At 42.3% G+C, this 57,671-nt stretch carries 47 protein-coding genes, 1 tRNA gene and 1 pseudogene (2 of these 49 cut by a window edge); 24 read left to right on the top strand and 25 right to left on the bottom strand.

The annotated features are described in order from the left end of the window. From moaA to IPP86_03870, 11 genes are all read right to left on the bottom strand, one after another. Positions 1–232: the beginning of a GTP 3',8-cyclase MoaA gene (gene moaA, locus IPP86_03920; GenBank protein MBL0137663.1), read on the bottom strand. Its footprint begins 737 nt before the window's first position; 232 of the gene's 969 nt are visible here — the first part of the coding sequence; the start codon lies at positions 230–232; its stop codon lies off the left edge, out of view. Positions 233–488: 256 nt separating this feature from the next. After that, entirely contained in the window at positions 489–3,191 is a 2,703-nt protein-coding gene (gene fdhF, locus IPP86_03915; protein MBL0137662.1) for a formate dehydrogenase subunit alpha, read from the bottom strand. 11 nt (positions 3,192–3,202) lie between these two features. After that, on the bottom strand, positions 3,203–4,855 hold the full coding sequence (locus IPP86_03910) for an NAD(P)H-dependent oxidoreductase subunit E (protein MBL0137661.1): 1,653 nt from the start codon (positions 4,853–4,855) through the stop codon (positions 3,203–3,205). A gap of 47 nt (positions 4,856–4,902) precedes the next feature. Continuing rightward, entirely contained in the window at positions 4,903–5,748 is an 846-nt protein-coding gene (gene fdhD / locus IPP86_03905) for a formate dehydrogenase accessory sulfurtransferase FdhD (protein MBL0137660.1), read from the bottom strand. Beyond that, positions 5,741–6,652, bottom strand: a complete 912-nt coding sequence (locus tag IPP86_03900; protein MBL0137659.1) for a bifunctional molybdenum cofactor biosynthesis protein MoaC/MoaB — start codon at positions 6,650–6,652, stop codon at positions 5,741–5,743. The genes fdhD and IPP86_03900 overlap by 8 nt, the downstream gene beginning before the upstream one ends. Before the next feature lie 14 nt (positions 6,653–6,666). Continuing rightward, positions 6,667–7,116, bottom strand: a complete 450-nt coding sequence (locus IPP86_03895; GenBank protein MBL0137658.1) for a molybdenum cofactor biosynthesis protein MoaE — start codon at positions 7,114–7,116, stop codon at positions 6,667–6,669. Positions 7,117–7,120: 4 nt separating this feature from the next. Further along, the gene (locus IPP86_03890) at positions 7,121–8,251 is read right to left on the bottom strand and encodes a HesA/MoeB/ThiF family protein (protein ID MBL0137657.1); all 1,131 of its coding nucleotides are present in this window, start codon (positions 8,249–8,251) and stop codon (positions 7,121–7,123) included. Next, positions 8,252–8,485, bottom strand: a complete 234-nt coding sequence (locus IPP86_03885; protein MBL0137656.1) for a MoaD/ThiS family protein — start codon at positions 8,483–8,485, stop codon at positions 8,252–8,254. It lies immediately after the preceding gene. A gap of 3 nt (positions 8,486–8,488) precedes the next feature. After that, complete coding sequence (locus IPP86_03880; protein ID MBL0137655.1) at positions 8,489–9,073, bottom strand: molybdenum cofactor guanylyltransferase; 585 nt, start codon at positions 9,071–9,073, stop codon at positions 8,489–8,491. After that, entirely contained in the window at positions 9,070–10,230 is a 1,161-nt protein-coding gene (locus IPP86_03875) for a molybdopterin molybdotransferase MoeA (protein MBL0137654.1), read from the bottom strand. The genes IPP86_03880 and IPP86_03875 overlap by 4 nt, the downstream gene beginning before the upstream one ends. 35 nt (positions 10,231–10,265) lie before the next feature. Continuing rightward, positions 10,266–10,997 (bottom strand): sulfite exporter TauE/SafE family protein, encoded by a 732-nt coding sequence (locus IPP86_03870; GenBank protein ID MBL0137653.1) that lies wholly within the window; start codon positions 10,995–10,997, stop codon positions 10,266–10,268. 146 nt (positions 10,998–11,143) lie between these two features. Here IPP86_03870 and IPP86_03865 point away from each other — a divergent pair, with 146 nt between their 5' ends. From IPP86_03865 to IPP86_03845, 5 genes are all read left to right on the top strand, one after another. Continuing rightward, a complete protein-coding gene (locus tag IPP86_03865) occupies positions 11,144–12,262 on the top strand; it encodes a saccharopine dehydrogenase NADP-binding domain-containing protein (GenBank protein ID MBL0137652.1) in 1,119 nt (372 codons plus the stop codon). 175 nt (positions 12,263–12,437) lie between these two features. Then, a complete protein-coding gene (locus IPP86_03860; protein MBL0137651.1) occupies positions 12,438–12,779 on the top strand; it encodes a hypothetical protein in 342 nt (113 codons plus the stop codon). 92 nt (positions 12,780–12,871) lie between these two features. Continuing rightward, on the top strand, positions 12,872–14,014 hold the full coding sequence (locus tag IPP86_03855; GenBank protein ID MBL0137650.1) for a hypothetical protein: 1,143 nt from the start codon (positions 12,872–12,874) through the stop codon (positions 14,012–14,014). A gap of 48 nt (positions 14,015–14,062) precedes the next feature. Continuing rightward, positions 14,063–14,968, top strand: a complete 906-nt coding sequence (locus tag IPP86_03850; GenBank protein ID MBL0137649.1) for a zinc ABC transporter substrate-binding protein — start codon at positions 14,063–14,065, stop codon at positions 14,966–14,968. A gap of 26 nt (positions 14,969–14,994) precedes the next feature. After that, positions 14,995–15,825: a metal ABC transporter permease gene (locus IPP86_03845; GenBank protein MBL0137648.1), complete on the top strand. Its 831-nt coding sequence runs from the start codon at positions 14,995–14,997 to the stop codon at positions 15,823–15,825. A gap of 77 nt (positions 15,826–15,902) precedes the next feature. Here IPP86_03845 and IPP86_03840 read toward each other — a convergent pair. Further along, positions 15,903–15,974 (bottom strand) — tRNA-Arg (locus IPP86_03840). A 112-nt stretch (positions 15,975–16,086) separates the two neighbouring features. Here IPP86_03840 and IPP86_03835 point away from each other — a divergent pair. After that, entirely contained in the window at positions 16,087–16,536 is a 450-nt protein-coding gene (locus IPP86_03835) for a hypothetical protein (GenBank protein ID MBL0137647.1), read from the top strand. 2 nt (positions 16,537–16,538) lie between these two features. On the opposite strand, the gene IPP86_03830 is transcribed toward IPP86_03835, so the two are convergent. Further along, a complete protein-coding gene (locus IPP86_03830) occupies positions 16,539–18,380 on the bottom strand; it encodes an O-antigen ligase family protein (GenBank protein ID MBL0137646.1) in 1,842 nt (613 codons plus the stop codon). Between the two features lie 332 nt (positions 18,381–18,712). Here IPP86_03830 and IPP86_03825 point away from each other — a divergent pair, with 332 nt between their 5' ends. Together IPP86_03825 and IPP86_03820 are read left to right on the top strand one after the other, a co-directional pair. After that, positions 18,713–19,690: a hypothetical protein gene (locus IPP86_03825; GenBank protein ID MBL0137645.1), complete on the top strand. Its 978-nt coding sequence runs from the start codon at positions 18,713–18,715 to the stop codon at positions 19,688–19,690. A 31-nt stretch (positions 19,691–19,721) separates the two neighbouring features. Continuing rightward, complete coding sequence (locus tag IPP86_03820; GenBank protein MBL0137644.1) at positions 19,722–20,396, top strand: 2-C-methyl-D-erythritol 4-phosphate cytidylyltransferase; 675 nt, start codon at positions 19,722–19,724, stop codon at positions 20,394–20,396. Positions 20,397–20,469: 73 nt separating this feature from the next. Here IPP86_03820 and IPP86_03815 read toward each other — a convergent pair whose 3' ends face one another. The 6 genes from IPP86_03815 to IPP86_03790 form a co-directional block, all read right to left on the bottom strand. Further along, positions 20,470–21,042: a DUF4468 domain-containing protein gene (locus IPP86_03815; protein ID MBL0137643.1), complete on the bottom strand. Its 573-nt coding sequence runs from the start codon at positions 21,040–21,042 to the stop codon at positions 20,470–20,472. A gap of 53 nt (positions 21,043–21,095) precedes the next feature. Next, positions 21,096–22,625, bottom strand: a complete 1,530-nt coding sequence (locus IPP86_03810) for a LysM peptidoglycan-binding domain-containing protein (protein ID MBL0137642.1) — start codon at positions 22,623–22,625, stop codon at positions 21,096–21,098. Positions 22,626–22,887: 262 nt separating this feature from the next. Then, positions 22,888–23,205, bottom strand: a complete 318-nt coding sequence (locus tag IPP86_03805) for a hypothetical protein (GenBank protein MBL0137641.1) — start codon at positions 23,203–23,205, stop codon at positions 22,888–22,890. Between the two features lie 29 nt (positions 23,206–23,234). Continuing rightward, positions 23,235–24,029, bottom strand: coding sequence for a hypothetical protein (locus IPP86_03800; GenBank protein MBL0137640.1), 795 nt, complete (start codon positions 24,027–24,029; stop codon positions 23,235–23,237). Between the two features lie 221 nt (positions 24,030–24,250). Beyond that, a complete protein-coding gene (locus tag IPP86_03795; protein MBL0137639.1) occupies positions 24,251–25,072 on the bottom strand; it encodes a T9SS type A sorting domain-containing protein in 822 nt (273 codons plus the stop codon). A 36-nt stretch (positions 25,073–25,108) separates the two neighbouring features. Next, positions 25,109–26,314 (bottom strand): amidohydrolase family protein, encoded by a 1,206-nt coding sequence (locus IPP86_03790; protein MBL0137638.1) that lies wholly within the window; start codon positions 26,312–26,314, stop codon positions 25,109–25,111. A 154-nt stretch (positions 26,315–26,468) separates the two neighbouring features. Between IPP86_03790 and rlmN the strand changes: the two genes are divergently transcribed. The 5 genes from rlmN to IPP86_03765 all read left to right on the top strand — a co-directional run bounded on the left by rlmN (position 26,469) and on the right by IPP86_03765 (position 32,916). Then, positions 26,469–27,542 (top strand): 23S rRNA (adenine(2503)-C(2))-methyltransferase RlmN, encoded by a 1,074-nt coding sequence (gene rlmN / locus IPP86_03785; protein MBL0137637.1) that lies wholly within the window; start codon positions 26,469–26,471, stop codon positions 27,540–27,542. Between the two features lie 90 nt (positions 27,543–27,632). Next, the gene (locus IPP86_03780) at positions 27,633–28,883 is read left to right on the top strand and encodes a hypothetical protein (protein ID MBL0137636.1); all 1,251 of its coding nucleotides are present in this window, start codon (positions 27,633–27,635) and stop codon (positions 28,881–28,883) included. 88 nt (positions 28,884–28,971) lie between these two features. Further along, the gene (locus tag IPP86_03775; protein MBL0137635.1) at positions 28,972–29,949 is read left to right on the top strand and encodes a polyprenyl synthetase family protein; all 978 of its coding nucleotides are present in this window, start codon (positions 28,972–28,974) and stop codon (positions 29,947–29,949) included. A gap of 5 nt (positions 29,950–29,954) precedes the next feature. Further along, positions 29,955–30,956 carry an alpha/beta hydrolase gene (locus IPP86_03770; GenBank protein MBL0137634.1) on the top strand — a complete coding sequence of 334 codons (1,002 nt, stop codon included), beginning with the start codon at positions 29,955–29,957 and terminating at the stop codon, positions 30,954–30,956. After that, on the top strand, positions 30,949–32,916 hold the full coding sequence (locus IPP86_03765) for a DNA primase (protein ID MBL0137633.1): 1,968 nt from the start codon (positions 30,949–30,951) through the stop codon (positions 32,914–32,916). The genes IPP86_03770 and IPP86_03765 overlap by 8 nt, the downstream gene beginning before the upstream one ends. Positions 32,917–32,992: 76 nt before the next feature. Here IPP86_03765 and IPP86_03760 read toward each other — a convergent pair whose 3' ends face one another. The 3 genes from IPP86_03760 to IPP86_03750 all read right to left on the bottom strand — a co-directional run bounded on the left by IPP86_03760 (position 32,993) and on the right by IPP86_03750 (position 36,210). Beyond that, positions 32,993–34,669 (bottom strand): RNA-binding S4 domain-containing protein, encoded by a 1,677-nt coding sequence (locus tag IPP86_03760; protein MBL0137632.1) that lies wholly within the window; start codon positions 34,667–34,669, stop codon positions 32,993–32,995. A 267-nt stretch (positions 34,670–34,936) separates the two neighbouring features. Further along, entirely contained in the window at positions 34,937–35,302 is a 366-nt protein-coding gene (locus IPP86_03755) for a YraN family protein (protein MBL0137631.1), read from the bottom strand. Next, positions 35,299–36,210, bottom strand: coding sequence for an LD-carboxypeptidase (locus IPP86_03750; protein MBL0137630.1), 912 nt, complete (start codon positions 36,208–36,210; stop codon positions 35,299–35,301). The genes IPP86_03755 and IPP86_03750 overlap by 4 nt, the downstream gene beginning before the upstream one ends. 150 nt (positions 36,211–36,360) lie before the next feature. On the opposite strand from IPP86_03750, the pseudogene metG reads away from it, so the two are divergent. Further along, positions 36,361–38,407: pseudogene (gene metG / locus IPP86_03745) on the top strand (methionine--tRNA ligase). A 17-nt stretch (positions 38,408–38,424) separates the two neighbouring features. Here the strand turns inward: metG and IPP86_03740 are convergent. Further along, complete coding sequence (locus tag IPP86_03740) at positions 38,425–39,705, bottom strand: NAD(P)/FAD-dependent oxidoreductase (GenBank protein MBL0137629.1); 1,281 nt, start codon at positions 39,703–39,705, stop codon at positions 38,425–38,427. A gap of 209 nt (positions 39,706–39,914) precedes the next feature. Here IPP86_03740 and IPP86_03735 point away from each other — a divergent pair, with 209 nt between their 5' ends. From IPP86_03735 to infB, 3 genes are all read left to right on the top strand, one after another. After that, positions 39,915–40,388 (top strand): ribosome assembly cofactor RimP, encoded by a 474-nt coding sequence (locus IPP86_03735; GenBank protein MBL0137628.1) that lies wholly within the window; start codon positions 39,915–39,917, stop codon positions 40,386–40,388. Between the two features lie 5 nt (positions 40,389–40,393). Next, the gene (nusA, locus tag IPP86_03730) at positions 40,394–41,653 is read left to right on the top strand and encodes a transcription termination/antitermination protein NusA (protein ID MBL0137627.1); all 1,260 of its coding nucleotides are present in this window, start codon (positions 40,394–40,396) and stop codon (positions 41,651–41,653) included. A 102-nt stretch (positions 41,654–41,755) separates the two neighbouring features. Next, positions 41,756–44,722, top strand: a complete 2,967-nt coding sequence (infB, locus tag IPP86_03725) for a translation initiation factor IF-2 (protein MBL0137626.1) — start codon at positions 41,756–41,758, stop codon at positions 44,720–44,722. Between the two features lie 410 nt (positions 44,723–45,132). Here infB and IPP86_03720 read toward each other — a convergent pair whose 3' ends face one another. Continuing rightward, the gene (locus IPP86_03720) at positions 45,133–45,549 is read right to left on the bottom strand and encodes an SPOR domain-containing protein (protein MBL0137625.1); all 417 of its coding nucleotides are present in this window, start codon (positions 45,547–45,549) and stop codon (positions 45,133–45,135) included. 142 nt (positions 45,550–45,691) lie between these two features. On the opposite strand from IPP86_03720, the gene IPP86_03715 reads away from it, so the two are divergent. The 7 genes from IPP86_03715 to radA all read left to right on the top strand — a co-directional run bounded on the left by IPP86_03715 (position 45,692) and on the right by radA (position 51,448). After that, positions 45,692–46,078, top strand: coding sequence for an MmcQ/YjbR family DNA-binding protein (locus IPP86_03715; protein MBL0137624.1), 387 nt, complete (start codon positions 45,692–45,694; stop codon positions 46,076–46,078). A 93-nt stretch (positions 46,079–46,171) separates the two neighbouring features. Next, positions 46,172–46,774 (top strand): DUF502 domain-containing protein, encoded by a 603-nt coding sequence (locus IPP86_03710; protein ID MBL0137623.1) that lies wholly within the window; start codon positions 46,172–46,174, stop codon positions 46,772–46,774. Between the two features lie 101 nt (positions 46,775–46,875). After that, positions 46,876–47,847 carry an Inward rectifier potassium channel Irk gene (locus IPP86_03705; protein MBL0137622.1) on the top strand — a complete coding sequence of 324 codons (972 nt, stop codon included), beginning with the start codon at positions 46,876–46,878 and terminating at the stop codon, positions 47,845–47,847. 117 nt (positions 47,848–47,964) lie between these two features. Then, positions 47,965–48,987, top strand: coding sequence for a flippase-like domain-containing protein (locus tag IPP86_03700; GenBank protein ID MBL0137621.1), 1,023 nt, complete (start codon positions 47,965–47,967; stop codon positions 48,985–48,987). Continuing rightward, positions 48,974–49,471 carry a D-glycero-beta-D-manno-heptose 1-phosphate adenylyltransferase gene (gene rfaE2, locus IPP86_03695; GenBank protein ID MBL0137620.1) on the top strand — a complete coding sequence of 166 codons (498 nt, stop codon included), beginning with the start codon at positions 48,974–48,976 and terminating at the stop codon, positions 49,469–49,471. Before IPP86_03700 ends, rfaE2 begins: the two co-directional genes overlap by 14 nt. A gap of 56 nt (positions 49,472–49,527) precedes the next feature. Then, a complete protein-coding gene (locus IPP86_03690) occupies positions 49,528–49,935 on the top strand; it encodes a hypothetical protein (GenBank protein ID MBL0137619.1) in 408 nt (135 codons plus the stop codon). A gap of 136 nt (positions 49,936–50,071) precedes the next feature. Further along, complete coding sequence (gene radA / locus IPP86_03685; GenBank protein ID MBL0137618.1) at positions 50,072–51,448, top strand: DNA repair protein RadA; 1,377 nt, start codon at positions 50,072–50,074, stop codon at positions 51,446–51,448. 64 nt (positions 51,449–51,512) lie between these two features. On the opposite strand, the gene IPP86_03680 is transcribed toward radA, so the two are convergent. After that, on the bottom strand, positions 51,513–57,671 hold the 3' portion of the coding sequence (locus IPP86_03680; GenBank protein ID MBL0137617.1) for a CotH kinase family protein. 2,055 nt of this gene lie beyond the right edge of the window; only the last 6,159 of its 8,214 coding nucleotides appear in the window; its start codon lies beyond the right edge, outside the window; the stop codon is at positions 51,513–51,515.

The raw sequence follows: 57,671 nt of genomic DNA, 5'->3' as shown, positions 1-57,671 counted from the left end.
TCTCTTTGAAATCCCCACGAACAAGCGGTTCTCCTCCCGTGAGCCTGATTTTTCTTACACCCAGCTTTACAAATGTCTCTGCAATAGAAATTATCTCCTTCGCGTTCATCAGCTTTTCCTTTGCAGAAAAAACCGGATGATCCGGCATGCAATACGTACACCTCAGGTTACAGACATCCGTGAGGGATATCCTCAGGTAGTCGTGGATTCTGTTGTGACGATCGGTAAGCATTTTTTTTGTGGTTAGTGGTTAGTGGTTAGTGGTTAGTGGTTAGTGGTTAGTGGTTAGTGGTTAGTGGTTAGTGGTTAGTGGTTAGTGGTTAGTTTAAGGAAAAAATTCAAATTCAATGATTACAAAATTATTTTTACCGGGATTAAATACTGACAACAATATCCACTTTCAGATAAAGATGAACAACCGATCATTAATCCCAAATCAACAATCTAAAATCAACAATCTAAAATCAGCAATCCACAATCAACTATTCTCACCCTTTCTTCCGGATTCTGCAAGCCACAACTTTATACTCGGGACATTTCGCTTCTGAATCACTTATGCTGGAGGTAATCGTATTCATCATAATTTCGGGAAAATGGAAAGTTGTACTCATCACACCCGGTTTCATTTCATTAGAAACTTTTGCTTTGATAAAAATTTCTCCGCGTGCAGATTCTACTGCAACCATTTCTCCATCACCAATAGAATTTTTCCGGGCATCTTCAGGATTGATAAGTAAAACATCCTCCTTTAGAATTCGACTATTCCTCGTGCGCCTGGTCATCACACCACTGTTGTAATGTTCCAACTCACGTACAGTAGTAATGATGTATGGAAATTCTTTTCCGTGATCAACAATTTCCTTTGTCTCTTTAAATGCATTGTGCACAAACTTTCCTTTCCCTCTCTTGAAAGTTTCTGTATGAAGAATTTCCGTATCAGATCCATCCTCCAGTACGGGCCATTGTTTACCATTAATACCCAATTCTTCCCATTTCACTCCTTTAAAGAAAGGAACAATTGCCGCTATTTCTTTCAACTGAACAGCAGGATCATAATCAGGTTCCGGATATCCCATTTTATTCATGAGGTCAACAATAATTTGCCCGTCAGCTTTCGTGTTACCAACCGGCTCAACAGCTTTATTCACGCGTTGAATCCTTCTTTCACCATTAGTAAACGTTCCGCTCTTTTCAAGGAATGAAGCTCCGGGAAGAACTACATCAGCCATCATAGCTGTTTCACTCATAAATAATTCCTGTACAATCAACAGATCCAGTTTTTCCAGAGCTTTCTTCACATGCTGTGTATTCGGATCAGTTTGTACCAGATCCTCACCGATGATCCAGATAGCTTTCAGTTTATCCGACAATGAAGCGTCGTACATCTCCGGAATTTTATATCCGATGTGCTTCGGAAAAGGAGCCTTGTAGAACAATTCATACTTTGTGATCACTTCAGGATCTTTCAGATCAAGATAACCGGCTCCTTGATAGGGTTGACAACCCATATCCGCCGCGCCTTGTACATTATTTTGCCCACGCAATGGATTCACCCCTACTCCTCTTCTTCCGATATTGCCTGTGATCATCGCAAGATCAGCAATGAGCATTACTGTAAATGTTCCCTGAGAATGTTCGGTTACACCTAATCCATGAAATGACATCGCGTTACCTGCTTTTGCATATGCAATCGCTGCCTCACGTACCAGATTACGGTCAACACCACTTACACTTTCGAGTTCAGCGATATTCAGATTCAGGATTTCTTTCCTGAACTCCGCATATCCTTCTGTACGGCTTTCAATAAACTGCTTGTCTTCTAACCCTTCCTGAATGATGTAATACAACATCATGTTCAGCACAGCAGCATTTGTTCCCGGACGCAGTTGCAAATGGTACTGGGCATATTTTGTCAGTTCCGTTTTTCTCGGATCAATAACAATGAGGGTCTTTCCCTTCATTGCAGTTTGTTTCATTTTCGCTCCCGTTACAGGATGGGAAGCTGTAGGATTCGCTCCGATAACCATCATGCAATCAGTAAAGTTCAAATCCACGACAGAATTTGTAGCGGCACCCGTTCCAAATGTGCGTTGCATCCCGATGGCTGTGGGTGAATGACATACACGTGCACAACTGTCGATATTATTAGTTCCGATTACGACACGCATAAATTTCTGCATGAGATAATTTTCTTCATTCGTACATCGCGCGGAAGAAATACCGGCGATATAATCAGGGCCATACTTTGTTTTGATTTCAGTGAACTTTTTCGCGATAAAATCATAGGCTTCATCCCAGCTTACTTCAACAAATTTGCCATCTTTTTTTATCAAAGGTTCCTTCAATCGATCCGGATGATTATAAAATGAAAAAGCGTATCGGCCTTTCAGACAAGTATGTCCCTGGTTCACTTCCGCATCGAAGGGCGCCTGAATGGATTTCACAGTTTTATCCGCAACAGCAACATCCAAATTACATCCTACACCACAATAAGTACAAACGGTTCGCACTTTAGTATCCGGAACAATTGATTTCGATTCAAACACATCTGAAATAGCTGAAGTCGGACAAGCCTGAGCGCATGCACCACAACTCACACAATCCGATTCATTGAAAGTGGTGTTCATGCCTTTTATAATATGACTGTCAAACCCGCGGCCTGCCATACTCAAAACAAATTGACCTTGTACTTCATCACAAGCACGAACACAACGTGCGCAATTGATACATTTGGAAAAATCGGAGGTCATGTAAGGATGTGAGAGATCCTTCTTTTTATCAAGGTGAGTTTTTCCTGCAGGATAACGCACTTCACGAATGCCCACTTTGGCTGCTACGGTTTGCAATTCACAATTGTTATTCACCTCACAGGTTAGACAGTCCAGTGGATGATCCGTCAAGACCAGCTCAATAATATTTTTGCGAAGTTTTTCAATTCGAGGTGTCGATGGGAAAATATAAGTTCCCTCCATGACAGGTGTGTGACAGGAAGCCTGCGCCTTCACAGGGCCATCCACTTTCAAAGCGACATCCACGCTGCAAACTCTGCAAGCCCCATAAGGGTCGAGGTTAGGCGCATCACAAAGTGTAGGAACAACATCTTTTCCGGCATGTCTCTTGATAAAACTCAGAATAGTTTCTCCTTCGCTTATTTCAAAAGGCTGATGATCGATATATGCAATTTTTGACATTCCTTCTTCTATTATTTTGTAAAATAAGGACTAAGCTCTTCCTTAAAATAAACCAATGCATTCTTTATTGGCAAAGGCAAACCGCCACCAAGTGCACACAGTGAAGCGGTTTCCATTGTATCAATGAGATCCTGAAATAATTCTTCATCAATTTTGTAAGAAGAAATTCTTGCCTTTCGAACGAGTTCAAAACCTCTCGTTGAACCCAAGCGGCAAGGGAAGCACTTTCCACAGCTTTCGTGCGCGCAGAATTCAAACAAATGTTCCAGGTAATCAATCATTGGGAATTCTTCCGGTATACCAATTACCGATGCATGTCCCAATAAAAATCCATTCTGAGAGAAGGATTCAAAATCAACAGTGAGATCCTTGAATTTTGAAACAGGCACCAGTCCTCCCAGTGGTCCTCCAATATGCAGTGCTTTCACTTTGCGTTTGAATCCCTTACCCAAATTATCAATTACAAAATTCAAAGGAGTACCCATTTCAACTTCATAAATTCCCGGACGAGTAAAACTGCTGTCGAGACAAACCAGTTTTGTTCCTGTTGACCGTCCGCGACCTGTTGCAGCATAAGCTTTTCCGCCATGCTCCGCAATAAAAGGAAGCACAGCAAGTGTTTCAACATTATTCACTACAGTAGGTTTGTTGAACAATCCCTGCTGTGTAGGGTAAGGCGGACGGACACGCACTTCCGGGCGTTGTCCTTCGATAGAAGAAAGTAAAGCGGTTTCTTCACCGCAGATATAAGCTCCCTGAGCGGCAATGATTTTGAAATCAAAATTGAAAGTGGAACCAAGAATATTTTTACCTAAATAACCTGCTGCACGAATCTCATCAATTGCTGACTGACAAATTTTTATCGATTCGGGATATTCAGCACGAATGTATACAACACCATATTCCGCACCAGTAACAAAACCGGCAATCATCATTCCCAATAACAAACGATGAGGTTGAACTTCGAGAATATAGCGATCCGAGTAAGCTCCAGGATCACCTTCATCCGCATTGCAGACGATGAACTTTGTTTCACCAGGAGTATTCCGGCAAGATTCCAGTTTCATGCCAATAGGAAAACCGGCACCGCCACGACCACGCAAACCGGATTCTTTAATTTCATTCAGTAAATTTCCCGAAGGAGCAGATAGAATTTTTCCCAATAGCTGATAATATTCATTTACACCCGGAAGAGGGCCGGTAAGTACAGCCTTACCTACAGCTTCTACATGGTATTTATCACCCAACGCTTTTTTGCTGTTTTTGATTTCCGCCAACTTTGAAATGGCGTAACCCGAATAATTCTTGCCATCATAATGAAAAGCAGAATTTTCATGGCACCTGCCGAGACAACACATGGTGCCAACTTCTGCGGCATCGAAATGTTTGTGTACTTCGTTTTTTACATGCTCCTGAGTACCGGCAGCAAGACAGGCACTCCCGTTACAGATGTATACTTTTTTTCCCTTGTTATCGGGGCGAAGGAAATCATAAAAGGTAGCTGTCCCATACACATTCGCGTCACCAATAATAAATTCGGTGGCAAGCTTCGACAATGCTTCCTCAGAAGGTGTGCCCGTTTCTTTGGCAAGTGTTCCAATTTCCTCGAAGAGATTTTTCTTCAATCCCTTTCTACCGGACAATTCACTGATATTTTTTGACATGACTCTGTTTTATTTCAAATGGCTCTCAATAGAGGACCACAGGAAAATTATTGATGCTGTACCTTCTCTTTACTCTTTTTCAATCGATCGGTATGACTGTATGCTGTAAGCTTATCTTCTCTGCAAAACGCCATGAGAGTAATTCCAAATTTTTCCGACATCTCCACTGCCATAGAGGATGGCGCGGACACTGAAGCAAGGAATGGAATTCCGGCGACAAAACTTTTGCTGACAATTTCGTAAGAAATTCTTCCGCTCACAAGAAGACATTTTGCATCCTGCAGCTTATTGTTTAAAATCAGGGACCCTATCACTTTGTCAACGGCATTGTGCCTGCCAATATCCTCTTCCATTGCCAGAAGTTCGCCATCCATGGAAAAAGCCGCGGAGGCATGCGAACCTCCTGATTTTCTAAATACTACCTGCTCCGCACTCATTTTTGCAAACATTCCTGCAACAGTATTGGGGTCAAGGATTCCAATCTCCTGTAATCCTGTTTTCCCTTCCCCGATTTTTTCAAGTTCAGTTTTCCCGCAAATACCACAGGAGGATACTGACATGATGCTTCTGTTATTGGCGATACCTGCTCCGATTTTTTCGGCTGGAATTTTTACATCTATCCAGGTGATATAACCTGCCGGACTTTTATCCCTGATTTTAAGAACAGGATTTGTTTCCAAGTCCTTATAAATGTCTTCTGTATACAATAAACCTCTCACCAGTTGATCCTCTCTTCCGGGAGTTCGCATCGTCACCGTAAAAGGAGCACCATTGATCGTGATCTTGAGTGACTCTTCAACTGTAAGAGTATCCTCTACCGAAAAATCGGAATCACGGGTGATCTTACGGCCACGAAAATTGGCGACAGAAAATTCCATAGTTTGATTAATCATGGCGTAATGCTTCCATCACCCTAAAGATATGGAGAATGTGCGGAAAGAGTGCATCCATACTCTCTTCAGCACCTTTTGTTGATCCGGGTAAGGCCAATACAAGAGTTTCTCCGATTAGTCCGGCCAGACTCCTGGATAGCATCGAATAAGGGGTTCTCTCCTGACCGTAACTACGCATAGCTTCCGCAATACCCGGTATATCACGTTCCAACAGAGGTTTCAGTGCTTCAGGTGTCACATCCCGTTTTGACAAACCTGTTCCTCCCGTCAAAATAACCATGTTGTATTTCGCAGCAGCAAGTTTTTGAACCGTCTCACGAATTTTGTCCTGCTCATCAGGGATAACAGTATAATCACCAACCTTCACTTTCAAAAATTCCAGCTTGTTGATGATGGCTTTCCCTGCACGGTCCTCTTTTTGTCCTGCGGAAATGGAATCACTGCAAACAATCACAGCAGCAGACAAACTGCTCCTATATTCTTCCTTAAAATCTGTTTTCCCGCCTTTCTTTTCGATGAGTTTGATTCCGGTGATTTCAATGTGTTTATCAATTGGTTTTAACATATCGTAGGCCGTGAGCGCAGCAATGGATGCTCCATGCATGGCCTCAACCTCAACTCCTGTTTTATATATGGTTTTTACCTCCACTTCTATTTTCAATTCCATTTCTTCCGGGAAATAATGTACAGCGGCAAATTCAATAGGCAAAGGATGACAATCCGGAATCACATCGCTGGTTCGTTTAATCGCAAAGAGCGCAGCAGCCTTTGCCATCTCAAAAACATCACCTTTCGGTACGGATTTGTTTTTGATTGACTCCATCGTGGCGGGACTACCCATTTTTACAATCGCTTGTGCCCTTGCGTAACGAAGTGTTGAACTTTTATGTGTGATATCAACCATAATTCTAAATTTGATTATGTATTTACTTTCCAGACATACTCATCATTTTCGAAGATCTCTTTCCCCCAGACCGGAACTTTAGTTTTGATAAACTCTACCATTTCCCTGCAGGCCTCTGTCGCGTCTTTCCGATGTCTGGAAGAAATAAAAACGAACAGGTTGATCTGTCCGGTTTCGATTTTGCCCAAACTGTGATACACATGCATGCAGGTAATTTTATATTTTGAAAAAATCTCTTCACGAAAATTAGCATAGATTTCATCAGCCATCTCTCTATAACAGGAAAATTCAATTGCCTGTACGTTTTTACCATCGATATGATCCTTGCGGATTTGTCCTAAAAAAATCTGGTGCGCCCCGATATCCGTTTTAGAACTGTGTTTGGCAATAGAATCTGCAATGAAAGCCGGGGTAATCTGACCTTCAACAAAAACTGTTTTTTTCTTTTTTTCAGAATCGTTCATGGGTTTACATTAATGATTCACGAAAATTTATCCATTCCTCAACACCGCCTTTTAACTTTATCAAATTATTGAATTCGAATTTTTCTGAAAGAATTTCTATCGCTTTCTGACTACGGTCCCCGCTTTTGCAATAAACAATAACATCAGCGTTCCTGTCAATTTGCCCAAATTCCTTTTCGACCAATGGTAATGGAATTTGCAAGTCAATGATACCTTCCGCTTCAGGCCATTCGCCGGGTTGTCGAACATCGAGGAATCTCAATTCTTTTCCGGCTTGCAACCACTGATGTAATTCTTCTACTGTTACTTCTTTCATATTTTCCTGATTGTTACAATTAAACAGATAATCGGTTTTTCTCAATTCATCAATTGAAACAGGACCGGAATTTTTGGCTGATGATGAGATTTGAAAACGCATGATCTCAGATTGCATGTTCAGCACATTAAACACTAGTAATTTCCCATTCAAGACATCCCCAATTCCGGTAATAATTTTAATCACTTCAGCTGCCTGCAAAGTACCAATCAGTCCCGGTAAAACACCAAGTACACCATGTTCTTCACAACTATTCATGTCTTCTCCGTTTGATGTAAAAGGAAACAATGAACGGTATGTAAAAGCCTGTGATGCTCCAACAGGATAACTGAAGACAGAAACCTGGCCTTCGTACTTGTGAATTGCCCCATAAACCAGAGGTTTACTCAGCAATCTGCACGCATCATCGCAAAGATAACGAGTACGGGCATTGTCACTACAATCTACTACAATATCAAAGTTTGAAATTATGCGCTCAATGTTTTCTGGCATCAAACGTTCAGGATAGGATTTGCATTGAATTGTCGGGTTGAGCTCGAGTAAATGCTTCGCCGCTTGCTCTGCCTTTGATTTGCCTATATCGGAATCGCGGTAAAGAACCTGTCGGTGGAGATTGCTGATATCAACAACATCGTCATCAATTATACCCAATGTGCCGACACCTGCGGCTGCGAGATATTGAAGTACCGGGCAACCCAATCCACCTGCTCCAACGACCAGAACACGCGCCCCGGAAATTTTCTCCTGTCCGCTCACTCCTACTTCAGAAAGCGAAATCTGACGGGCATAACGACTCAAATCCATTTTCGACAACATCATTTATCCTCCTGAGAATGGTGGCAGTAATGCAATTTCATCAGTATCCCGAAAAACATAAGGCTCAGATTGAATGGATCTGTTAACAGCTACAAGCATATTAATATCCTTTGCTGCTTCATAGGATTGCCGGAACTGTTTACACAATTCTTCCGAGTCATGAACATCTTCCATCGTCAATTCGGTGCTTCCAACCACATCAGCCAATGATCCAAACAATTTTACTTTTATTTTCATGATTTAATTTTCGTATTTCAACAATTCTTCGGGAGTATTGATATTTGTAAAAATTCTATCCCCTTTCGGATAAAACTTCTTAACCTCGAACAACCTGGTCTTTTGCTCTTGAAGACAATCACGTAATTTCAATTTCCCATCAATGATATTCTGATGTAATATAATTTTGCAAGTCAAATCATACACAGCGGCTAATGGTTCCGTTACACCATCGTGAACAGGAACCAGGATCTCTTCATCTCCGGCATTTTCAACTAAAGCTGATAAAAATTCAGTCGTCATGAAGGGCATGTCGCAACTGAGCACAAGATTTTTCTTTGTTACAGAATAATTAAGCCCGGTATAAATGCCTCCCATAGGCCCTTTTCCGGGATAAATATCGGAATAACATGGAAACCCGAATTTAACATACCGCTTATCATTAGCAATTAAAATCACTTTATCTGTAATACACTCAACTATATCCAGTATATTCAAGATCAACGGCCTGCCATTGAAACTAACCAAGCCCTTATCCGTCTTCATGCGTGAGCTTTCACCACCACAAAGCACAACGACTGTAAAATCAAATGGCAGATTCTTGTTCATCGGGAGGGAAATTTAAAAACTTCAACTGCATCACCACGACGTATTTCCAGATTTTCGACAGGTAAATAGACAAGAGAGTTTGCTCCTGAAAAACTCAGAAGATTATCCGAATCCTGCCCGTCAAGTATACTTACGCCTTCATTTTCGATAAGAGATTTTAGAAATAATGACCGATCCCCTTTTCCTGTGAAATCTGTATTTGATTTCAAGATTTCTTTTTCGAGTCCGGGATTTTCTTTTCCACTCAATTTATCTAGCGCCGGAAGAATGTACTGGTAATAACACACCAAAGCTGCTGCAGGATTTCCCGGAACAGCAAAAACCATTTTCCTCCCTTTCATTCCAACAAATAATGGCTTCCCGGGTTTTTGAGCTACTTTATAAAACAGTTCTTTAACTTTTAATGCAGCCAATACTTCTTTTACAAAATCATACTTGCCAACAGATATTCCGCCTGAAATTATCAGCACATCATTGTTTGCCAAAAGTTTTTTTACCGCCGACAACACCAATTTTTTTTCATCCTTCACATGGCTTTTTTGGCCGGCTTTATATCCACTTTGTAATAAAACAGACTCTAATGTTCCGCTGTTGGATTCATAAATTTGTCCGGGCTTTAGTTTATTACCGGCCTTCACCAGTTCATTACCGGTAACTAAAATTCCTATCCGTGGTTTTTTGAAAACTTTTACAATGGAACAACCAATCGTATTCAGGAAGCCAATCGCTGCAGGAGAAAGTGTAATTCCTTTCTTCAATCCCGCACCACCTTTTCTGATTTGATTCCCTTTCCTCCTGATATTGCTTCCTTCTTTCAGGAATTCTTCTACAACCTCAACTTGTTGCTCAGCTACGTTTACTTTTTCCTGCATCACCACGCAATTTGCGTTTGATGGCACAGGAGCGCCGGTAAAAATTCTTACTGCTGTATTTATTTTCATTTTTGAAATCGGTGCATCTCCCGCCTTTATTTCTCGAGTGAGGGGAAAAACAATTCCCTTCAATCTATTTCGATCAAAACAAATTGCATACCCATCCACTGCCGACTGATCAAACAATGGAACATCGATTGGCGAAAGCAAATCAGCCGCGAGCACATACCCGAGACTTTCCTGTACCTTCATTTTACCGGTTTCCGGTAAAGGCACGGCGTCCATTAGAATTTTTTTTGCTTCCTCTACACTGAGCATAATTACACCATTAACAACTTACCTGCAGCAAATAAAAGTACAGTGGCCAGCAAATATTTCAACACAACGGAATTGAATCGTTGACTTCCCCAATATGAACCAAGCAAGCCTCCAATGAGTGTAGCAACAACCCACCACATCATTCTGTCAGGAAAAACAAGATGATGGCTCAGTAAACCCGCAAGACCTGATATTGAATTCACCAATATGAATGGAGCCGCAATTGCAGCCGTTTGTTTGATGTCAGCCCAGCGAAATAACAGTAATACAGGAGACAACAAAATTCCACCGCCAATTCCGATCATACCCGATATCAAACCAATCCCACCGCCAATGATTAATGCAATCGGCAAAGGCATCTTACGAAGTGTCGCGCTGGAATTATTTCCAATAAGTCCAAGTATTCTGATCACAGAAAGCAACAAACAAATCCCCAAAATAATTTTGAAGAAAGATGGCGATAGCTGAATCCATGAACCGAAGAAGGCCAACGGAACAGAAAGCACAATCAAAGGAATAAATAGTTCCTTTTTGAAATATCCGCTTCGGTAATACTGAAGGCTTGCAATTGTGGAAACCAGAATATTCAACACCAAAGCGGTGGGCCTGATTTGCTCCGGTACGAAATTTAAAAATACCATCAGGGCCAGATATCCGCTCGCACCACCATGACCTACAGTGGAATACACAAAGGCAATGATGAAAAACAAAACAAGGATAAGGCTGAAATCCATTGCACTAATTTACACTTTTCCCTATTTCAGCAGACAAGTTTGCATGGTTTCCTGAAATCAGAATAGTTAATTTTTTACAAGAGAAATGCGGTTCAGTCCCCGGTGATTTGTATCCAAATTTCCTACTTTCACAAAAATTTTATCGGATGAAAAAAGTCGTTGTACTTGGAGCCGGACGTGTAGGACAAACTATGGCTATCGATTTATGCAAAGATTATTCTGTATGTTCTGTAGATGTGAATGCAAAAATTCTGAGTGAATTAGCTGCAAAACAGCCGATACTGACAAAAACAGCCGATTTATCCAACCCTGATGAAATTCGAAACGCCATTCAGGGTGCTGACATAGTAATCGGTGCAGTCCCCGGGTTCATGGGATTTGAAATGGTAAAAACCGTTATTGGAGCCGGTAAAAATATTGTGGATATTTCCTTTTTTAACGAAGATATATTCCTGCTTGATGAACTTGCAAAGAAAAACAATGTTGTTGCCGTGATGGATTGCGGTGTTGCTCCCGGGATGGACAATATGATTCTCGGGTATCACAACAAACGAATGGATGTTAATTTCTTCGAATGTCTTGTCGGAGGTCTCCCTGTTGTACGCACATGGCCATATGAATACAAAGCTCCGTTTTCTCCAATAGATGTGATCGCCGAATACACGCGTCCTGCCCGTTTTGTCAAAGAAGGACAATTGGTGACCCGACCGGCACTCAGTGATCCCGAACTTCTCGATTTCCCACAGGTTGGAACTCTCGAAGCATTCAATACAGATGGCTTGCGAAGCCTGATAAAAACAATGAAAGTTCCGGATATGATTGAACGGACCTTACGTTATCCGGGACACATCAATTACATGAAAGTGCTACGCGAAAGCGGATTCTTTAGCGAAGAACCTGTTCAGGTAAATGGAAAAGATATTCGTCCGATTGACCTCACATCAAAATTACTTTTCCCGATGTGGAAATTAAAAGAAGGTGAAGAAGAATTTACAATCATGCGTGTGATCGTAAGTGGAAAAGAAAATAACAAGGACAAAACATATACTTATGATCTGTTCGATCGTTATGACACGAAAACAAATACACCTTCGATGTCACGCACAACAGGATATACCTGCACTGCTGTTACTCGTCTCGTCCTGGAAAACAAATACAATCGTGTTGGAATAAGTCCGCCTGAATTTGTAGGTGAAGATGAAAACTGTTTCAAAGAAACACTTCGATATCTTGCGGATAGAGGGGTTATCTATAAGGTTTCCTGAGCATTCCTTACAGTGAAATTCACATGAATATTTCCATCAGGTAATTTCCTGTAAATAATTTTCCTCAATTTTATAGTAATTACCCATCATCAAGATTAGGCTTTCTATTAAAGAATGACATGAAATTGACCATTTCAGTCTTTGACAGTCCCCGAATTTTGATACATTTGTATCAATGAAGCCAGTCAGGCAACATAAGCTCAGGATAATTACAGCGTATTTACTTCTCGCTGCAGTTTCCTTTTTCTTTACACCAAAGGAGCTTGTTCACAATTTCCTGAATCATGATGATACCTGCGATACGGTAACACATAATTCAAACCAGACTCATATTGAAAATTTACATGAACACTGCGACCTGGACCAGTATTCTGTTCCTCCATTGTTTCATGAAGTAACTCACTTTTCTTTTATAAGTACCGCACTGCTTTGTACCCATTCTTCAGGGCAACCATGCAATTATCATTTTTCCGGTTCCACTTTTCTATTCTTCCGCGGACCTCCTGCGCTTATTTGATGTGTAAATGTTCTGACTTGTCAGGACAAAATTAATGGTGGCAAAATTCACTTGCCGCTATTACTCTATTTTTTTACATCAAATATGTTATCATGAAAATTATCTATCTCCTGATTTTCCTTCAAACCATTTTTTGGTTTGATAAAGTCCTTGCGCAGGCTGACAGTACACTCACTGATTCTCTGTTGCTTCAGCAGATTCAAAACCAAATTCAACCGGAACCGGCCCCGGCCCGCAGTGCGCCTTCGGCTAACCCTGACATAAGTGTGATCGGTGATTTGGGAGGTTCTTATGAAAGCAACCGAAACAGAAAATTTGACGCCAATCTTAACGAAACCGAAATTTCATTTCAATCCGTTGTTGACCCATATGCCAGGGCTGATTTCTTTGTCGCGATCCGTCGGGACCCTTCTACCGGAGAATTCAAAACTGAAATCGAAGAAGGATATCTCACAACCCTTTCCTTACCCGGACACCTGCAATTGAAAGCAGGTAAATTCAAACAGGCCCTCGGCAGAATCAATCCGATACATCCACATGCCCTGCCATTCACAGACATGCCCAATGCATTTGTTCGATTCTTTGGTGACGAAGGAATGAATGACGAAGGAGCCCAGCTCAGCTGGTTACTTCCCAATCATGCATTCTTCCAGGAGCTCACACTCGAATTAACGGATGGTCCGCTGGAAAGTCCGTCGTTTGCAAGAAGCCCGGGCAATAAATATCTGAAACTCGCGCATCTCAAAAATTTCTGGGATCTCTCCGCGAATTCAACACTGGAACTTGGCTTGTCAGGTATTTCGGGTGTAAACAGTACCGATCATACAACAAACATTGGAGCTCTTGATCTAACCTATAAATGGAAACCGGTAAAATTCAACACCTACAAATCTTTCACCTTCCAGAATGAATTATACTACAGCCATGCAACATTCGACAGCTCCACTGTAAAATCAATCGGATTGTATTCGATGCTGAGTTTTCAGTTCGCCAAACGTTGGTTTATTACAGCCCGTTACGATTACACAAACCTTCCGGAATCGGCACAGTTTGTGGAACAGGCCGGATCCGCTACGATCGGATGGTATGCTACCGAGTTTCAAAAGATTGAACTCCAGGGAAAATACACTTCCGCAAATCAGGAAGACATCGAAAACAATTATGAGAAAAATTTCTCCCAGGTTTTTCTTCGCTGGATCTTCGTTATCGGATCACATGGCGCGCATCAATATTAAAATTCACAAACAATCATATCACAAAATCTCTTCTTATAAAGACAAAAAATGAAAACCAAAATATATTCCCTGGTGCTGATCTGTGTTCTTTTCTGTTCTTCTGCATTTGCCGGAGCAATTCACGTGGTCACCACCACGCAGGACACGAAAAGTATTGCCGAATTAATCGGTGGAAACAAAGTTGAAGTATTCAGCATCGCAACCGGTTATCAAAATCCTCATTTTGTTGATCCGAAACCCAGCTACATCATCAAACTTTCCAACGCAGATCTCTTCATTACAGTCGGTCTCGATCTGGAAACAGGATGGTCTCCTTCACTGCTTACCAGTTCCAGGAATCCTAAAATCCAAAAAGGAAGCGCCGGGTATGTCGATGCATCGATTGGTGTGCCTTTACTTCAGGTTCCGTCAAGTATCAATCGCGGAGAAGGTGATATCCATATCTATGGAAACCCACATTACTGGCTTGATCCGCTGAATGGCAAATTCATTGCAAGGAATATTTGCAATGGACTGGAGAGAATTTCACCGGAGAGCAAAGCGTATTTTGAAGCCAACCTGAAAGTGTTCAATGAAACAATTGATCAAAAATTGAAAACATGGAACACAACCATGGCAAAATACAAAGGCGCCAAAGTAATTGCATATCACAATGAGTGGTGTTATTTCGAAAATCGATTTGGATTACAAATCGTCGATTTCCTGGAACCAAAACCTGGAATCCCTCCCACACCATCACAGTTGGTAAAAATTATCAAAGCCGTAAAAGCCAATTCAATAAAGGTAATCATCTCCTCCCCATATTTTACTACTTCTTCATCAGATGTTGTAGCGAAACAAACCGGAGCCAAAGTGCTGACTTTGGCAACTTCCGTTGGCGCTTTTGATTCAATTAAAAATTATTACGATCTCTTCGACTACAATGTCGGTCAGCTTGTAAACGTTCTGAAATAATTTAGACACTACTCAAATCAATTGCCATGTTCGAAATGTTCCAGCTTGATTTTATTACACAGGCATTTATACTCAGTATTATTGTCGGCATAGTGCTTTCATACCTTGGAGTCCATGTTGTCGGGAGAGGAATAGTGTTTGTAGACCTGGCACTGGGTCAAATCACCTCTCTGGGTGTTGCTTATTCAGATTTTATTGGAAAAGGAAAAACATTCATTCCGATTCTGTTTGCTATCCTTGGCGCATTCCTGATGTCACTCATTAATATCCGCGACAGACGTCTCAAATTGGAAGCCATCATCGGAATTATTTACGCTGTCGCATCCGCTGCAACAGTCATGCTGATATCAAAAACACCACACGGTGACTCAGACATTCAGGAAGTATTATTTGGAAATATACTTTCAGTAAGCTGGGAACAAATAAAAATAACCGGCATTGTTCTGGGTGCAATCGCTTTGTTGCATGCAATCTTTTACAAGAAATTTTTCGCGTTGACAGAGCGATTTGAAAAAGGGGAAGGTCATTCCATAGGCATTTTTAATCTCTGGAATTTTCTTTTTTACATTTCAATTGGTTTGAGCATTGTATTCTCTGTCCGCATCAGTGGCGTTATTCCGGTGTTTTCATTCTTGATCATCCCCGCTGTCGGCGCAATTATGCTGGCGAAGCAGAAACTTCCGCTCGTTATCCTTGCAATCTTCCTGAATATCCTTGGTGCTCTCTTTGGACTTTACGTATCCTACAAATACGATTTTCCCGCAGGTTCTTCAATCGTCGCCGTACTTGGCGGACTATTTCTTATTGTTTCTATATTTTATATTATACTTCAAATGGCAAGAAGAAGGGTGAATTGAAAAGGGAAGTTTATTAGTGGAAGAGTAAGTGTAAGAGTAAGTTTGAAGAGATTAAAACTTACTCTTACTCTGTATTGTAGTCCCGGGCAGAATCGAACTGCCATCTAGAGTTTAGGAAACTCCTATTCTATCCGTTGAACTACGGGACCAAAAGGAGTGCGAAAATATCCTTTACTTTGGATTTTTGAAAGAAAGCCTTGAAATCCATCTCGGGAGGGCATGGAATCAGGACTTAATTCGCCCATAATCAATTCAAAGGGAATGAAAAACAATTTTCGTCCCGGTTTGTTTCCAAAAGATATGTCCAGAGAAAACCCTTTTAAAGAATACAAATCCGGAGTTTGCAACATCGGTGTGAAGGAGGTTTCCGTTCGCAGGAAGTTTTTTTATGCCTTCCTGCCAATCACCTTCCTACTGACCCTGAGCGCGTTTTTCTGGGACAATTCGCTGGTTCTTTGGATTTTGTTGCTCGGATCAGCATTTTGCCTTACAGTACTCTACAATGAAATTAAATACAAGTTTTGCATCCTGTTTGGGTTTTTCAGCCTGTATAATTTTGAAAAGCTGGGCACTATTCATGAAGTAAAAAATCCACAGGACCATCAAAAGGATAGAAAAAGAGTCCTTGAAATCGTCATCCAGTCGCTCCTGTTTTCACTGATATACGCTACCACTGTACACCTTGCGGCAGGATATTTTCATTTGCACTGATCTTACTGAAGGGAATTGAATCTTTTTAGCAAAACCCGATCAAACAGCTTCCCCTGCATTTTTTGAGTTTTAAAAGTGTTTACGAGCAAAGTATCATTGGCAATGTAATTCATATAAGCCTGCCTTTGCACTGAATCCTGAATTGAAACAGTATCCTTTGATGCTACGGCATAGAGAATTGTCGTGAGGTAGGTTTTATAATTTTTTTCTTCACGATACGACATTCTAACCTGAGGAACCCTGCTAATGACAGCCAAGGCCGAATCCGGTTGGTGAATGTTAAAATAAGAAGCACTCAGATTCAACAATCCTTCTACAAACAATGGTGTGATTTGTAGCCCCAGTCGATAATGCTCAATAGCCTGCTCTGGCATTTTACTTTGCTCATAACAGGTCGCAAGATCATTGAGTACACGCAAGTGATAGGGATTTACTTTTTCCGCTGCTTCAAAAGATTTCCTTGCTCCTTCCAAATCACCCTGATAAAATCTTGCCAGTCCGTCGTACCATTCAAGTGGCGTTGTTGTTCCATCCACGCGAAAAAAATAATTCTTCGCCTTTGAAATCTCACGCGTCATCGCGCTGTAATTCTTCCGCAACTGATTCGCTTTGGCTTTTCTCAAATGCAACTCTCCCGACAGCCATGACCAGGCCGGATAAACACTTACTGTGGCAAGTATAAATAGTAGAATTGAAACGAGGCGTTGCCGGGATTTTGACCAAACGAATTTTTCAGAAGAAGAGCCTGATATATAAAATACTACTGCCGCCCACAACATCAGCAATAGCATTACATAATACCGTGATCTGGGATAACCAAAAAACGACATGACCATAAAGCTCCCAACAGCAAAACTGGCCATCAGCAGCATTCTTCTTTTTTCCAAATCTTGCATCCTTTTCAACGATCTGTGAATCTCAATCAGGATAAAAAAAAAGAACAACAAGTAGCCGACAATCCCCGGTATACCCTGCTCCGACCATACCAACAAATAATCATTATGCGGATGCTCGAAATGGACTATGCCTGTATTCAGATAAGCTGTACCACCAATTCCATATTTCGCTTCCAGCAATTTCCAGTTGTTTAGTCCAGCGCCGAATAAAGGATGTTCCTTTATAAGGTGTAGACTGTTTTTCCAAACAAGAATTCGTTCGTATACACTGTTGTTATTCTCGGTAGAGGTTGTATGAAAAATATCCGGCTTCGACCAGTACATTTTAGCCATCTCCGCCTTCCGCACGAGGTATGAATAATTGTTCGATTTGGTATACAAAAAAAAGGTGATCCCGATTACTGCAATGCTGATTCCTCCCAATAGAATTTTTCTCTTTACCGGCATAACCACGGAATTACTTTCCGTTTTCGTTTTTGTTATTCTTGAGAACAGCAACATCAACATTCCTCCTGACAAAATTCCCAACCAGCTTGAAACAGTTTGCAATAAAAGAATCCAGAAAAGACAGAGTAATAATCCTGTCCAGGAAAAAGCAAGCCATTTTCCTTTCTCTGTACGCACACCGTACATTGTAAATGGGAGTAAAAGTGTAAGTACTTCTGAGAAAAAATTCTTATTTGAAACGGACGAACAGAGATCCAGATTGATCAAAATTGGTTTTCCTTTCTGAATATAATCTATCACCATCGGATACAATTGAAGGAAACCATAATAAGTAAAGATCAAAAGCGCAAAAACGGATGCACGAACAACAAAGATCAATGGTTGTTTTGTTTCCCTTAAAACCATGTATGCAAGACAAAAGAACAGGGAAAAAGAAAGTATCCTGAACCATTCCTGAAAAGCGTCGCCCGGATTAATTGAACTTGCGATGGAAATCAACATCCATATTTGCTGGGCGCAAAAAAGGAAGAGGATCTTCACAGGCAAAAAATGAACGGGCCTTTCCCCTGAGGAAGAAAATAGCCTGAAAAAGAAAAAAACAGAAAGGGAAATGCATGTCAGCAGATACCTGGGAACCAGGCTTGGATCTTCAATACTGCGCACATTCACCAGGGGTAAAAGAATGAAAAGCAGGCAAAGAAATAACAGATAAGGCCAATCCTGTCGCTTTTTATCCATGGGTCCCTGATAAGCACACCAATTTAGGCAGAGTTTGCAAAATAATTGAAAATTGGATCAGAATATTTCTTAAAATTACCCGATGAGCATTTTCTATGGAATCTCCGAAAACTAATCCACCCCAGATAAAATCAAGAAATGTTAGCACACATGACCTTGTGCATGCTGTGAGTAAGCTCAAATGGTTGATTCTCATAATTTCTATTGGAATCGGAGGTTTCACATTTTGGTATAGCAAAACAAGGATTCTTACCTACTCTTCCTCCGCCTCTTTTTATATTAATGACATCAACTCTGTTTCTCTAACAACTCAAAATAATGAAACGAAACCTCTGGATGGATTGCTGACCGGCGAAAGTTTTAACCGTGTTTACCAGCTGATCCTGAGTTCCAGAACCCAAAATTATCTTATTCGAAAGTTCAAACTTTTTGAACATTATCACATTGACTCCACAAAAGAATTCAGTTTTGAAAAGGTCGCCAATCGTCTCAGAAATAATATTGAAATAAAAAAATCACCCTTCAATCTGGTTACTGTTACCGTGAACGATGAATACCGCTATCTCGCGGCGGAGATGGCGAATGAAATCATATATTTTGTCGACAAGCAAAACAAAATCATCCTCTCAGAAGGAGTACAAAGAAAGATTACCATTTACAATAGCCTGATTCAGGATATTCAAAAAACAAATCAGACACGAAAAAGGGAAATCGAAGCGTTGTTATCGAAGATGAATGCGATTGTTGCTGATCTTGAAAACCGAAAACAAAACACTCAAACTTTACTGGAACTGCAGCAGAAATTAACAGGAATGATCGTTGAGATGGAAGCATCGAACACAGATCTCATTAAAATCCAACGCTATCAGACCCTGGCCCTTCAGCTCATCAAAGAAAAGAACCTGCCATCAATCATGTTCATGCAATACGCACGACCGTATTCCTTTTCATTGGTCCCGAAAGCCCTGTTGGTTAGCATTGGAATGATGGCGCTTTTCTGGACAGTATTTATCATACTTTTATACTGGAAAATGAAATACTCAGGTTATCTTTCCCTGCTTGCAAAAATCTGATAGTATTCCCGAAATTATTTAGCTGAGAAGGATGAATAAATATTGTATCGTAGTTGCAGGTGGTTCGGGAACAAGAATGAAATCGGCTATCCCAAAACAATTTTTAGTATTGGGTAATAAACCAATACTCCTGCATACACTGGATCAATTTATAAAGTACGACTCTTCCATTAATATCATTCTTGTTCTCCCGGAAAATGAAATAGCGACCTGGGAAAATATTCGAAAACAATATTCATTCATGCATCCGTTAAGGGTAGCATTCGGAGGAAAAACAAGACATCAATCAGTAGCCAACGGCCTGGCACTTGTCCCAAATGAATCCATTGTCGCCGTTCATGATGCTGTGCGGCCATTAATCAGCAATGATTTATTGCAACGTTGTTTTCAGGAGGCTGAAAACAATGGCTCAGCTGTTCCTGTCATACCCGTGAACGATTCCATTCGACAAATCGTTGGAGAAAAAAGCAAACAGGTGAACCGAAACGATTTTGTGATTGTTCAAACACCTCAATGCTTTAATTCATCGACTTTAAAAAAAGCGTTTGAACAACCTGAAGACCCATCCTTCACGGATGAAGCTTCTGTCCTTGAACAATCAGGAATCCCTGTCCACCTTATTGAAGGTGAAAAACAAAATCTTAAAATTACCAATCCGGAAGATTTGTTAATCGCCAGTGCGATTCTTTCTCAGGACAAAGATTAAATACCTCTGGTTCATTTGAAATAAAAAAGGGTTTGATAATCATCAAACCCTTTATTTTCTTCAACTGGAGTGATTACCAATTGTCTTTATCTTTCACAGGCTTGTCTTTTGTGACAGCGTTTTTCAGACTGTTGATGGTTTCCTTTGTATAGGTATCAACCTGGAGGAGATAATCGTTGTAAACCGGAGTATACATTTGTGCTTTTGTATCCATCCAGCGTTCACTTGGATAATAGGAGGCCTGCTTCCAGTTGAAAGCGGTAAACTCATACTTAAATCTTCCATCCTTTGCAGCGACAGTAAGCGTGTATTGCACCAGACCGGCATCCGTTTTTGTTCCTTCTTTATCGGCAGGATTGAAGATTTTAAACCTTGGTTTCCCGACAACCCTGAACTTCAATGAATCATTCTCGCGAATCACTTCGGTAGGGTTTTTATAGTAGGTACGAAACCAAGCCAGGATTCTGGAATAAAGTATTTCAGCCTTAAGATTCTGTACTTCGATCACTTCTTCATACGTGATCAAACGGGTAATACTGTCCACCGGCATGGCTGGCATAGGCATGGGAGCAGCATTTTTTTGCGCATTTGAAAAATGTACGCTGAGAGTCATGAGTATCATGACCATTGACAATTTTCTCATCATGGTAAATAATTTATGCTGTAAAAATAAGAGAAAATCAGAATCCTAAAGAATTCTTAACCTTGTACAGGGATTTTAATTTTCATCCCCGGTTTGAGCCCGTGGATATTGGAAATGTTGTTGATCGACTTCAGTTGTTCAACAGTTGCTCCTTCATATTTCCTGGCAATGCTAAACAAAGTGTCACCAGGAGCTACGGTATGATAGACAAAACGGGAGTCAATTTTAGCCGGCACTGAAGGAGTGGTGTTAACTGCTTCGTTAGTATTTACCTTGGCTGCAGTTTCCGCTGCCTTCTGATTCTGGAAATCATCAGGTACAGCTTGTGACAATACATCTTTTTCATCCTCTGAAAGGATTGGTTTATCGTCTTCTTCCTCTGTACCATTTGCAGGTTTCTTAATAAAGACCTTGTGACAAACAGTAGTATATATAGCAAGTCTTTGTCCGCTGATTGGATATTTCTGACGTAAGGCCCTTTTGTTCCAGGCACGAAGCTGACTCACCGTACAATTGTACCGTGAAGCAATTTGGCTCAGCGTTTCTCCTCTTTTAACAAGGTGAGTTTTGCGAACTTTTTCTACAACTGTAGCATATTCACCGGATACACTCTCCACATTCAAATTTGCTACTGGTGCAAGTACAGGTACCGGTCCATGTTCCCCGCCAAGGCGATCGAGAGCAATAGCAGAATAATAATCACTGAACATATCCCGTACAACTTCATTTCTGATTTGAGGACCACGGCAACCAAAAACGATACTTACCAAACGGTGCTCACATTTATTCACAGTGGCAACAAGACAAAATCCGGCACGGCGGGTATAACCGGTTTTGAGTCCATCAACAACACCACTGTAATCAATGGTGAGACGATTGTGATTACGAATTACACTTGTGGATCTTCCGTTATCGATCGAAGCGTAACCCATTCCGGCAATCTCCAGGACTTCATCGTACTTGAGCAATTCAAGGGTGAGAAGAAGTTGATCCGTTGGACTGGATGAATTATCCATACTGGAATGCGCAGCAGGCAAACCGGTAGGATTTCCATAATAGGTATCAGTCATTCCCAGTTCATGAGCCCTGCTGTTCATTCTGTCAACGGAAGCTTTCAGGTCACCACAACTGATGTAACGTGCCATCTGCTCCGCGCATTCGTTATTCGAGGCAATCATGGCTGCTTTGAATACGTCACGCAAAGTATAATTTACAGAAGTATAAACCTTCTTTCTCTTGTGTCTTCTTCCTGTTATGGTTTCTCGTACCCAATGCACATTATCTTCCCAACTGAATTTACCGGCCTTTACATCTTCCACTGTTAACAAAGCAACCATCATCTTGGTCAGCGAAGCGATTGGATATGCGCTGCCCATATTTTTCTGCCAGATGATTTTCTTATTCACCGCATCATAAAGCAAACCTGCGCGAACCTCTGATTCGTTAACCTGAAGCGAAGTATCGGCATCGTAAACAAACTGCCGTGACAACTGAGCATAATCAATGACAGAAACACTATCATCCCTGACCGGATCAACGGCACCGGCACGCAAAGGCAATTGAGCAGCCATTATCGTGGCTGACACAAAAATATAGTGCAGGAGGTGTTTAATGCGATGCATCTCCGGGGTTAAATCAGGTTTTATCTAATATACAAATATTGCAGGCAGGATGTCAACAAAATTCCATAAAAGAATCTCATTATAGTTCATCCCTTTAAGCAGCTAGTATACTGAATTAACGTGAAAAACGTTACTTTTTGGCAAATATTCTGAAGAAATTTAAAGAAAATTGTGTTAAAAAGAGGATAATTTTTCTCTGAAGGGAGTCAATTGCTTGGTAAACAGCTTATAGCTTGGAATAGAGATAGAGTTTGACCAATTCCTGCTCAGATTCAGCCAGTTTTGTTCTGTGAAACATCTCAGGTAACAATGCTTCCCAACTCTCCTTCGACTTTTCTTTGGGCTTGTGCAAATTGTGACAACCGCTACAGTGATCAGTGTACAATTTGAATCCGCTTTTTAATGAGTCCAGGCTTACCTGATGACCACTGTTTTGCATCTTCAATACATCCGCTTCGACTGGCCTGAGCATGGAAGAACCGGCTCCGCATGCCACCATAAATAAAATGATTCCGGCAGCACCAATGCATTTAGAAATTTGCATTCTCCTCCACATGAGAATAAAATTTTAAATTAAAATGAAAAAGATAACAACAAGCGTGCTTCCACTTTTTCATGCTCATCGAGATCCAGATTCTCTTTAGAGCCTTCCTCTTTTTTTGCATTGAACAATTGAGGAAGCACATTTAAGTTGATGAACCATCTGTCCCCACGGAAATGAACACTTGGTCCGGCGAACCAGACTGAATTTTCCCACTCTCCTTCTTTGACCTCGTTGTGATTACGAACCTCCAAACCAAGACCTGCTGATTTTCCCAGCAAACGCATGTAGGCAAGATCAAGTTCAAATGGAGTTTCAACTTCCGTTTCAATTTTTCCATCTTCAGCTTCGAACTCCATTTCATACTCGCCAACTATGTTCGCAGCGAAAATATTTTTATCAACTTGTTTATCGAGGATAAGCTTACCCTCCAACTCCAGTTCCTGTCCATCGAATCCAATTTCCGCATACAAAGCAGAACCAACCGCATTAGCAACCGGATCACTGAGTTTTATCTTCCATTCACTCGAACAACTGATGGAATGTTCTTTGAATATCACGCTATCATTCGGACTATATGCTACACTATTGAAATTGAGATAAAATGAAGTTTGTAATTTTTTCCCTAAACCAATTTCCAATTCCAGACGCTGATCCAATGCATTGTAAAAATGTTCTTTCCCACTACGCAGGGTGTTCCAGTATTCCAATTCCATGGCTCCGGCCGGAAGTACATTACTCTGATATGTTCGGGTAAAAATGCGGTCCTGAGAATAGCCTGTAACGAAACTGAGAGAGAGAATCAGGAAGAAGTAGATTGCTTTCATAGAGTTTAATTTATCGGAGGCAAAACTAAATATTTTATTTAGAATGATTCTAAATAAGAAATATGTTTTTATCTTTTCCAATACAATGTATTGCTATTCAATATCTTAAATTTTGATGGGATTTTTCTCAAAACTACACCTGAAAGAATTCCCCGTTTATGACAAGCATCATCAAAATAAAAAAGCCCCCCGGAATCCGGGAGGCTCTTGAAGAAGTCCAATTAGTCTTTTTTGAATCTTAAAGTCCTGTGAATTTCACCACTCAGAATTTTCAAATAGTAGACGCCTTGAGGCATGTTTGAAATATCCAATTCGGCGGAATATCCTGTTTCAAAATTTCTCTCCATCACTGATTTTCCCAAAATATTATACATCGATATTTGCGCCCCTGAATTTCCCGGCCATGTTACCGTCACACGATCCCTGGCAGGATTTGGATAAAGTTCAATTCCTCTTGGTGCACCGTTCGATGAGATTCCAGAGGTCCCTGAAGTATCGCTGACTGATAAATTATCGAAATCAGCAAAGTACTCATCGGGATTCGAAGCGGATCGTTTAGCAAGAAATTTCAAAGTGATATTGCTTCCCGAAAAACTACCCAAAGGAATATTTACGTGTGCAAAATCCAATGTTGGAGTGTAATTGGAAGCATTCACAGTAAAAACGGAAACATAGTTTCCTCCATTTGCGCTTACTAACACACTAAACTCTTCTCCGGCAACAAGGGATGTAGTCGTAGATGGATAAAGAGTGGAGCTGATAATTCTCCAGTCAAAACTAAGACCACTGTTCGAATTCAAAGTGCCGATCAAAGGAGTTTCCAGAGAATCCTTTGCATTAAAATTATTCATAAAAGCTGTAGGCCCTTTTGAACTTCCGGTTCCATGTACAAGATAAACTGTAATGTCACCCGAATAACCCGCAGGTGTTTGAAAAGCTGTCGCGTTTTCAAAATCATCATTGAAAGGATAAACCTGCGCGAAAGCTGATTGTGTCAAGGAAAGAACTGCGAGGAATAGTAGAAGTGTAGAGATTTTTTTCATAGTAATAGATCTTATGCAAAAATATGACCAATTCCATTATTCTAAAGGAATAACCAGTGAATTTTCCATCAGGTGGAACGTATTGCTTTCAAGATCAAGTATATGATTTACACCTGGCTTTTTCCCTTTATCGAAACTTCCGAGAGAATGATGCAATCCCAGGTATTCCGCGCCGTTCAATGTTGCCCAAGTGAGTAAATTATGCACACTAATTTCGGGATAATGTTTGTGTATAGTCTTTAATTCGTCGAAAACTGAAAGCGACCAATTTGAAGCGTAGCTATCCGTTCCGATAGTGATTTTTGCTGCATGGTTTACAAACATTGGAATATCCGGCATTTTATCTTCAATGAACAGATTTGCATTTGGACAAAAACACCACCACATCAGCATACTATACAATTGAGCCCAGTTTACATCCTCACTAGTAGTATAAGTATTATGAACCAATTGTATTTTATTGCACTTCGGAAGATGAACAATACTTGACGCAAGAGATGCAAATCCGGTCGGCTCCCAGTGTGTGTACAAATTGGTCGCGCCTTGTAAAAACTCAAACAACTCACCATTCTTCAATTTGAACATGGAATTTTCACTCTGTGTTTCCTGGTTATGAATACAAATCAGTTCTCCGGATTCATAGGCAAAATCATTGATCAGTTTCAATAATTTATTTGACACAGTATAAGGAGCATGTGGAACTATAGACCCCCTTAATCCAATTCCTTTTAATTGTTCATACAGCATTTTTCCTTTATTAAAAACATCATTGGATCTATCGGGATGGAAGTCGAACAATTCAATAAATGTATAATACGCGATGCGGCTGTTCAATTTTATGTCAAACGACTGTGCATTATTCGATATGTCTCCAACAGCAACAATTCCATTGGCAACCATTTCCGCATCTGCAGCTTCCATTGCTGAAATTATTTCTGCCTCATCGGAATTCCGCATCGTAGAAACCTGCCTGAGGAACCCCGGAAGCTTTTGCTTTTCCGATAACTTTCCTTTCATGTGAGAAAGCTCAAGGTGGCAGTGTGCATTGATAAAACCCGGACATAACAAACCTTTAAAAATCTCGAGTTCCCCGTCCTTCTCAAAAATCTGAGTGCTGCTCTGAGGATCAATTGCCGGATCCAATACTTCAACAACTTTCCCTTCATCGTCAAGAATGAGAATCCCATCCTTTACCGGTGCTGATGAAATGGGAAAGATATAATCTGCCTTTAGAAAGCGCATAATCTGATTGTGAAAACAAATTGCGTTGTCAAATTTAGACCATTTTAACAGCTTAACTCATAATTTTAAAGATTAAAATCTTTCCTTGTCCACCAATGGCGATTCTTAGGAATTGATTCAATACAAGCCTCTTTAAATTCCCTACCTTTGTAAAATGAATGCCCATCCATCCAAACCAAATATCCGTGATTTGTCAAAACAAGACCTGGAAAACTGGTTCATAGAACAAGGTGAACAAAAATTCAGGGCCGTACAGGTATGGGAATGGTTATGGCAGAAAAGCGCAAGGACATTTGATGCGATGAGCAATCTTTCCAAAAGCCTCCGCGAGAAACTGCAGCAGAATTATTCATTGCCAGCGGTGAGTATTGATACTTTTCAGGTTAGTAAAGACCGCACGATAAAAAATGCGTTTAGATTATTTGACGGAAATATTGTAGAAGGTGTTTTGATCCCCACGGATTCCAGGATGACTGCCTGCGTCTCTTCTCAGGTAGGATGTAGTCTTACCTGTAAATTTTGCGCGACAGGAAAACTGGAAAGACTTCGAAACCTCAACGCGGATGAAATTTATGACCAGGTGGCCATCATCCGCGAACAGGCGTTGGCCAATTACAATATCCCACTTTCCAATATCGTATACATGGGAATGGGAGAACCCTTGCTCAACTACGCGAATGTTTTAAAAAGTATCGAACGCATCACTTCTCCGGATGGGTTAGGAATGTCTCCCCAAAGAATTACTGTTAGTACAGCAGGCATCGCGAAAATGATTCGCAAGTTAGGCGACGATGAAGTTAAATTTAATCTCGCCTTATCACTACATGCAGCGAATGAAACCAAGCGCAACCAGATCATGCCCATCAATGAAAGTAATTCTCTGGATGCACTGGCTGAATCTCTTAATTACTTTTATGATAAAACCGGAACACGTGTAACATTTGAATACATTGTGTTCAATGGCTTCAATGATTCACTGATTGACGCGAAAGAGCTGGAATCCTTTTGCAGAAAAGTGAAAGCTAAGGTGAACCTGATAGAATATAATCCTATTGATGGCGGTGATTTTACAAATGCCAAGGACGATAAAATTGATTCATTTAAAAATTACCTCGAAGATCACGGTATTATTGTAAACATCCGGAGAAGTCGGGGAAAAGACATTGATGCAGCATGCGGTCAGCTGGCAAATAAAAATGAACATGCAGTAGTGAAATTGAAAAAGTGAATTTTTCTTTTCTAAAAAAATAACGTAACTTCATTTTCCTTTTCATGCAGTTTTAGCATTCTTTATTTCACCCACAAAGTCAAACGAAACATGTCAGCAAAAAAACTACTCTCACTACTTTTCGTTTTGCACTCACTACAGGTATTTAGTCAATCCGATTCCCCATGCCAGGCACCTTTGCTGAATGTCAACGGAGATACCTGTGTATTTATTTCTTCGACAACTGCAGGAGCACTGTATCAGAACGATACCGCCAACGGAGGTACTCCTCCCTGCGCATTCCCGGGTTCACCGGATGTATGGTATGCAGTAGTGGTTCCCGCGTCAGGGGCAATCGCTTTTACTTCTGAAGCCGGAACAATCACAGATGGTGGTATGGCTGTCTATTCCGGGCCTTGCACACAACCTCAACTGATCGAGTGCGACGATGATGCTGCGGTAGGAATGATGGCTGTTGTAGACCGGTCAGATTTTAATCCGGGCGACACATTATATGTACGTTTCTGGAAAGCTGCCGGGAACGGTACAGGAACATTTTCGATTTGTGCTGTTGAATCACATTCCGATTGCCGTGTCGCTCAACAACTTTGTGAAACAACACACATCAATGGAAATGCCTATGGCCCGGGATCCAACCAGGATGCTTTTGCTTACTACTGTGATATCTCGGAATTTCAATCACACTGGTTTCGGTTTCGATTCTTAACCGCAGGCACATTTATTTTCAAACTCTTTCCCGATGCTATCGGAGCAGGTATTTATCCGGATTACGATTGGCTCATGTACCGAAGCCCCGGTCCCGGGTTTTGCAACACGTTTACATTACAAACAAGTCCGGATGTATGCAATGGCAGCAGCTCGATGGGAGCTTCAGGAGAAACAGGACTGGATCCGACCGGAACTTCAAATTCAGTTCCCGCAGGTCCGGGGAATCCATATTGCCCTGTATTGAATGTCAATGCCGGTGACGATTACTTCCTTCTGGTAAATAATTTCAGTACTTCCTCATCGGGATTCAACCTGACCATTGGTGGAACTGCCCTGCTGGATTGTTCCATTGAACCAACAACTGTTCCATCTTATCAATTTGAATCATCTCAAAAGGTCTTTCCTGTGCCTGCAAATGATCATGTCTGTTTTTTAATGCAAACCGGTTCCGGAAAGAACAAATACACTCTCAGCATTTTTAATCCTACAGGTGCAGAAATATTAACCGACGATCATCCTGATTCTTCAGGGTGGTGTATTAAAACAAATGGTCTTGGACATGGCTTCTTTTTTTACAGAATTAGTGATGGTTCAAACCAGGTAGTTTCAAAAGGAAAATTTATTGTCGATTAATCAGTTCAGGGTCAGGCCGGAGGAAAAACAGAAGCTGAGAATGGATTCTTAGAGCTAAGAAAAAAGTACGTATTTTCGTCCTCCTTCTATGTCCCAATCACTAACTGAAATCAAAGCGCCTATTGCAGCGGCAATGGACGAATTTGAACAGAAATTTCGCTCTTCCATGAAGAGCTCGGTTCCTCTGCTCGACCGGATTACGCATTATATCGTAAAACGAAAAGGCAAGCAAATGCGACCCATGTTTGTTTTTCTTTCTTCCGGTTTATTGGGACAGGTAAACGAACGCAGTCACCGGGCCGCAACATTGATCGAATTGCTTCATACCGCGACACTGGTTCATGATGATGTAGTGGATGATTCAAATGAACGTCGTGGCTTTTTTTCCCTGAATGCTCTGTGGAAAAACAAAATTGCCGTACTCGTTGGAGATTATTTACTGAGCAAGGGTTTGCTTTTATCGGTAAACAACAATGACCATGATCTCCTCAAAATTGTATCGGAAGCTGTTAGGGTCATGAGCGAGGGTGAATTGCTCCAGATCGAAAAAGCAAGACGACTTGATATCAGTGAAGATATTTACTTTGAAATCATCCGTCAGAAAACCGCTTCACTTATCGCTTCCTGTTGTGCCGGTGGAGCCTGTGCCTCAGGAGCCGAACAAGAAGACATCATCCGTATGCATTTGTTTGGAGAATGTATCGGAATGGCGTTTCAGATCAAAGACGATTTGTTTGATTACGGTCCGGACGGAATCATTGGCAAACCTACCGGAATAGACATTAAAGAAAGCAAAATGACTTTGCCTTTGATTCATGCACTGAACCAGGCAACCTACTCCGATAAGAAAAGGATCATCAACATTGTAAAGAACCACAATACTGACGATGTCAAAGTAAAAGAAGTCATTGCCTTTGTTAAAAAATCAGGTGGGATGGAATATGCCACAAAAAAAATGATGGAATTCCAGGAACAGGCTTTTCGTATTCTCGATTATTATCAGGAAAGTGTCTATAAAAATTCCCTGAAGGAACTCGTTCGTTATACAACTGAAAGAACACACTGACCGGAATGAGCTTCAATAAGTTTTACTACCTGATTTCCGCGCTCCTGATTTTTTTTTCAGCCTTTATTTATTTGTCACCCGGTTTTGTGACTCCCGATTTCATTTACCCGGAAAGAATTGATTCACTTTATGTCCGATTTCACTCGATGCAGGATCTGGAAGATTCTACAACCAACGATCCGAATGATATTCCGGAAGCTCATTACAACCCGTCCTCCCTTGGTCTCGAGTATTCTGAATTCAATGTGAATATTTCATGCGGACAATTAAGAGGCTGGTTTATAACGGCAGAGGATACACCGGCCAATACCATTTTTCTTATTCATGATTTGAATGAAAGTAAAATCAATTACCTCGACCATATTAAACAATTTCATGACCGTGGTTTTAATGTTTGCATGATGGACATGCGCGCACATGGCAACAGTGATGGAATTGAATTTTCCCCCGGCGAACCCGCTGTGCAGGATGTGAAACTGGTAATGGATACGCTTTTGTCAATCGAGGAAACCCATCATTTGATCATAATGGGAAAAGGTGTCGGAGCAGCAATTGCAACGCAAGCCGCGCTCTTTGACGGTCGTTGTGATGTGTTAGTCCTGGAAAGCCCATTCAGTGACCTGAACACCTATCTTGACAGATATGCTTATCAAAAATGGAGCTTACTAAAATCCCTTTGGAATCCCGTTTTCCGCAGGAAAGTGGAGATTTTGCTCCAATATCCAATTCAGGATTTAAATCTAAAATATCTGACAGCAAACATAAAGACACCAACCCTTTTCATCGCAATTCCCGATAATGACAGGGTTTTCACTACAGAAATCCTGTCAATCTATGAAACTTCGGCAGCACCACGAAAAGAACTATTTTTGGTGACACAAAGCGATACCGCGGATGTTGTGAATGGAAGAACGCTCTATTATAACCGGGTTTCCGAATTTATAAATGGAGCAATTCCAAAGAAGATTAAAAAAACCAAATACAAAAAACTGGCACTTCATGATTAGCAAAGAAACCATCGACCGGATTTTCAATACCGTGCGTATTGAAGAGGTGGTAGGTGATTTTGTTCCCCTCAAAAAAAGAGGAGTGAACCTGATCGGTCTTTGCCCCTTCCACAACGAAAAGACACCCAGTTTTAATGTCAACCCTGTCCGTAACATCTACAAATGCTTCGGCTGCGGGAAAGGTGGGAACGCGATCAATTTTGTAATGGATCACGAGCAGTACAGCTATCCTGAAGCACTGCGCTATCTTGCCAAAAAATACAATATTGAAATAGAAGAATCTCTTCCCGATCCGAAAGACGATCTTCTTCGCGATGAGAAGGAAAGTCTTTTTGTCATCAATACATTCGCGCAAAAATCTTTTTCAGAAATTTTATTCGATACCGAAGAAGGACGCGCCATTGGCCTGAGTTATTTCAAAGAACGCGGCTTTACAGAAGAAACTATCCGGAAATTTCAGCTGGGTTATGCGCTTTCTGAATGGAGCGCTTTCACGGACCTTGCATTGAAAGCTGGATACAAAGAAGAATTCCTCGAGAAAACCGGACTGACAATAAAAAACGACTCCGGAAAAAAGTATGACCGTTTCCGTGGTCGTGTGATGTTTCCGATTCACAACCTGAGCGGACGTGTCATTGGTTTTGGCGGACGAGTGCTGAAGAAAGATGAAAAGACGGCGAAATATGTCAATTCGCCGGAATCTGAAATCTATCACAAAAGTCAGTCGCTTTACGGAATTTACTTTGCAAAAAAAGCAATCGTTCAACGCGACAATTGCTATCTCGTAGAAGGGTATACAGATGTAATTTCATTGCATCAGTCGGGAATCGAAAATGTTGTTGCCTCCTCCGGAACTTCTCTTACCGTTGAACAAATCCGGCTGATTGGCAGATATACTAAAAATGTAACTGTACTCTATGATGGTGACGCTGCTGGGATCAAAGCCTCGCTTCGCGGTATCGATCTTATTCTTGAAGAAGGATTAAATGTCAAAGTGGTACTGTTCCCAGATGGCGATGACCCGGATTCCTATAGCCGCAAACACAGCCACAGCGAGCTGCTTGATTTCGTAAATACAAACGCGAAGGATTTTGTTGTCTTCAAAACCGGATTGCTGCTGGATGAAGTAAAAAATGATCCTGTTCGTAAAGCCGGATTGGTCCGTGATGTAGTTGAAACCATTGCAAAAATTCCGGATCCCATTATTCGCTCGATGTATCTGAAACAATCGAGTGCGATGATGGATATCCAGGAAAGCTTGCTGATTGCGGAATTGAATAAAATCCGCCGGCAACAGCTGAAAAAAGATATCCCTGTCCAGGATGCCGAGGAACTATTGCCGGAAATTCTTCTTCCAAGCCGGCAGCAGACAGAAGAATTATCAACTGAAATCCAGGAGAAAAATATTATTCGTCTGCTCTTTTATTTTGGAAATCACGACTTACACTTTTATGATGAAGTAGAAAATCCTGATCGTCCGGGACACAAGGATATTACGGATACAGTTGTTCGTGTTTCGCGTTATATCGTCGATGAGATCGCTCATGATGATCTTGTTTTTGAACATCTTGTTTACGACCGGATCTTAAAAACCTATACTCGGCTTGTCAACGAACCAGGCGATATCGATGTTCAGATTTTTCTGAATTCAGAGGATCCGGAAGTGAGCGAATTGGCAGTTGAACTTCTCAGTTCAAGATATCTCCTGAGCGAAAACTGGGAGTCGATGCACAAAATTATTGTACCTGTCGAAGAAGATATTCTGAAAGACGCTGTGGAAAAATCAGTCTTCCATCTGAAGAACAAAAAAGTTCTCAAGATGATCGAAGAAAATCAGAAAAAAATAAAAGAAGCTCACGAAGCAGGAGGCGATTTCACCGAACTGATGGAAATGCACAAGAAACTTGAATCCGTTAAAATGGAAATTTCAAAGTTGCTGGGGATTGATATACTCAAGTAGTGGTTAGTGCTTAGTGGTTAGTGGTTAGTGGTTAGTGCTTAGAATATAAACCACTTCGAACATTGAACCTCGAACTTTATTCCTCCATTTTCCCTACAAACTTCTTACTGCCCGTAATCATTTTCAGATTGGCTACTTCCATATCTGTCAGGAATCTCCATCTGCCACGTGGTAAATCTTTTTTCGTAAGGCCTGCAAAAATAACGCGGTCGAGTTTTTTTACGGTGTAACCGAGATGTTCAAAAAGTCTTCTGACAATCCTGTTTTTTCCACTGTGCAATTCTACTCCGAGAATTGATTTGTCATCGGTGGTAAAAGCGATATCATCAACTTTCACAAAACCATCTTCCAGTTTTATTCCTTCAGCGATCGCGTCGAGGTCACTTGATTTCAGCGATCGGTCGAGTTCAACCTGATAAACTTTCTGTACCTCAAAGCTGGGATGTGTCAGCTTTCTGGCAAGATCACCATCATTGGTGAAAAGCAAAATGCCGGTAGTATTCCTGTCGAGACGACCAACCGGATACACTCTTTCTTTTCCGGCATTGGCGATCAGACTCATTACAGTTTTCCGTTCTTCCGGATCATCTGTTGTGGTGATAAAATCTTTGGGTTTATTTAAAAGAATGTATACCAGACGTTCTCCGCGTAAAGTTTCGTTGTTGTATTTTACAACATCTCCGGGTTGAACTTTATAGCCCATTTCTGAAACTACTTCTCCGTTTACCGTGATAACACCTGCTTTAATCATTTCATCCGCTTCGCGTCTTGAGCAGATACCTGCATTCGAGATAAATTTATTCAGACGTGTCAGGCCTTCATCAGCAGCAGTAACTTTTGGTTTCTTCGGACCTTTTTCAAACTTACCCGATTTTTTTCTGTCGCCATAAAACTCATGGCTTTCTTTGCGGTTCCACTTCTTGGTATCGGCTCCTTCTTCTTCTTTTCTTTTGAATGATTCATCGCTTCTTTTTCCACGATAGCCGTTGCGATTGTCTTCATTTTCTCCGCGACTGATACGTGGCCGCGGGGAACTGCTTTCATCTCTCTTCACTCCACTGAAAGATTTGCGCTCCCCTGTTCTTCCTGCAGGTCTTTCTCTTTTTTCAGGAGAAAACTTCTTTTCCTCCCTTGCATCACCTTCTTCAGATCGTGAAGGGTAATCATCTTTGCGTTTGGAATCTCTTCTTAAATATGAACCCTCTCCTGAACTTTTTTTATCGAATCGTTCTGCCGGAGCATCACCTCTTCTTTTGAATGGACGTTCATCTCTGTCACGTGACTCACGTTTGACTGGTCTTTCAGGACGGGATGTACTTTCGTCTCTTTGCTGGTACGGACGTTTTTCACGGTCAGCATTGTCCATTCTCTTTTGATACGGACGCTTTCCATCATTCCCGCCTTCAGTTCTTTTTTGATATGGCCTCTTGCCGCGCTCTTCCGAATCGCCGCGTTTCTGAAAAGGTCGCTTTTCACGATCTCCTTCTTTACGGTCACGAAAATCTTTGGATGCCGGTCGGGCAGAACGTGAAAACGGCTTGTCATCACGAGAATCTTCTCTTTTGAAAGGACGCTCAGATCGCTCAGGACGTGAACTTCTGTCAAAGGATTTCTCCCGTCCGGGAGCTGAATCTGATGATTTTTTAAAACGTGATGGCCTTGCAGGACCTGATTTGAAGGTTTTCTTACCCGGCCTTGATCCACCACTATTCCCCCTGCGAGCCCCAGGCCCCGACTTTCTGAACTTACCCATTTTTTGTTGCTAAGCCGCGAAGGTACGAAAAAAAGGGGAAGCAACGTAGCGAGTTGGTTGTTAGCTGGTTAGTTGTTGGTGCTTAGTGCTTGGAGGTTAGAGGTTAGTTGTGTTGTTAAATCAAAAACAAAAGCGGAACAACTACTAAGAAATTAAGATAGAAATCACTTGAGTTGGTATACAATCCTAACCACTAAGCACTAAGCACTAAGCACTAAGCACCAACCACTAAGCACTAAGCACCAACCACTAAGCACTATCTTCCAACTAGCACATCGGATAAAAAGCATCCACAATATGTTCTATGGATGTATATTGTTCATTGGTGATGACAATCATGATATCGAAACGGCCTTCTTTTTCGGGGAAAACGGTTTTGACAAATTCGTCCGCGGCTTTGATGATTTGTTTTTGTTTTTTGATTGGAACTAAAAGCGATGGATCACTAAGATATGCGGAGATTCTTGTTTTCACTTCTACGAAAACCAGCATTCCTTCATCCTCCGCAACGATATCCACTTCTGCTCTGTCGAAACTGTAGTTCTGCCGGTGAATGTGATACCCTTTTTTACGAAGATACTCACAGGCAAGCAATTCGCCTTTTTTACCCAGTTCCTTATCCTTCGTACTCATGACTGAAATTTCAATTCCATTTTATCAGTCACCTTTAACGTGGCTTCACGACCGAAGATCAAAGGATAATTATTGGGAATATGGCCCGAAGGAAAACCGTAGAGCACCGGATAGGTATATTCAGCGACAGCTTCATGAATAATTTCTTCAGCGGTTTTACCAAAAGGGATTTCATTGTCGCGCATATCGCTCATTCCTCCCACAATCAATCCCGCAAGGTTCGAAAGCTTACCTCCTCTTTTCAGATTCATCATCATTCTGTCGATGTGATAGAGATATTCGTCCAGGTCTTCCAGAAAAAGAATTTTTCCCGTTGTGTCGATATCGGAAGGAGTTCCTGATAGCGAATAAAGTATTGACAAATTCCCTCCAACCAGTTCACCTTTCGCGCTTCCCTGGCGGTTTAGTTTTTCAAGAGCGGGTTGTTGTTTGGATGAAGTATAACGGAGCGACTGTCCGAACAAAGTATCTTTCAATACTGACAAACAATTGGGACTTAATTTTGGAATGTTCAATGACATCGGTGCATGAATCGTTTCAACTCCGAGTTTGTGCAGATGTGAATGCAACACGGTAATATCACTGAAACCAATCAGCCATTTTGGATTCTTTAAGAATCTCTTGAAATCGATGCGGTCTACAATTCGCACGGTTCCATATCCTCCTCTGGCAAACAGGATGGCCTGTACATTCTTGTTATTCAGGGCACTCTGCAAATCAGCAGATCTTTCTTCATCGGTTCCTGAAAACTGATTTTGAAACTTATAGAGATTCTTTCCGAATTTAACCTGCAATCCCCAGGATTCAAGGATGTCAACTGCAGGTTTTACCTCGGCTTTGTTTACTTTTCGGGCAGTGGAAACAATCATTACTGTGTCGCCAGGCTTAAGGTAGGGCGGTCGGATCATATTCTTATCTTTGCGGCGAAAATATCGGTAAAAAGCTTTAGCCTGAACGTATCTTCCAATATTTCACACACAAAATATCCTTCATATCCTAAAACCGGAACCAAACGAGCAATCGTTTATTCCGGGGAATGAATAAAAAAAGAATCCTGAATGTCCCGTACACTTGTCACCGCTGCTCTCCCCTATGCCAATGGGCCCGTTCATATCGGACACCTCGCCGGCGCCTATCTTCCTGCGGATATATACGTCCGGTATCTTCGCGCAAACGGTGAGGATGTAAAATTCATTTGCGGTTCTGATGAACACGGAGTTCCGATCACTCTAAGAGCAAGGAAAGAAGGAATTACACCACAGGAAGTCGTCGACAAGTATCATTCGATCATTAAAAAAAGTTTCGCGGATTTCGGGATCAGCTTTGATATCTATCACCGGACATCAGAAAAAATTCATCACGAAACAGCGGCGGCGTTTTTCAAAAATTTATACGACAAAAAAATATTTACCGCAGGAAGAAAGTGAACAGTATTTCGACGAAGAAGCTCAGATGTTTCTTGCCGACCGTTATATTGTTGGAACTTGTCCGAATTGCGGAAACACCAATGCATACGGTGATCAATGTGAAAAATGCGGAAAGAGTCTGAGTCCGCGTGACCTGATTAATCCACATTCACAACTCAGCGGCAAAGCTCCAGTGCTTAAAAAAACAAAACACTGGTATTTGCCTTTAGACACCATGCAGAAAGACTGGCTGGACAGCTGGATCAGAAGTCATGAAGGCGATTGGAAAAACAACGTCTTTGGTCAATGTAAATCCTGGCTCGATCAGGGTCTCCAGCCACGTGCTGTCACACGTGATCTCGAATGGGGAGTGCCTGTTCCATTAGCTGAAGCAAAAGGAAAAGTACTGTACGTCTGGTTTGACGCTCCGATCGGTTATATCTCAGCAACCAAAGCCCTTTTCGCCGGCACTTCAAAACCGAACGACTGGGAATTGTATTGGAAAAATAAAGACACACGTCTGATTCAGTTTATCGGGAAAGACAATATCGTTTTCCACTGCATCATTTTTCCCGCAATGCTGAAAGCACACGGGGAGTTTATTCTTCCTGAAAATGTTCCGGCAAACGAATTTCTGAATTTGGAAGGAGATAAAATTTCTACCTCCAGAAACTGGGCTGTATGGTTGCACGAATATCTGCAGGAATTTCCGGGGAAACAGGATGTTCTCCGTTACACACTTACCGCTACAGCTCCTGAAACAAAAGACAACGATTTTACATGGAAAGATTTTCAGGCCAGAAACAATAGCGAACTGGTCGCTATCCTTGGAAACTTTGTAAACCGCACTTTGGTTCTCACACAAAAATATTATTCAGGAAAAGTTCCGGCACATAGTGAACTGAGAGAGGATGACAAAGCCTGCATCCAGGCCATGAAAGATATTCCAGAAAAAATTAAAGAGAATATTCTTGGTTATCGATTCCGGGAAGCTTTGTTTGAATTGATGAACCTTGCGCGCACTGGTAACAAATACCTCGCGGACAATGAACCCTGGAAATTGCAGGCAACTGATCCAAAGCGCGTTGAAACTGTGCTTTACATCTCTCTGGAAATCACAGCATATCTCGCGCAATTGATGGAGCCATTTCTTCCATTTACTTCAGCGAAATTGCTGGCAATGCTGAATCTGAAAAAACAAGCCTGGAAAGATTTTCTGGGTAAACAATTGTTATCTGCCGGACATCAGCTGAACGAACCTGCACTCTTGTTTGAAAAAATCGAAGACCCTGCTATGGAGCAGCAATTGCAGAAACTGGCAAATTCCAAAGCGGAGAACTTAAAAGCAAATCCTGTCGTGAACCCGGCAAAAGCGTCAACTTCATTTGATGATTTTCAGAAAATGGATATTCGTGTCGGCACCATTCTTAGCGCTGAACGTGTTCCAAAAACAGATAAACTTTTAAAACTCACCATCGACACCGGTATTGATCAACGAACTGTTGTTTCCGGCATCGCCAATTATTATGCTCCCGAAAATATCATCGGGCAACAAGTCACGATTCTTGTCAATCTCGAACCTCGAAAAATCAAAGGCATCGAATCACAAGGAATGATTTTAATGGCGGAAAACAGTCAGGGAGAACTTGCATTCGTTGCTCCTGTGAAAGGGATGGAGAATGGCGGCTCTGTAAAGTAGGTTCAGAAGAAATCAGATTATGCGCTTTCTTTTTTCCGATATGGTCGAATGATTAATCGGATAGCGCGATCATAACTGAAATAATTCCAGATCCAATTGATCAGAACTACGAGTCGGTTGCGAAAGCCCACTAAAAGCATGAGATGAATAAACAACCAGGCGATCCATGCGGGAAAACCCTTGAGGTGTGTAAATTTTAAATCCGCGACAGCACGACTTCTGCCGATGGTGGCCATTGTTCCTCTGTCGGTATAGCGAAACGCTTTCCATTTCTTTCCTTCAGCCAGATTCAGGTTTGCTGCCAATTGTTTTCCCTGTTGCATGGCCACGGGCGCAAGCATTGGATGAGACGTTCCATCTGCAGCTACTATCGCCGCTACATCTCCGATCGCGAAAATATTTTCTGAGCCTTTAACTTTGTTGTATTCGTCAGTAAGGATGCGATTCCCCCGGTTGTAATTGGATGCATCCAAACCGATGATTCCGTTTCCCATCACTCCCGCTGTCCAGATCAGTGCTTTCGATTTCAAAATTTCTCCTGAGCTTAAAAACGCTTCTTTGCCATTGTACCTTTCGAGTTTTACTCCTGTCAAAATTCGTATGCCCAATTGTTCAAGCTGTTTGTGCGCGTTTCTTGAGGCGTATTCAGACATTACATTGAGAACTTTATCGGAAGCATCAACGAGTGTAATGTTCATCAATGAAAGATCCAGTTCCGGGTAATCATTGGGCAAAACGTGATTTCTTAATTCTGCCAGAGCTCCTGCAATTTCAACTCCTGTGGGTCCTGCTCCTGCAACAATAAAATTCATCAGACTTTTCTTTTCTTCCACATCCCTGCTTAGCAATGCCGCTTCAAAATTTTGCAAAATAAAACTCCTCATGTCCAAAGCATCAGTCACTGATTTCAGGGAAAGAGAATTTTCCTGGATTTCTTTCATCCCGAAATGATTCGTCTTGGAACCTGTCGCGAGAACAAGAATATCATAAGGAAGAATGCCAATGGAAGTGTGTACACTATTGATAGCAGGTTCAACCTTATCAACTTCCGCGACACGAAAAGTCACATTCATTTTTCGCCTGAAAATTTTTCGCAAAGGATAAGCGACCGAATCCGGTTCTAAACCACCTGTAGCCACCTGATAAAGCAAAGGCTGAAATGTGAGATAGTTTTGCCTGTCCAGAACCAATACTTCGTATTTCCGGGAATCCAAACGGCGTCCAATTTCAATTCCTCCAAAACCGGAACCCACAATCAGCACCCTTTTTCGGGCCTTTTCTTTGTTAAAAATATCCATTTAATGGCCTGATTTTAAAACGAATGAAATGAAAAAAGCAAAAGAATGCTCAAAATTAGGGGGAAAAACACCCTCTTTCCCAAAAGCTCATGAATAAAAGAGATTAATTGAGAAAACACTGGGGCTTTTTGAAGAATTTTCGTATGTTTGCATTCGAATTTAAGGAGATAATAGAAGGGGACGATAGTCCCCTTTTTTATTGATCGATTATGAGCCTGAACGAACAGATTATTGCATTGGTACAAGAAAAAATTGCCGGAACGGAGACCTTCCTCGTGGATGTCAAAGTGAGTCCGTCAAAAGTGATTGTGCTGATCGACCATCCCAATGGAGTAAAAATTGAGGATTGTGTGGCAGTATCCCGTTTTCTTCAGGATTCACTGGACTCAACGGATGTCTTTGAAAAACATGAATTGGAAGTCGGTTCACCCGGAATGGAAGAACCTCTGAAAGTACTTCAGCAGTACAACAAACGTATCGGAAAAAATGTCAATGTCGTAACCTTTGACGGCCTCCGCCACACAGGTGTCCTCAAAGCAGCTTCCAATGATGGAATTGAACTAGAAGAAACCATCATTGTGAAAGAAGGCAAGAAAAAAGAAAAACAGATTCAACAAATAACTATACCATTCTCTAACATCAAAGAAACAAGAGTCATCTTCTCTTTCAACAAAATCATTTGATCAAAATGAAAAAGACCTTACCCGGTAAGAATGAGCACACTGAATTGGTGGAAGCATTCTCTGAATTCAAAGACCTGAAGAATATCGACCGCGCCAGCATGATGAGCATCCTCGAGGATGTTTTCAAAAACATGCTTAAGAAAAAATATGGCACTGCTGATAATTTTGACATTGTCATCAACACCGACAAAGGTGATCTTCAAGCCCTGCGTAATCGTTTGATCGTTGAAGACGGCACTGTTGAAGATCCAAGTACTCAGATTGAATATTCTGAAGCGGTGCGTATTCAGCCCGACTTTGAAGTAGGCGAAGAAGTATCTGAAGAAGTTCGTTTCATGGATTTCGGTCGTCGTGCAGTACTTGCCGCTCGTCAGAACCTCATGGCACGTGTTCAGGAACTTGAGAAAGAAGGAATTTTCCGCAAATACAAAGATCGTGTTGGTGAAATCATCACCGGTGAAGTTTACCAGACCTGGAAAAAAGAAACACTCATCATGGATGATGATGGCAATGAACTAATCATGCCTAAATCTGAACAAATTGGCAGTGATTTCTTCAAAAAAGGAGATAGCGTTCGTGCAGTCGTATTGCGTGTTGAAATGATCAATGGAACACCAAAGATTATTTTGTCACGTACTTCTCCACTCTTCCTCGAAAAATTATTCGAACTGGAAGTACCTGAAGTATTTGACGGACTGATTACGATTAAGAAAATTGTCCGTGAACCGGGCGAGCGCGCGAAAGTAGCTGTTGAAAGCTACGACGACAGGATCGATCCTGTTGGAGCCTGTGTGGGAATGAAAGGTTCTCGTATCCACGGAATTGTTCGTGAATTAAGAAACGAAAATATCGACGTCATTAATTTCACAACAAACAGTCCGCTCTTTATCTCCCGTGCATTGGCACCGGCTAAAATCACTTCCATTAAACTGGATGACGAGAAAAAACGCGCTTCTGTATTCCTGAAACCCGACCAGGTTTCCCTGGCTATCGGAAAAGGCGGTCATAACATCAAACTTGCAGGAAAGCTGACAGGTTATGAAATCGATGTATATCGTGATACGGATGACGACAGCGAAGACGTTGATCTGGATGAATTTGCAGATGAAATCGAACCATGGATCATCGATGAGCTGAAGACCATTGGTTGCGATACAGCGAAAAGCGTTCTTGAATTGCCGATCGAAGATCTTGTGAAAAGAACAGATCTGGAAGAAGAAACAATCAAGGAAGTAGTTCGCATTTTAAGATCAGAATTTGAATAAAACGGCGGAATGGACACATGACAAAGTCCATTCTTCCACTCTCAATAAATTACTACCTTGCACAAGCCCAAAAAATTGGCTTGGTGTAAGAAGACACACCTTATGGCAGAAGCAGAAAAGACGATCCGATTAAGTAAAGCGATTAAGGAATTCAATCTGAGCCTTGATCACATCGTGGAATTCCTTACAAAAAAGGGATTCTCGATAGAAAGCAACCCCAATACCAAGTTGCCCGGGGATGCTTATGCTTTGCTGATGAAGGAATTCCAGGGCGATAAAAGCGCTAAAGAAGAAGCGCAACAGCTTTCCCAGACTAAACTTCGTAAGGACACTCCTGTCGTTCTTGACGCTGAAGGATCCAAAAAATCCGGCACAAAGAAAGATGATGAATCTTCCGAAATACTCATCAAAAACATGAGTGTCGCGGATTATCTGAAGGAAGAAAAACCTAAGAAAAAAGAAGAAGCGAAAGCTGAAAAGCCTGCCAAAGCAAAAGAAGCTGAACCTGAAGTTACCAAAGTCGCGGTTGATAAAGTCGAAGGACCAAAAGTACTCGGCAAAATAGAAATCGAAGACGAAGCTTCTAAAGCTGAGAAAAAGAAAAAAGCAGCCACCAAGAAAAAAGCTGAAACAGCTGCCGCTCCTGAAGAAGAAGCTCCTGTTAAAGCTAAAGAGGAAGAAGAAAAGCCTGCGAAGAAGGTTGTCAAAAAGAAAAAAGAAGAAACGATTGAAGAAGCTCCTGTAGCAGAAAAACCAATTGCTCCTGTTCAGGAAGAAATTGAAATTCCTGCTCCTGTAGCAGAAATACCTCCTGTTGCTGAAGTTACCCCTGAAGCAGAACCTGCTGCACCTGAAATTACTCCTGAAGAACCGGAAGCTCCTTCCGAACCTCAGAAAGATGAAATTCACCGTGTGCGTTTTGATAAGCTGAGCGGTCCAACAGTTCTTGGAAAAATTGATTTGCCTGTTGATCCACCGAAACGCAAACCGGTTGCTTCGTCTACCGGTTCAGTGGATGACAAGAAAAAGAAAAGGAAACGTACCGACCGCAAAGCGGGCGGACAACCGGTTCCTTCTGATAAACGTGAACAACAACGTGGACCCGGAACATCCGGACCTCCACGTCATCGTCCGGCTGCAGGATCCAAACCCACAGAAAAAACAGAACCTACTGAAAAGGAAATTCAGGATCAGATCAAAGCGACTCTGGCACGACTCAGCAGTGGTGGTAAATCCCGTTCTTCTAAAATGCGTAAAGCCCGTCGTGATGAACGTGCGGAAGTAAAACGTGAAAAAGCAGAAGAACAAGCAGGGAATAAAACTATTAAAGTCACTGAATTCGTTACTGCAAACGAGTTGGCAAAACTGATGGATGTACAGGTTACGGAAGTAATCTCCACCTTCATGTCGCTCGGTATGTTTGTATCCATCAACCAGCGACTGGATGCTGAGGCATTACGTGTCGTGGCTGAAGAATTCGGATTCGCTGTAGAATTCGTTTCAGCGGAAGTACAGGAAACAATTGGTACGGAAGAAGACCTTCCGGAGGATTTAAAACCACGCTCACCGATTGTTACCGTCATGGGACACGTTGACCATGGTAAAACATCTCTCCTTGACTATATCCGTAAAGCCAATGTAATTGCCGGTGAAGCAGGTGGTATCACCCAGCACATCGGAGCCTATTCCGTAAAATTGGAAAATGGTAAGACAATCACTTTCCTTGATACTCCCGGTCACGAAGCCTTTACAGCGATGCGTGCACGTGGTGCCAAAGTTACCGACGTTGCGATCATCGTGATTGCTGCCGATGATAACGTGATGCCACAAACCATCGAAGCGATCAATCACGCTCAGGCGGCGAATGTGCCAATGGTTTTCGCGATCAACAAGGTGGATAAACCGGATGCCAATCCGGAAAGGATCAAAGAACAACTTGCGAAAATGAACATCCTTGTCGAAGACTGGGGTGGAAAATATCAGTGTCAGGAAATTTCCGCTAAAAAAGGAATGAATGTCGAAGCTCTTCTTGAAAAAGTATTGCTCGAAGCGGAACTCCTCGAACTCAAAGCAAATGCCAACCGCCGTGCGAACGGAACCGTGATCGAGTCCATGCTTGATAAAGGTCGTGGTTATGTAATGACAGTTCTGATTCAGGGCGGTACTTTACACGTTGGAGACGTTATTCTTGCCGGCTGTTACAGCGGTAGAGTAAAAGCCTTGTTCAACGAACGTGGTTTCCGTATCAAGGAAGCGGGCCCTGCAGCTCCTGCACAGGTCTTAGGTATGACAGGCGCGCCCCAAGCAGGCGATCTGTTCAACGTGATGGAAGATGAACGCGAAGCACGCGACATCGCCAACAAACGTTTGCAACTCCAGCGTGAGCAGGGTATCCGTACTCAGAAACACATTACACTGGATGAGATCGGTCGTCGTTTGGCTATCGGAAACTTCAAGGAGCTGAATGTAATTGTAAAAGGTGACGTGGACGGTTCTATCGAAGCGCTCGCGGATTCTCTCCTCAAACTTTCTACTCCGGAAATCCAGATCAACATTATTCACAAATCTGTTGGAGCGATCACGGAATCAGATGTACTTCTTGCTTCCGCATCCAACGCGATCATTATCGGATTCCAGGTTCGTCCTTCTGTCAATGCACGTAAACTCGCGGAAACAGAACAGATCGAAATCCGCCTCTACTCCATCATTTACGACGCGATCAACGAATTGAAAGCGGCAATGGAAGGTATGCTTGCTCCGGAATTCCAGGAGAAAATCGTCGGCAACATCGAAATCCGCGACATCTTCAAGATCCCGAAAGTGGGAACCATTGCAGGATGTATGGTACTCGACGGAAAAGTATCCCGCAATACCAAGGTGCGTGTCGTTCGCGACGGTATCGTTGTCTTCTCCGGCGAACTGGCTTCACTCAAACGTTTCAAAGACGATGTGAAAGAAGTTTCCGCAGGTTACGAATGCGGATTGAGCGTCCACAACTTCCAGGATCTGAAAGTTGGCGATGTCATCGAAGGATACGAACAGGTAGCAGTCAAACGGACTTTGGCTTAAACCAAAATATTTACTCAGACAAAAGGGTCGTCGCGTTGATGACCCTTTTTTATTGAGGAATATTGATTGTTGATTTTAGATTGCTGATTGTAGATTGGCCGCACAAGGATATATTCTACCCTGATAAAATTCAAAAAGCCTCAGCTCCGTCCCCCGTCCCTCGTCCCCCGTCCCTTTTTTAATTGCTGATTGTAGATTTTTGATTGTAGATTGATAGCACCCGGATAGATTCTACCCTGAATTAAAACTCCAAAGACCCCAGCTCCGTCCCTCGCCCCTCGTCCCCCGTCCCTTTTTTAATTGCTGATTGTAGATTGCTGATTGTAGATTGATCGCATTTGGAAGACTTCTGCAATCAATTAAAATTCCAAAAGCCTCAGCTCCGTCCCTCGTCCCTTGTCCCCCGTCCCTTATTTCAATAATGGAAGTTTAACCTCATCCGGAACAACAAAAGTGGTAGGATATTTTCCCTCCAGTTCCTTGATTAATTTCTGTGCTTCGTAACGATTTCTGAAATCACCCACACGCACTTTAAAATTGGGTTGCTGATAAGTGAGATAAGCGGGAATATCAGGGTAACGTGAATTGAAATCCAGTTTTACTTCTGATGCTTTGGGGCGATTGCCTCCAAAATAAATCTGCACCCGAAAACCGGGCATGCTTTGCTTTTCAAGATTGATTTGTTTTTGTCTTTCGATCAATTCATCCAAACGTGGATCTCTGGTGATCCGGATGGAACTATCGGAATTGGCAGTAGTAATTGTTTTCTGAGCGGATGCCGAAGAAAACAGACCAAGAAAACAAATGAAAAAAAGCAGACGCGACATGATTCTTTTTCTGTTGTACAAATTAATGGAAAAATTCCGGTGCCGACAAGGTTGAAAAACAATACCTCCAAAACTGACTCTAAAGGAAACATTCCATTGTTTAAGAACGCCAATTTCAGGAACTAAACATTATTTTTGATCTATGAATATCGAAAGCCTCCGTTCCTATTGTATCAAAAAACCCTTCGTAACGGAAGAATTCCCTTTTGATGAGGTGACCCTGGTCTTCAAAGTACTGAACAAGGCATTTTTGCTGACCGGTCTGGATGAACCCGAATTGAAATTCAATGTGAAATGTGATCCTGAAAAAGCCATTGAACTACGCGAACAATACACCTGTGTACAGCCGGGATTTCACATGAACAAAAAACACTGGAACACTATACACGACGACGGTAGCGTCCGCGATCAATTACTCAAGGAATGGATAGACCACAGCTACGAAATGGTAATTGCTGGGATGTCAAAGAAGGATCAGGAGAAGGTAAAGAAGAATGCAACAAGTAAAGCGAAGAAAAAAAGCAGTTAAAAATTTTACTCAAATCAGTATGGATTGATTTCCTGACCTGACAGTTTTCAGTTCATTGATTATTCGGATATTTGCAGCCTAAATCAAATTTCAATGAAAAAGGCGCTGAATTACTTTTTACAGGGACTTCTCTTTGTGGTTCCTATAACCGTCACTTTGTGGGTTCTTTTCCGGACCATCCTCTGGGTGGATAGTTTATTGCCTTTCCAGGTTCCTATCAAAATACCCGGAATTCCCAAGCTTGAGATCCCCGGTTTGGGACTGCTCACCATTTTTGTGGTTGTTGCCCTCATTGGTTATCTCAGTGTACGCTATATCCGGAATCCATTGTTCTCTTATATCGAGCGGTTGATTGTTAAAGCCCCGCTTGTAAAACTAATCTATGGTTCTGTAAAGGACCTTGTGGAAGCTTTCGTTGGTGAAAAAAGAAGATTCAATAAACCGGTATTGGTCAGACTGGAAAAAGACAGCGATATCAACCGTATCGGCTTCATCACACAGGAAGATTTATCTGAAATAGGTTTGGGGAAAGACAAAGTTGCTGTTTACCTTCCCTTTTCCTATAGTTTCGCAGGGGAATTGATTGTATTGCCGAGGGAAAACATCAGCCCGGTAAATGCTTCAGGAACGGATATGATGAAATTTATTATTTCCGGAGGTGTGACGGAAATTAAAGACGGAAAAGTTCACGATTGATGTTTCCGGTATTTGGGATAGTTTTATCAGCTGTCTCCAATTGCTTCTGTAAATTTATATAGACTGAAATTTTATAAAAGAAATCACATTTCTGTTTTCCAATGGCTATCAGAAGAATTTTTAAGCAGGATGAATTCCGCGAAATTGGATTCGGCAACAAGGTTGTTGAATCCAATCAGCGTTTGATGAACAAAGACGGCAGCAGCAATGTGCGTCGGAAAGGATTACCTTTTTTTCAGTCTGTAAGTATTTACCAGACACTGATCACCATGCCCTGGTGGAAATTCAATCTGCTGGTTTTCTTTTTTTACATCACTGTAAATCTGATTTTCGCTTTATTGTATTACTTCATTGATCCGAATCACATCAATGGAATGGAGTATACAAGTGAGCTCGAAAAATTCGCGGAAGTATTTTTCTTCAGCGCTCAGTCTCTCACTACAGTGGGCTATGGTCGCCTGAATCCGACAGGTTATTTTAACAGCACACTCGCTTCTGTCGAATCGCTCATTGGTTTATTAGGCTTCGCTCTGGCAACAGGATTACTTTATGGCCGCTTTTCAAGGCCAATTGCAAAAATTCTGTTTAGCAAAAACATGGTGATTGCTCCTTACAAAGGAATCTCCGCACTGATGTTCCGTATCGCCAACAGAACAAAGAGTGAATTGGTAGACATTCAAGCTAGTGTTATTCTATCGTATGTTATCGAAGAGAATGGAAAGTCTGTAAGAAAATTCAGCAACCTGAAACTGGAACTCACCAAAGTGAATCTTTTATCCATGTCCTGGACCACCGTACATCCCATAGACGAAGAAAGTCCGATGTACGGATGGAAAGAAGAAGATTTCAGGAAAAATGATCTGGAAGTACTTGCACTTTTACAGGCATACGAAGAGACATTTTCTCAGACTGTCCATACACGCACTTCCTACACGAATGAAGAATTGCGTTACGGTGCGAAATTTATTTCCATGATGGAAGCCGGACCAAATGGTTCAGTGATTCTCGCCTTCGACAAAATGGATTCGTTCACAAAAGTCAATCTGGAGGAGGAAATGATCCGCACCGCGTAAATTGCAAAAGGTTCTGGAATTAAACCTTTGGGATACAATTCACGTATGCAGTTCTGATCTTCCCGGAACTCCATTATTCTCCATCATTTCTGTTCAAAAATCCGGTAATTCTGCATTTTGAAAAAGCAACTCTTCTCCATTCTGAAATACATCCTCCTGCTGGTTCTCGGGATCGGTATGTTATGGCTGGCCTTTCGGGGAGTTGATCTCAACAGGATTCTGGAAGAAATCAGTGATGTGAACTGGCTTTGGCTCAGCGCTTCTATTGGCGTTTCTCTCATCGCCTTCCTCAGTCGGGCGCATCGCTGGAACATGCTCATTCGTCCGACAGGTTATTCGCCAAAACTCAGCAACACTTCCTATTCCCTCATGGTTGGATACCTCGCCAATCTTGCGTTTCCACGCTTAGGTGAAGTGACACGCTGCGGTTCATTGAATCGTATAGAAAAAGTACCGTTCGATGTTCTGCTCGGAACAGTCATTGTTGAACGAGCGCTGGATGTAATTTGTCTCCTCTTGTGTATTGTGATGACTGCTGTTATCGAATTCGAAAGACTGGGAGATTTTTTGAATCAGAATATTTTCGATCCACTCAAACAAAAAGCAGCGATGATGCTGGGCTCACCACTCTTTTACATTGTCGGCGGAATCTTCATCATGGTAGTCTTGATTTTCATTTATTTTCAAAAACAGAAAAAGACCAATCCGGATAAAGTTGGAATCATTCACAAAGCAACGGCATTATTAAAAGGAATCATCGAAGGGCTCCGCTCTGTTCGTAAACTCGAGCATCCCGGCTGGTTCATCTTTCATACAGTGCTGATCTGGTTTATGTATTTCCTGATGTCTTATCTGTGTTTCTTTGCCTTACCGGCTACCCGGGAACTTAGCTGGCATGCAGGATTGTTTGTGTTGGTTGTTGGCGGAATGGGTATGTCGGCACCCGTACAGGGAGGAATCGGCGCATATCACCTTCTGGTTTCGCAGGGATTGCTTTTGTACGGCCTCACCCATGAACATGGACTCGCGTTTGCCACATTGATGCACACCACCCAAACCCTGGTGGTGATAGTTTTCGGAGCCATCTCGTTTGCATTGCTTATTTTTGCACAACGAAAAATAAAAGATGAGCAATCTTGAAATAATTGAGAAGAAGGTCTTTGATCTGAATTCACTAAAGCACTTTCTTGAAGTACACCGTTTTTTTGGAAGAAAAATTGTTTTTACAAACGGCTGCTTCGATATTCTCCATCTTGGTCATGTTGATTATCTGTCCAAAGCCGCTGATCTGGGCGATGTCCTGATCGTTGGTGTCAATACAGATGCTTCGGTCGCCCGTCTCAAAGGGGAGCACCGTCCGATCAATTCCGAAAAACAGCGATCCATGATTCTGGCTTCCCTTCATTTTGTCGACGGGGTCATCCTTTTTGGGGAAGACACTCCACTGGAACTCATCAGGGATGTAAAACCCGATGTCCTTGTCAAAGGCTCAGATTACAAGCCGGAAGACATTGTAGGGGCGGATGTGGTGAAAGCCGGAGGGGGAAAAATCGTCACAATCGACTTTTTACCGGGATTTTCAACCTCTGGAATCGAACAAAAGATCCGTGCCGGGAAAAAATAATTGGCGAAACTTGTGCAGGAATCGGAAAAGAGGTTATCTTTACTAAAAAGAAGTCCATGAAAATCAACCGTTCACTTCTGCTTGCCGCCCTTTTTCCGGCATTCTTTATATTTTCCTCCTGCGAAAAAACAGAAATGTTTAAGTCGGAAAAGACGATAAAGAAACAATTGGTTGGTACCTGGAACAGGATTCCGATTCCAAAAACGCTTCCTGACATGAACTGGATCTTTGAAGACAATGGCACAGTTTATTTACAGCAGTCAGGCAATGAAACGGATACCGGTGCTTATGAAATCAAGACCTCGCTTACCAAAGTTGATCTGAAAATTAAAAACCTGACCCGTTTCGAAGATTATAATGCGACATGGCAAGTTGTACTCCTGGACAACGAAGTACTTGTAATGGCAAACGATCACTCCGGCGCTACCGGAATCAAAGAACTTGATTTTCAAAAACGGAATTGATAATTAAAAGGATTCTTTTTCTGAATTCATTATTATCAAAAATTAGTTCCGAATATTATATCAGCATTTATTATCCTCACAAGAAACGCGATTCATGTAATCGCTTTTTTTATTTTCACCCCGGAAATTCCAGATAGTGGCCAAAGTAAAAACAACATTTTATTGTCAGAATTGTGGAGTGCAATCTCCCAAATGGATTGGACGTTGCCCTTCCTGCGGCGAATGGAATACCTATGTCGAGGAGATTGTTTCGAAAGGTGAAGAAACATCAGCCTGGAAAAAATCTGCCGATAAAAAAGCCAGAGTCGCTCAACCACACCGGCTTGACGATATCAGTATTTCCGATGAACACAGGATCGCGCTTCCGGATAAAGAACTGCACCGGGTACTTGGCGGCGGAATGGTTCCGGGATCATTGGTGCTGATGGGTGGAGAACCAGGAATTGGGAAATCGACATTATTACTTCAGCTTGCTTTGCAGCTGAAGAACAAAACCGTTTTGTATGTGAGTGGAGAAGAAAGCGAACAGCAAATAAAAATGCGCGCGGAACGGCTGAAGATGAAAAGTGATGGCTTCTTCATTCTCACAGAAACAGCCCTCGAAAATGTCTTTCACCAGATTTCCGAAATCAATCCTGCAGTACTGATTGTTGATTCCATTCAAACAATTTTCAGTAACAAAATTGAATCATCCCCCGGAAGTGTTTCACAAATCCGTGAATGTACTTCGGAATTATTACGCTACGCGAAAGAGAGTTCTACTCCTGTTTTTCTGATCGGACACATCACAAAAGATGGTCTGATCGCCGGACCAAAAATCCTTGAACACATGGTGGATACGGTTTTGCAGTTTGAAGGCGACCGGCATCATGTGTATCGGATTCTGCGTGCAGTCAAAAATCGTTTTGGATCAACCGCTGAATTGGGAATTTATGAAATGCAGGGAGCAGGTCTCCGTGAAGTCAGCAATCCTTCTGAAGTATTGATCGCTCAAAGGGAAGAAGCCCTGAGTGGAGTCGCCATCGCCGCAACAATGGAAGGTATCCGTCCTTTGTTGATCGAAACACAGGCACTGGTCAGCTCCGCTGTGTATGGCACACCTCAGCGATCCTCTACAGGTTTTGATTTGAGAAGACTCAGCATGTTGCTCGCTGTACTGGAAAAACGATGCGGATTTCGTCTAGGAGCAAAAGATGTTTTTCTCAATATAGCCGGTGGAATAAAAGTAGAAGATCCGGGAATTGATCTGGCTGTTATCTGTGCCATACTTTCTTCGAATGAAGATATTGCCATTTCTCCAAAGATTGCTTTCGCGGCGGAAGTTGGGCTCAGTGGTGAAATCCGTCCGGTTACCCGTGTGGAAAGTCGTATCAGCGAAGCTGAAAAAATGGGCTTTGAACAAATTGTCATCAGCAAATACAACCTGAAAGGTTTAGACAAAAGCAGGTTTCAGCATATAAAAGTGAATGCTGTTTCCAAAGTGGAAGAAGTGTTCGCTCTGTTATTTGGATAATTTTTATTCGTTAAAAGAAAACCGCCCGGAGTATTCCGGGCTGTTTTCTTTTTTTATTTCTTTTCTATTGAATCAATAAACGAATGCGTTCCGGTTTTTCTTTTCGAAGAACTTCAATGAAGTAAACTCCCCTCGCCCAATTTTCCACATGCAAGGTTTGTGTACGTTCCTGCATCGCATGCACCTCATCGCTGTAAACGACTTGTCCGGATGCATTGTAAATCACATAGCGAATAGCAGATGATGATTTGGGGAATTGCACCACGCTCAGATCATGTGTTGGGTTGGGATACACCAATACACTTCCTGTACCGGAGTTTTCCTGAATATCAGTGGTAATTGTAACTTCAATTGTATCTCCGGAGGTACAACCATTCGTAGCGGTTACTACGACATTGTAAATTCCACTTGCATTCACAGAAATTGCCTGAGTTGTTTCGGTTGTGCTCCACAAATAACCTGAGAAACCGGCACCGGCATCAAGCACCAATGAGAATCCGGTTGTAAGCACTGTATCATTCCCCAGGTTTACAATAGGTACAGAGAGAATTTCTGCGGTGACAGGAACAAATGCGCTTGGACAAACCGAACCTGCATCAGCATAATAAACTGTTGTGGAAGAAAGCACAGGAGTTGTAAATGATGGACCTGTTCCAACAAGATTTCCTCCGCTAAGCGCATCATACCAATAAATGCTTGCAGTATCAGTGGCCATTAGAGTTACTGAACCGCTTCCGCAATTGCTTGCATTGGTTACTACAGGATCCGGATTTATTTCATTTATAAATACAGTGAGCGGAACAACCTGGCTCGGACAAATGCCACCGGCCTGAAGGTAATAAGTTGTGGTTTGTGTCAACTGAGGAGTCGTATAAGTAGATCCCGTTGCAAGTGTGGATCCACCGATCGCGGCATTGTACCAATACACAAGCGCTGTATCAATCGCGGTCAGAGTCACTGAACCCGGACCACAATGAATTGTATCACTTACAACCGGATCAGGTGATACATCGTTAATGATGGCCTGTACAGCAAACATTGGGCTCGGACATACTGTTCCTGCCTGAACATAAAATGTTGTGCTCTGTGTCAGTGATGGTGTTAAGAATGTTGGACCTGTACTGATGATTGTACCGCCTGAGATCACATCGTACCACAATACAGCTGCTGTATCCATTGCAACTAGAGTTACACTACCCGCTCCACAACGACTCGCTCCGGTTATTGTAGGATCTGCCGTGATCGCATTTACAATCGCCTGACCAGCCACAACTGCACTCAGACAAGATCCAGCTCCGGATTGTGTATAATATGTAGTTGTTTGATTGAGTACCGGAGTTGTGAATGTAAGACCTGTCGCAAGCAAATTTCCTCCCGGTGCATCATACCAGCTGACAGGGAATGGACAAACTGCAGTCAGTGTTACAGTACCATCTCCGCATCTGGAACTATCTGCAACTACCGGATCCGACGGAGCAGTGGTGATGATGGCATTGACAGCAATTCGCTGACTCGGACAAATTGTACCTGCTTCGACATAATATGTTGTAGTAACAGTCAATGAAGGTGTTGTGTAAGTGGTTCCGCTTGCAAGCAAATTTCCTCCACTTATTGCATCATACCAATTGATCACAGCAGTATCACTTGCGATCAGGTCGATAGTACCCTGTCCGCAGCGCGCCACATCAGGAGCAACCGGAACTGCAGTAATTGCATTGATAATTGCCTGAGCGGGTATTCTTGAACTAGGACATACACTACCTGCTTCTGCATAATAAGTAACTGTCTGGTTGATCACCGGTGTAGTGAACGTATTACCTGTACTTACCAATGCACCACCTGTGGATGCGTCATACCAGCGAATTGCGGCTGTATCTGTTGCTGTGAGCTGTAAAGAACCGGCACCACAACGATTCGCGCCGGTTGTCACCGGGGCTGCAGCAACCGTCAATATTCCCGCTGTAACTGCGACGCGCGAACTAGGGCAAACACTTCCCGCTTCAATATAGTAAGTTGTTGAAGTAGATAGAGAAGGTGTTGTATACGTTGTACCAGTGAAGAGTAAACTTCCACCTGAAGCAGCATTGTACCAACGGATACTGGCAGTATCACTTGCGGTCAATACCACAACACCAGGACCACAACGATTGATATTGCTTGTGACAGGAGATGCAGCGACAGCATAAACAAAAGCCTGAACAGGAACCCGGGCACTTGGGCATAAAGATCCTGCCTCTACATAATAGGTAGTGGTCTGGTTTAAGACTGGAGTTATGAACGAAGTTCCCGAGCCAATTTGTGAACCGCCGGATGCCAGAGCATACCAGCGAATAGCGGCAGTATCCGAGGCAGTAAGTGTTAACGTACCGTTTCCGCAACGACTGGAATTTTGTACAACCGGAGCCGCTGTAGTGGCATTGATAGAAGCTACAGCTGCTATCCTTGCACTCGGGCAGACCGAACCTGCTTCAGCATAATAAGTAGTTGTAACAGAAAGCGAAGGAGTGACAAAGCTGGTTCCTGTTCCAAGAACCGAACCACCGCTGGATGCAGCATACCAACGAATGGCAGCAGTATCAGTAGCTGTGAGCGTTACACTTCCAGCTCCGCATCTGCCAGCACCTTGTGTTTGAGGTGCAGCAGCGATCGCGTTTATAATGGCTTGCGCGGAGACCACATTGCTCTGACACCCTGCTGATATGGCCTGTGCATAATAAGTTGTTGTTGTAGAAATAGAAGGAGTAGTGAAAGAAGCACCTGTGCCCAGTAAAGTACCACCCGGAGTATTATACCAGTTCACGGTGAATGCTGAGTTCGCGGTAAGAGTAACTGTACCTGTACCGCATCTGCTCGCATTCTGAACGACAGGATCCGCAGCCGCTGTAGCGATTATTGCATTCACCTGAATTCTTGCACTTGGGCAAACTGTTCCGGCTTCAACGTAATAAGGAGTAGTTACAGAAAGCACGGGAGTAGTGAAAGAAGTTCCGGTTGCAAGGATTGTTCCCCCGCTTGCGACGGAGTACCAGCGAATGGTAGCGGTATCAGTAGCGGTGAGCGTTACTGTACCTGTGCCACATCTTGCAACATCCGATGCAACAGGAGTTGCTGTGATACCGTTGATGATTGCCTGCGCAGCTATTCTTGCACTCGGACAAACAGAACCTGCCTCCGCATAATATGTTGTGCTTGCAGATAATGATGGAGTAACAAAACTTGTACCTGTGCCCAGCTGAGAACCACCTGATGCAGCGGAATACCAACGAATGCTAGCTGTGTCAGTTGCAGTCAAGGTCACAGTGCCTGTTCCGCATCTGTTTGCACTTTGGGTTACCGGTGATGCACAAATCGCGTTGATGATCGCTTGTGCAGATATAGCATTGCTCGGACAAATTGTTCCGGCAACAGCATAATATGTTGTTGTTGCAGAAATGACCGGAGTGGTATAAGACAAGCCGGTTCCCAACAATGTACCACCGGGTGCATTGTACCAGTTTACTGTACTAGAAGAAGTCGCAGTTAAAACAACCGTACCGCTTCCGCAACGACTTGCATTCTGAACAACAGGAGCAGTAGTGACTGTATTAATAATCGCGTTCGCCTGAACTCTGGCACTCGGACACACACTTCCTGCCTCAGCAAAATAACTGGTGGTAGTACTTAATGAGGGTGTTGTAAAACTATTTCCGGTGAACAACAATGTACCACCCGTTGCAGCAGAATACCAGCGGACAACGGCTGTGTCAGTTGCAGTCAGCGTAACTGTTCCGTTTCCGCAACGACTTACATCTGATGTAACCGGAGCTGCAGCCTGTGCATTAATGATTGCCTGAGCGGAAATCCTTGCACTCGGACAAACCGAGCCGGCTTCAGCGTAATAAGTAGTTGTTGTACTGAGTGAAGGAGTAACAAAAGAAGTTCCGCTTCCTACCTGTGTACCACCACTCGCAGCATTGTACCAGCGAATAGCGGCAGTATCTGTAGCAGTGAGCGTAACACTACCTGTTCCACAGCGGCTTGCATTTTGTGTGACCGGTGCTGCGGCGATAGTATTTACAATAGCTTGTACAGAGATTCTCGCACTTGGACAAAATGCTCCGGCTTCAACATAATAAGTAGTTGTCGAGGAAATAGAAGGGGTAGTATACGAAGCGCCGGTTGCCAATAAACTTCCTCCGCTCGCAGCACTGTACCAATAGATAGTCGCTGTGTCGGTTGCTGTGAGTGTAACCGTACCTGCTCCGCAGCGACTTACATTTGAAGTAACCGGTGTGGCTGTTGCGGATGATATAATGGCAGAAACCGGAACACGTGCACTTGGGCATGCTGTTCCTGCTTCTACATAATAAGTTGTAGACTGGGTGAGAACAGGAGTTGTAAATGTAGTTCCGGTTGCGAGCAATGTTCCACCACTTGCAGCAGAATACCAATGGATAGTAGCAGTATCTGTCGCGCTGAGCACAACAGTTCCTGAACCACAGCGCCCTGCGTCCTGAGTAACAGGAGCCGCGGTAGTCGCCAGAATTCCGGCCAACACCGGAACACGTGCACTAGGACATGCACCACCGGAAACGGCGTAATAGGTGAACGATTGAGAAAGTACGGGTGTAGTAAAATTGTTTCCATTGCCAACAAGACTTCCACCGGAAGCAGCATCGTACCATTCAATAGCTGTGGTTCCCGAAGCTGACAAGGTCACACTTCCATTACCACATCGTGAAGCAGGTGTGGTTGAATTTACCTGACCTGCCGGGTCCACTGATACAGTAACAGGACTGGAGATTCCTGAACAACCTGAAGAACTAACGGCTACAGTATATGAACCTGCCTGAGAAGCAGTGTAGCTGGATTGATTCGCTCCGGGAATATCGGTGCCATTATTTTTCCATTGGAAAGTATAACCCGGAGATGCATTCGCGGTGAGAGAAACAGTACTTCCCTGACAAATTGTTGTTGAACCACCCGCAGTCACAGTAACTGTTGGAGAAGAATATGCTCTTCCGGGTGATCCGCCGAAACATCCTGCAAACCAACTGTTCCCGTCGTTCGGGTCGCTGACCGGGAAAATTCTTTCCAGTGTATAGCCTTGTCCGTCAGGAGTCAATGGCCATGGACTGAAATCATCATAGAGTACAGATGTATAAAGCGTATTTGTATTGTCATACAAACGAAGATCTTCACCGCCATTATCGAAATCAAAACCAAAACTGCCCACCACATTGGTGACAGTAGGATTGATAGCGGAAAATTTCGCAAGATCAGAGGCAACTACGAGGTAGCCATTCGCTGCGATAGTTGTTGGTGCAGGAAAAGTGAAGGTGTGATTGTCGGCACCATCACGGAATTTCCAACCGGAAATATCCAGTGGTGAATTTGAAGGATTGTACAATTCAATCCAGTCGCCTGTGTTGGTAGCGGAATCACTGTTGTAATTGATTTCACTGATTTGCAATTGTACCGGCACAGGCGATCCTGTGAAGTAGGCAGTGATCACATCACTGGTTGTAAAATTGTAGGTCGCAACCTGGTTCGGGTCATTCGTATTGATGACAGTGTTCGAACGCCAGTGATCAAATGTATATCCCGGATTCGGAATAGCAGTAATGGTAACAGGATTGCCATTGAAATATACCCCACTCCAAGGGTAACTGGTTGGAGTCACAGTACTGATTTGGATTCGACCTGAACCAGCAGGTGATGCCTGTATTGTAAGTGTCACCTGGGAAGTCATACTGAAATGACTTTGAATATAATTTCGTGCATAAGCCGGACGCTGATTCGCGAATGTCAGCATCGAAGCGATGTTTGAAATCCATTGATTAGTATCGCCTCCACCCCACTTTTCATATTGAAAGTGCATGTCCCTGCGAAGTGAATCACGAAACAGGTAGGCCATTGATTGCACATTGGACGGCAGCCAGATGGTGTTGATCAAATCCGCATAGCGATTAATGAAATAACGTTTGTAGGCAGGATTTTGAACCAGCTTCTGAAAGATATCAGAATTGTAATTGTGAGGAGAAGGATTTAGTGCTGTACCCAACATGTCGTTCGAAACAGAGCCCACGAGACCCATTCCGAAGTCAAGGTCGTAAGATAAATATCTGAACCGGCCACCTGCTTTTGTAGGTCTCCACATTTTTAGATTATTATTTCCTCCACCCATCCAATCGTCATTAGGATAATATGTTTCAGAGGCAAAATAATCGACCATGTTTTCTAT

It is taken from the genome of Bacteroidota bacterium (assembly GCA_016720935.1).
In the GTDB taxonomy this organism is placed as follows: Bacteria; Bacteroidota; Bacteroidia; order AKYH767-A; family 2013-40CM-41-45; genus JADKJP01.
The sequence above is the reverse complement of the archived record's forward strand: the minus strand, read 5'-3'. Positions and strand labels throughout refer to the sequence as shown.

Bases quoted from the DNA above. Each gene is read 5' to 3' on its own strand.
- IPP86_03790 (MBL0137638.1), bottom strand. From the start codon at position 26,314: ATGCGCTTTCTAAAGGCAGATTATATCTTTCCCATTTCATCAGCACCG.
- IPP86_03760 (MBL0137632.1), bottom strand. From the start codon at position 34,669: ATGGGTAAGTTCAGAAAGTCGGGGCCTGGGGCTCGCAGGGGGAATAGT.
- IPP86_03885 (MBL0137656.1), bottom strand. From the start codon at position 8,485: ATGAAAATAAAAGTAAAATTGTTTGGATCATTGGCTGATGTGGTTGGA.
- IPP86_03690 (MBL0137619.1), top strand. From the start codon at position 49,528: ATGAAAATCAACCGTTCACTTCTGCTTGCCGCCCTTTTTCCGGCATTC.
- IPP86_03900 (MBL0137659.1), bottom strand. From the start codon at position 6,652: ATGGTTGATATCACACATAAAAGTTCAACACTTCGTTACGCAAGGGCA.
- IPP86_03795 (MBL0137639.1), bottom strand. From the start codon at position 25,072: ATGAAAAAAATCTCTACACTTCTACTATTCCTCGCAGTTCTTTCCTTG.
- IPP86_03835 (MBL0137647.1), top strand. From the start codon at position 16,087: ATGAAAAACAATTTTCGTCCCGGTTTGTTTCCAAAAGATATGTCCAGA.
- IPP86_03780 (MBL0137636.1), top strand. From the start codon at position 27,633: ATGTCAGCAAAAAAACTACTCTCACTACTTTTCGTTTTGCACTCACTA.
- nusA (MBL0137627.1), top strand. From the start codon at position 40,394: ATGAAAAAGACCTTACCCGGTAAGAATGAGCACACTGAATTGGTGGAA.
- IPP86_03750 (MBL0137630.1), bottom strand. From the start codon at position 36,210: ATGATCCGACCGCCCTACCTTAAGCCTGGCGACACAGTAATGATTGTT.
- IPP86_03805 (MBL0137641.1), bottom strand. From the start codon at position 23,205: ATGCAAATTTCTAAATGCATTGGTGCTGCCGGAATCATTTTATTTATG.
- fdhD (MBL0137660.1), bottom strand. From the start codon at position 5,748: ATGATTAATCAAACTATGGAATTTTCTGTCGCCAATTTTCGTGGCCGT.
- IPP86_03875 (MBL0137654.1), bottom strand. From the start codon at position 10,230: ATGGACGCCGTGCCTTTACCGGAAACCGGTAAAATGAAGGTACAGGAA.
- IPP86_03765 (MBL0137633.1), top strand. From the start codon at position 30,949: ATGATTAGCAAAGAAACCATCGACCGGATTTTCAATACCGTGCGTATT.
- IPP86_03825 (MBL0137645.1), top strand. From the start codon at position 18,713: ATGGAATCTCCGAAAACTAATCCACCCCAGATAAAATCAAGAAATGTT.
- IPP86_03735 (MBL0137628.1), top strand. From the start codon at position 39,915: ATGAGCCTGAACGAACAGATTATTGCATTGGTACAAGAAAAAATTGCC.
- IPP86_03865 (MBL0137652.1), top strand. From the start codon at position 11,144: ATGAAAAAAGTCGTTGTACTTGGAGCCGGACGTGTAGGACAAACTATG.
- IPP86_03880 (MBL0137655.1), bottom strand. From the start codon at position 9,073: ATGAACAAGAATCTGCCATTTGATTTTACAGTCGTTGTGCTTTGTGGT.
- IPP86_03890 (MBL0137657.1), bottom strand. From the start codon at position 8,251: ATGATGTTGTCGAAAATGGATTTGAGTCGTTATGCCCGTCAGATTTCG.
- rfaE2 (MBL0137620.1), top strand. From the start codon at position 48,974: ATGAGCAATCTTGAAATAATTGAGAAGAAGGTCTTTGATCTGAATTCA.
- IPP86_03850 (MBL0137649.1), top strand. From the start codon at position 14,063: ATGAAAACCAAAATATATTCCCTGGTGCTGATCTGTGTTCTTTTCTGT.
- IPP86_03775 (MBL0137635.1), top strand. From the start codon at position 28,972: ATGTCCCAATCACTAACTGAAATCAAAGCGCCTATTGCAGCGGCAATG.
- IPP86_03720 (MBL0137625.1), bottom strand. From the start codon at position 45,549: ATGTCGCGTCTGCTTTTTTTCATTTGTTTTCTTGGTCTGTTTTCTTCG.
- IPP86_03770 (MBL0137634.1), top strand. From the start codon at position 29,955: ATGAGCTTCAATAAGTTTTACTACCTGATTTCCGCGCTCCTGATTTTT.
- IPP86_03815 (MBL0137643.1), bottom strand. From the start codon at position 21,042: ATGATGAGAAAATTGTCAATGGTCATGATACTCATGACTCTCAGCGTA.
- IPP86_03710 (MBL0137623.1), top strand. From the start codon at position 46,172: ATGAAAAAGGCGCTGAATTACTTTTTACAGGGACTTCTCTTTGTGGTT.
- IPP86_03755 (MBL0137631.1), bottom strand. From the start codon at position 35,302: ATGAGTACGAAGGATAAGGAACTGGGTAAAAAAGGCGAATTGCTTGCC.
- IPP86_03870 (MBL0137653.1), bottom strand. From the start codon at position 10,997: ATGGATTTCAGCCTTATCCTTGTTTTGTTTTTCATCATTGCCTTTGTG.
- IPP86_03715 (MBL0137624.1), top strand. From the start codon at position 45,692: ATGAATATCGAAAGCCTCCGTTCCTATTGTATCAAAAAACCCTTCGTA.
- fdhF (MBL0137662.1), bottom strand. From the start codon at position 3,191: ATGTCAAAAATTGCATATATCGATCATCAGCCTTTTGAAATAAGCGAA.
- infB (MBL0137626.1), top strand. From the start codon at position 41,756: ATGGCAGAAGCAGAAAAGACGATCCGATTAAGTAAAGCGATTAAGGAA.
- IPP86_03740 (MBL0137629.1), bottom strand. From the start codon at position 39,705: ATGGATATTTTTAACAAAGAAAAGGCCCGAAAAAGGGTGCTGATTGTG.
- IPP86_03845 (MBL0137648.1), top strand. From the start codon at position 14,995: ATGTTCGAAATGTTCCAGCTTGATTTTATTACACAGGCATTTATACTC.
- IPP86_03895 (MBL0137658.1), bottom strand. From the start codon at position 7,116: ATGAACGATTCTGAAAAAAAGAAAAAAACAGTTTTTGTTGAAGGTCAG.
- IPP86_03830 (MBL0137646.1), bottom strand. From the start codon at position 18,380: ATGTTGATTTCCATCGCAAGTTCAATTAATCCGGGCGACGCTTTTCAG.
- IPP86_03860 (MBL0137651.1), top strand. From the start codon at position 12,438: ATGAAGCCAGTCAGGCAACATAAGCTCAGGATAATTACAGCGTATTTA.
- IPP86_03910 (MBL0137661.1), bottom strand. From the start codon at position 4,855: ATGTCAAAAAATATCAGTGAATTGTCCGGTAGAAAGGGATTGAAGAAA.
- IPP86_03855 (MBL0137650.1), top strand. From the start codon at position 12,872: ATGAAAATTATCTATCTCCTGATTTTCCTTCAAACCATTTTTTGGTTT.
- rlmN (MBL0137637.1), top strand. From the start codon at position 26,469: ATGAATGCCCATCCATCCAAACCAAATATCCGTGATTTGTCAAAACAA.
- IPP86_03705 (MBL0137622.1), top strand. From the start codon at position 46,876: ATGGCTATCAGAAGAATTTTTAAGCAGGATGAATTCCGCGAAATTGGA.
- IPP86_03820 (MBL0137644.1), top strand. From the start codon at position 19,722: ATGAATAAATATTGTATCGTAGTTGCAGGTGGTTCGGGAACAAGAATG.
- IPP86_03800 (MBL0137640.1), bottom strand. From the start codon at position 24,029: ATGAAAGCAATCTACTTCTTCCTGATTCTCTCTCTCAGTTTCGTTACA.